Source organism: Arthrobacter sp. FW306-1B-F12A (assembly GCF_058781865.1).
In genome coordinates, this window is the sequence record NZ_JBYSXD010000009.1 from 47,611 (window position 1) to 105,163 (window position 57,553).

The following is a 57,553-nucleotide window of genomic DNA, read 5'->3' on the forward strand; positions in this document are numbered from 1 at the left end:
CGCCCCCCCCCCCCCCCCCCCCCCCCCCCTCCGGACAACAGAGGCCGAGCCTTAGATTTCGGCCCCTTCAAGCAGTTCCGTCACGAGGGCCGCGATCGGCGAGCGCTCGGAGCGGGTCAGGGTGATGTGGCCGAAGAGCGGGTGCCCCTTGAGGGTCTCGACGACGGCGGCAACGCCGTCGTGCCGGCCGACGCGGAGGTTGTCCCGCTGGGCGACGTCGTGGGTCAGGACGATCTTGGAGTTCTGGCCGATACGGCTCATGACCGTGAGGAGCACGTTCTTTTCGAGCGACTGTGCCTCGTCCACGATCACGAAGGCGTCATGGAGCGAACGTCCGCGGATGTGGGTCAGCGGCATGACTTCCAGCATGCCCCGGTCCATGACTTCTTCCACGACTTCCTGGCTGACGAGCGCACCGAGAGTGTCGAAGACCGCCTGCGCCCAGGGGTTCATCTTCTCCGCCTCGGAACCGGGAAGGTAGCCAAGTTCCTGTCCACCCACCGCATACAGGGGGCGGAAGACGATCACTTTGCGGTGCTCCCGGCGCTCCAGGACGGCCTCGAGTCCGGCGCACAGGGCCAGGGCCGACTTTCCCGTACCCGCGCGGCCTCCGATCGAGACGATTCCGACGCTGGGATCCATGAGCAGATCGATCGCAAGCCGTTGCTCCGCCGAGCGGCCGTGCAGTCCGAAGACATCGCGGTCCCCCTTGACCAGCCGCACTTGCTTGTCCGCGCCGACGCGTCCCAAGGCGGAGCCCCGGTTGGAAAGCAGCACCAGTCCCGTGTTGACGGGCAGCTCCGCCGCCGCCGGGATGAACACCGGTTCATGCCCGTACAGGGTGGTGATTTCGTCCTCGCTGGCTTCGATCTCCGCCATGCCGGTCCAGCCGGAGTCCTTGACGAGCTCATTGCGGTATTCGTCCGCGAACAGCCCCATCGCGGAGGCTTTGACGCGCATCGGAAGGTCCTTGGAGACGACCGTGACGTTGCGGCCTTCGTTGGCGAGGTTCTTGGCGACTGCCAGGATGCGGCTGTCGTTGTCCGGGCCACGGAATCCTGCCGGAAGCACTTCGGTGGACACATGGTTCATCTCAACGCGCAGCGTGCCGCCGTCGGTTCCGATCGGGATGGCTTGATTCAATCCGCCATGCTCGATGCGCAGGTCATCCAGGAGCCTGAGGGCCTTGCGGGCGAAGTAGCCCAACTCGGGATCGTGGCGTTTGCCCTCCAATTCGGTGATGACCACGATCGGGACAATGACTTCGTGCTCCGCGAAGCGCAACAGGGCGTGCGGATCGGAAAGCAAGACGGAAGTGTCAATCACATAGCTCCGGCCAGTCAGGGTCCCGGACTGTGCAGTCCGCCCGCTGTTGGCCCGCTTGGTGCGAGAGGTAGCTGAACTTTCCCCGTCTGAAACGACTACGGGCAGTTGCTCAGAAATAGCCACATCGACTCCAGCCCCGGGCGAACCCGGCTTATTCGTGAGGCGGCTCGGCCGGAAGGCCGGGCGCGGCCCCCCACGTAACTGGTGCGATGATTCGCTCCATCTACTGGCCTCCCCGATCAGCAGGCGGTTTGCCTACTGATGGGATTAACGTATTCCCGTGCGATTACATTTCCGGTTAGCCCAAACGGCGATTCGTGTAGACAACATGTGAACTTCCCGTAAACGGGAGCGCACCGGAAGTCACCGAGTCAGGAACCGAAGCGGCGTTGGCGGCCGGCGTAGTCCCGCAGGGCCCGCAGGAAATCAACCTTGCGGAACGCGGGCCAGAGTGCCTCGCAAAAGTAGAACTCGCTGTAGGCGCTTTGCCACATGAGGAAACCTGACAAACGCTGTTCACCTGACGTGCGGATCACCAGATCCGGGTCCGGCTGGCCGCGCGTGTAAAGGAAACGCGAGATGTCGTCCACTGAGAGCTCATCGGCCAGCTCGGTGATGTCGCGGCCGTGCGCGACGGCGTCGTGCAGCAGTTCCCGCACGGCGTCAACGATCTCGCGCCGTCCGCCGTACCCGACGGCCACGTTCACATGCAGCCGCTCGCGGATCGGCGTGCGGGCCGTGAGCTTGTTGAGCCTCTCGGCGAGGTAGTCCGGAAGGAGCTCCGGCGCGCCCATGGCGTGGACCGAGATATCGGCGTCGTCATCCAAGCGGTCGAGGGTATTGGCGATGATTCCCATCAGCAGTTCGAGCTCTTCGCCGGAACGGTTCATGTTGTCCGTCGAGAGCATGTAGAGAGTGACGACTTTGACACCGAGTTCCTGGCACCAGCCGAGGAATTCGTGGATCTTGTCCGCGCCCGCTTGATGGCCTTCGCTGGTGGGGGCGTTGAATTGCCGCGCCCAGCGGCGGTTGCCATCCACCATGACGCCGATGTGCCGGGGAATCTTCTCCCGCTCGAGCGAACGGAGCAGTTTGCGCTCGTAGAAGCCGTAGAGGAAGCCGGGCCACTCCATCCGGACACTCACCTGACTTCCTATGAACAGCACGTTAAAAGCGAAACAAACGACGACGGCGGCCGGCCCGCTTGGCAGCCGGCCCCCAGCCAAACAACTATCGACACCTCCGGACCGCTGCCGTAGGCGCACCACCAAGGCTACCTTCCCAAGGCGGGCAGCCGGCACACCTGAACAGCGGAAAACGATCGCAAAGGGCGCTACTCGGCAGTAACTTATCCACGCGCGGGTTACGCTTTAACGATGTCGGAGCTGCTCACAACCAAGCCAAGGTGGCGCGGCTGGATCCATGCTGTGGCCACGCCTTTCGCCGTCGCGGCAGGGATCGTCCTGGTGACATTGGCGCCAACGACGGATCGCAAAATCGCCTCCGCCATCTACGCCTTGACGGGTGTGCTGCTCTTCGGCGTGTCCGCGGTCTACCACCGCGGCAATTGGGAGCCGAAGACCAGGATGGTCCTCAAGCGCCTGGACCACACCAACATCATGCTGGTGATCGCGGGCAGCTACACGCCCCTCGCATGGTCGCTGCTGGAGCGTCCCAAGGCCGTCCTCCTGCTGTGGGTGATCTGGTCCGGTGCACTGCTGGGAGTGCTTTTCCGGGTTCTCTGGACCGGCGCTCCACGTTGGCTCTACGTGCCCATCTACGTCGCGCTGGGCTGCGGGGCATTGTTCTACCTGCCGGAGTTCTTCACGGCGAACGTTCCAGCGGCGATCCTGATCTGCGTGGGCGGGGTCCTCTACATCGCGGGCGCGGTTTTCTACGGAATCAAGAGGCCCAACTTCAGTCCGTTGAACTTCGGCTTCCACGAGCTCTTCCACGCCCTCACCGTGCTGGCGTTCGCCGCACATTTCGCCGCGATCATGATTGCCGTGCTGAGTTAATGGGCGATCCTGGGCTAGCCGGCGGCTTCCGCCATCGCGTCGAGGCGCTGCGCGAGTTCCTCGACCGATCCAAGCGGCAGGTCACACACCATCCCCCGGCATAGATACACCAGCGGTGAGCCGTCCGCGGCAGCCGTACGGGCCTCGAGCAGCGGCACCTCAGGTTCCGCTGCCCGGGTCCCGGGCAGGGCGCCGTCGTCGGGCGCTTGTTGGCCGGCCACACGGAGCTGGACCGCAACCACCATCCCCGGGCTCGGCGAGGCCAACAGCGCGCGGTGGAGTTCCCGTTGTTTGGCGCCTGGTGGGCCGGATACTGCGGCCTCTACGGGACCAACCGCGGCTGCCTCGGCGGTCGCAAGCAACCATCCCGCTACCCGTGGAGCCCGCCCGGCTATGGGCGGCAGGAGCGAGAGGATGTTGCTCGCCATGGCCCTGTGCTCGTGCGAACCGGAGTAGGCCGCGTAGCTCAGCAACACTCCGGCAAACGCAGCTGCCCCGCTGGGCGCCGCGTTGTCGAAGGGGTCCAGGCCCGCGTGCTGGCCCTGCGCGTTGAATACCTGGGCCGACTCCCCTACGGAGTCCGACAACCTGCCGTCCACCACGAATCGCGCGCAGGCTCCGCTGATCAGCTCCTCCGCGAACCGGTACCAGCGCTGCTGGCCAGTCACCGCGTAGAGGGCCAGGAAGCCTTCGGCGCAAAATGCGTAGTCTTCCAACAAGCCGCTGATGCCGCGCGCAACGCCGTCGTGCGAGACCCTCATCAGCACCCTCGCCCCGGGCTTTGAGGTGCCGGCGGCCGGACGCCAGTGCGCGCGCACCAGGTACTCGGCCACGCTTTCCGCGGCGGTCACCAGTTCAGGCCTGTCCAGGACAGCGCCGGCTTCGGCAAGCGCCGCGATGGCCAGGCCGTTCCAGCCCGCCACGACCTTGTCGTCCCGGGCCGGTTGGGGCCGCGCCGAGCGCGCGGCGCGCAAGGCGGCCCTGACTCGGTTCCACAACCGCGATTCCGCACCGGAGAGCTGGCGCCCGGGATGGAGCGGAGATCCGAGTTCCGAGACCGTCCCGGACGGCCCCACGTTCATGAGCCGGGCCACTGCGGCGCCGTCCCCGGGGCCAAGCACGGCTTCGAGGCTCGCAGGAGTCCACAGGTAGGACGCCCCTTCGTGATGCACTCCGTCCACCACGGTATCGGCGTCGAGCGAGGAAGCGAGTCCGTCCGGCGCCGCGGGATCACCCACGCCGAGCGAGCCGAGCATCCAGTCCGCCACCCGCGACGCCACACTTGCGGCCTCGCCGGCCGGCAAGACCCAGTCGCCCCGAAGCCGGACCCAGTGGACGTAGGCACGGAGGAGCTGGGCATTGTCGTAGAGCATCTTCTCGAAATGCGGCACGGACCAGTCCGCGGTCACGGAATACCGGGCGAAGCCGCCGTCGAGCTGGTCGCACAGTGCGGAACGGGCCATGGCGGCGAGCGTGCGGCCCGCCATGTCGCGGGCGGCGTCCGAGGTATCCGACGGTACGGCAGCGTGCCGGATCAGGAACTCAAGAACGGCCGACGGCGGGAACTTGGGAGCGCCGCCGAAGCCACCGCCGTCGGGGTCCTCCGAACGGGCGAGAAGACGCACGGCTTCCGATAACAGGCTTCTGTCCAGGCTTTCGGACGGCCTGTCGAGGAACACGGCTGAGGCGAGCTGGGCATCGGCCATGCCGACGGCGAGCCCTCGCGCGTTTTGCTCGACGGCGTCGCGGCGTTCCAGCCACGCCTCATGGACCGCTTCAAGCACCTGGCGGAAGGACGGCCTTCCGGGTTGTGGCTTCGGCGGGAAATAGGTGCCTGCATGGAAGGCCAAGCCGTCAGGCGTCAGGAACACGGACATCGGCCAGCCGCCCTCGCCGCTGATGGCCTGCGTGGCTGCCATGTAGATCGAGTCCACGTCGGGGCGTTCTTCGCGGTCCACCTTGATGGCCACGAAGTGGGCGTTCAGATACTCGGCGGTGTCCTGGTCTTCGAATGACTCGTGGGCCATGACGTGGCACCAGTGGCACGCGGCATAGCCGATGGAGAGAAAGACGGGAACATCGCGGGCCGCCGCGAATGCAAAGGCCTCGTCGCCGAACGGCCGCCAGTACACCGGATTGTCCGCATGCTGGCGGAGATAGGCGGACGGTTCCGAGCCGAGGGCGTTGGACGCCCCCGGCCATTCCCGGGTGATGCCCGGGTCAGCGGGCTCCGGAGCCGGCATCGCCGTCGGAGTCTTCTGCGCGCGGCTTGCCCGCAACAGCGCCGCCGGTCTCAGCGGTGCCGGTCTCAGCAGTGCCGGTCCCAGCGCCGGTCTCAGCAGTGCCGGTCCCAGTGCGGGTCACGGCGCCGCCAGTCCCGGAACCGTCCGCCTCAGCCGCGTCGGGACCCCCGACCAGGGCTTCTTCAACCTGGGCGCGGTAGCGGACCCGCCGGATCCGGCGGACCATGTCGACGATCAGGAAGGTCGTGAGCACCACGATGAAGGCAGTCAGGACGAATCCCCAGGTTCCCGGGGTCACCTGGTCTTCCGACAAGCCGGGGCGCAGCGACGGGGTCGGGGTAGGCGACGGGGTCGTGGCCAGGGCGATGAGAAAGTGGTGCACGGTTCAAACCTTCTATGGGAGTTTCCAGCCGGGTGGCGACTTCTACGCTTGATAGAAATCGCCGGCGATCCTATCTTAGCCCTGCGAACAGGTCCTTTTCCGGCAGTTCGGCCGGGATCACGGAGTGGACCAGCGTGTAGTCCTCCCACGGCCAGGCCCTGCGCTGCATCTCCGGGGATACCGCGAAGAAGAAGCCGAGGGGGTCAATCTGCGTCCGATGCGCCCTGAGTGCGTCGTCACGGGCCTCAAAGTAGTCACCGCAATCCACTTGCGTGGTGGTCTGGTGCATAGGCCTCGGCGGAGTATGTCCTTCCGCGTCGGCTTCAAGCCAGGAGGCCAGGCGTTCGGCGTAGGGCGATTGCAGGCCCGCCTCTTCGAGCGCGAAATGCAAGGCCCGGAAGCGGTCGGGGCTGAAGGCGCGGTCGTAGTACAGCTTGCTGGGCGCCCAGCTTTCGCCTGTCCCAGGGTAACGTTCCGGGTCACCGGCTGCGTGGAAGGCTTCGACGGCAACCTTGTGGGCCATGATGTGGTCAGGATGCGGGTAGCCGCCGTTTTCGTCGTAGCTCACCATGACGTGCGGCTTGAAGTCGCGGACCAAGCGGACGAGCGGTGCCGAGGCCCGCTCAAGGGGCTGAAGCGCAAAGCAGCCGGCGGGCAGGGGTGGCAACGGATCGCCGTCGGGCAGTCCGGAATCCACGAAGCCCAACCAACGCTGCTTGATTCCGAGGACCGCGGCAGCTTGCTTCATTTCCAAACGGCGCGCGCCTGCCATGTCGCGCTTCGGGTGCGGAGCGGACTCCATGGCCGGGTTCTGGATGTCCCCGCGGGAACCGTCGGTGCAGGTAGCCACCATGACCTCCACGCCGGAAGCCGCATACATCGCCATGGTTGCCGCGCCCTTGCTTGACTCGTCGTCCGGGTGTGCGTGGACGGCGAGCAGCCGGAGCTGCGTGTCGGGGCTGGTGGATGTGCTCATCCGGTACGGTTCCTCTTTCCGGGTCATGCTGTTCTGGGTTTGCTGGTGGCTGTACTGATCAGGTTGTTCTAACGCGTGCGACTCCGCTGTGTGCGAGGAGGCGCCGGAAGCCCACTAAACTGGGTGGGTGACTTCGGAAGACCCATCGGGCACGGCGCTGCCAGCAACTACCAGCCTAGCCAATCGCTACGGCAGCCAAAAGCGCGCCTTCGGAGGGAAAACCAAACGGAACATCGTCATCGCCGTCCTCCTCGTGGTCATCGGGCTCTTGTTTTGGGTCACTATGTCTTCCTCGCAATCGTCTGTGTCTTTCAAGGACATCGGTTACAGCGCCACTGATGCCACCCAGCTGTCGGTCGATTTCCAGGTCACAAAGAACCCGGATGCCACCGCAAAATGCGCGGTCAAGGCCATGGATTCCAAGTTCGCGGTGGTCGGCTGGAAAGTCGTTGAGATCGGCCCGAATGCCCCGAAGGCAGGGGCCGACGGTGGCCAGACAACCGCCCAAAGGGCCATCCTTCGCACGGAGTCCGAGGCCGTGTCCGCCGTCGTGGACAACTGCTGGATTGTCGACAGCAGCAAATAGCAACGGTGTGACCCGCGACTCAGTGAGCTTGGGTTTGTCCACAGGATTGACTACACTGGATCAATACCTTAACCCCGCTGAGTTGGTTGCTGAGTTCCACGAGTGGCCTGCACCGGCGGGGTCTTTGCTTGTCAGATCCATAAGGAGAAGTCCGTGTCGACCACCAACAGCGCGCCTGCAGCTTGGCTTACCCAGGACGCATTTGACCGCCTGAAGGCAGAGCTGGACCACCTTTCCGGCCCTGGCCGTGCGGAGATCGTACAGAAGATCGAAGCCGCCCGTCAGGAAGGCGACCTCAAGGAAAACGGTGGATACCATGCCGCCAAGGAAGAGCAGGGCAAGATCGAGGCCCGCATCCGCCAGCTGACCGTGCTCCTGCGCGACGCCCAGGTGGGCGAAGCTCCGGCCGATGATGGAATCGTCGAGCCCGGCATGCTCGTCGTCGCACGCATCGCCGGTGACGAAGAGACCTTCCTGCTCGGATCCCGTGAAATCGCCGGCGATTCCGATCTCAACGTCTTCAGCGAGAAGTCCCCGCTCGGCGTGGCGATCATGGGCCACAAGGAAGGCGACAAGATCAGCTACGTCGCCCCCAACGGCAAGGAAATTCCGGTGGAGATTGTTTCCGCCAAGCCGTTCGCCGGCTGATTATTCCGCGAAACAACGACGCCGGCCCACCCCTTCCCGGGGCGGGCCGGCGTTTTGCTTTGCGTTCCCCCCCAACTAGCTCGCAGTTGTTGTCGTTTTGAGGGCTCATAACGACAACAACTGCGAGTCAGTTGGGCTGGGCTACGGCGTCAGTGCACCACGATCGGGTGGAAGCCCTCGGCTCGAAGGGCTGCCAGGACCTGCTCGCTGTGTTCGTGGCCCTTGGTTTCCAGGTTGACGGTGATGGAGACGTCGCCCATGCTGATCGCGCCGCCCACCCGGGTGTGGTCCAGGCCGGTCACGTTGGCATCGTTTTCGGCGATGATGCGGGCAATGGTCGCCAAGGAACCGGGACGGTCATCCAGCATCATGCGCACGGTCATGTAGCGCCCCGCAGCCGAGAGGCCGCGCTGGATCACCTTGAGCATCAGCATGGGGTCGATGTTGCCGCCGGACAGGATGACGGCGGTGGTCCCCGGGTTCTCGATCTTGCCGTCCATGAGGGCTGCGACGCCGACAGCACCGGCCGGCTCGACCACCATCTTGGCGCGCTCGAGCAGGAAGATGAGGGCCCGGGCCAAAGAGTCTTCGCTCACCGTCACGACGTCGTCCACGAGTTCGCGGATGATGCTGAACGGCAGCTGGCCGGGGCGTCCGACGGCGATGCCGTCCGCCATGGTGGAAACCTTCTTGAGCGGCACCAAGGCGTCAGCGGCGAGCGACGGCGGGTAGGCGGCCGCGTTCTCGGCCTGCACGCCGATGATCCGGATCTCGCGTCCCAGCTCCCTGGCCCTCGCTTTGATCGCGACGGCGACTCCGGCCAGCAGGCCACCGCCACCGACGCCCATCAGGACCGTGTCGACGTTAGGGACCTGATCCAGGATTTCGAGCCCGACCGTGCCCTGGCCCGCCACGACGTCGACGTTGTCGAAGGGGTGGACGAAGACCGCGCCAGTTTCGTTCGCGTAGCGCTGCGCCTCGGCCAGGGCCTCATCCACGTTGTGTCCGTGCAGGACGACTTCGGCTCCGTGGCTGCGGGTTGCGGCAAGCTTCGGAAGCGCCACACCGAGCGGCATGTAGATGCGTGCCTTGATTCCGAGGCTTTTCGCCGCCACCGCAACGCCTTGCGCGTGGTTGCCTGCCGAAGCCGCCACCACGCCGCGCTTCTTTTCCTCGGGAGACAGGCGTGCCATCCGCACGTAGGCACCGCGGACCTTGAAGGAACCTGCCCGCTGGAGGTTCTCGCATTTGAAGAAGACCTCTCCGCCTACCATCGCTCCCAGGGCCCGTGAGGACTCGATGGGGGTCTTGGTAATAATGCCCTCGAGCAGCTCCTGCGCCTTAAGGACATCGTCCAGGGTGACGGGCAGGGTATCGAGGGTATTCACGGGTTAATCTCCTTTGTTGGTGTGCTGTGCGGCATCCTTGGCGAATGTCCGGTCCGCAGCCGCGTGCTGACCTGCGGCGCCTTCGCCGCTGTTGGACCGTGCGCCCGCGTTGGCGCCGGGACCGTGGATTTCCTTGATGGTGGGTTCCTCATCGGAGTCCGGTGGTGCAATCCCTGCGCCGGCGTACGCCGTCATCAGTCCTTCATCATGTTCCCACGTCCGCGCTGCAATATAGCGAACCGCCGTATTTGCTACGGCGAGGAGCGGGACGGCAAAGAGCGCTCCCGGGATTCCGGCCAGGTAGGAACCGGCGGCGACCGACAAGATGACGGCGACCGGGTGCAGCGATACGGCCTTGCCCATGATGAGCGGCTGGAGGATATGGCTTTCAAGCTGCTGCACGAACAGGACGATGGCCAACATGACGAGCGCGTTGACGGGACCATTCGCCACCAAGGCCAGGAGCACCGCGATGGCTCCCGTCACGAGGGCACCGACCACCGGGATGAACGAACCGATGAACACCAAGACACCCAGGGGCAGGGCGAGGGGAACCTGGATAATCGCTGCGCCGACGCCGATCCCCACCGCGTCCACGAACGCAACGAACATTTGGATGCGCACGTAGCTGACCATGGACGACCAACCGCGCCGGCCCGCGCCATAGGCCGCTGCGCGTGCGGTCCGGGGCAGGAGCCCGACGATGAACCGCCAGATCCTGGACCCCTCGAGGAGGAAAAAGATCAGGATGAAGAGGGCCAGGACCATGCCCGCGGCAAAATGCCCGGCGGTACTACCGAAGGACAGGGCACCGCTGAGGATGCTGCTGCTGTTGTTCTGCAGGGCCGAGGTGGCGCTCTGGATGTAGGTGTCGATCTGGTCCGCGGTCAGGTGCAGCGGGCCGTCAGCGAGCCAGGCCTGGACTTGCTGGATGCCCGTGAGCGCTTCCTGCCACAGCTCGCCGAATCCCACAGCGAGTTGCCGTCCCACCAACGCCAGGGCTCCCGCGATGACCACGAGGAACCCCACCACTGTGATGGCAACGGCCGCTCCTTGGGGCATCTTGAGCTTCCTGAGCCACCCCGTGACCGGGTAGAGCAAGCCTGCCAGGAGGGAGGCGACCATGAGCGGGATGATCAGGAAGCTGACCTTCCCCAACAGCCAAATAAGGGCTCCAACGACCACCAATATGAGGCCCACCCGCCATGCCCACGCGGCAGCAATCCGGACTCCGTACGGGATGTCCTGCGCAATGTGATGCTCCGACACCTGCCTGGGCGCGGCCGAAACGGGCTCACTCGATGGCGTGGCGTCCTGTGCTGGCGTCATTCACCCATAATTCCGCAGGGAGCTCCCGATAGGAAACCCATCTACAGCGCGCCCACGATTCCCCACCTCATAGTGAAGGTCTCCCCCGGTTCGAGCCACCGGAGGCCAGCGCCCGAGTTGAACGCGTTCGCCGGACCGGTCATGGGCTCAATCGCCACCGCTTTCGAGCGGCCCGGAAAAGTATCCGTGACGAAGATGTGGACGTAGGCGCAGTTTTCGTCCTGCTCCAAGGAGACGCTTCGGCCATCCGGCGCCGACAGCGTTTGGCGGGCGATGCCGCCGTCGAACCCCAAATCCGTGAACGCCACGTCGACATCCAGGCCACCCACACTCCGGCCGGCGCCAAAATCAAAATCACCGTCGACAGGCACCGAACTACGCGGGATCAGCCGCTCGTCGGCCACGAGTCGCGTACCGGCGTGGACAGTCAGGACCATCTCTTCCGGCGGAACGTCCCCTACACGCAAATACGGGTGCGCCCCGAGGACGAAGGGCGCGGGGGCCGCCGAATCATTGATGAAACTCTGGGAGACCCGAAGCGCCAGCCCGGCGTCGATCTCGTAGTGGACCTGATGCCGGGCCAGGAAGGGGTAGCCGTGCTGCGGGAAGATCACGGCTTCGAGGGTCACGGAGAATTCGTCTTCCGCCACGAGGGCGTAGGACGAGTTGCGCAGGAGCCCGTGGCTGGCGTTGTTGCGCGACACCTCCGTGATGTCCAGTTGCTGCTTTTTGCCGTCGAGGTACCAGATCCCGTCCTCGATCCGGTTGGCCCACGGGGCGAGGGTAATTCCGGTGGCACCGGGCGGAAGTTGCGCGTCGCCGTAGCTCTCGGTGAGCTGGACGCCGTCGCGGCTGAACAACCGCAAGCCCGCGGCGAGCTCGGTGACGACGGCGAGTGCGTCACCGCGGCGGATCTCGAATTGGCGTCCGCTGGCAAAGCGTCGGGATACGGTCTCTTCGCCCGGTGTCGAAGACGGTGTTGTGGGAGGCATGGCACCACCGTACTGCATCCCATGTGTTGCTTGGCTTCACCCTCAATGTTCTTTTTTGTTAGATATTTTGCCTTTTTGAGCACTCTGTGGCACCATAAATCCATGACTTGCCTTACCAGCACACGCCTCGCCGATGGCCGGGAGCTGATCTATTTCGACGACGCCGGCTCGCCGGAGCGCGATCCCGGCTCGCTGACGGATCACCGTGAGCTGCCGCAGCGCGCCGATCCGGGCGAGTTGCGCTACGACGCGCTGAGCGGCGAATGGGTCGCCGTGGCGGCACACCGCCAAAGCCGCACCCACCTGCCACCGGCAGACCAATGTCCCATCTGCCCCACCACGCCCGCGAACCCTTCCGAAATCCCGGCGCCGGACTACGACGTCGTGGTGTTCGAGAACCGCTTCCCCTCACTGGGGCCGGCGGTCGGCATGATCCCGGGCATGCCCGCTTGGGGAACCTCCGGCCCTGCATACGGCCGCTGCGAAGTTGTCTCATTCACGCCCAGCCACACCGGATCCTTTGCCGAGCTTGGCGAAACCAGGGCACGCACGGTCGTCGAAGCCTGGGCGCACAGGACTGAGGCGCTCAGCGCCCTTCCCGGAATCCAGCAGGTGTTCCCGTTCGAAAACCGGGGCGCTGACATCGGGGTAACCCTTCACCACCCGCACGGACAGATTTATGCCTACCCCTACGTCACGCCGCGGGCGGCCAGCCTTGGCGCCGCCGCCGGCCTGTACTTCGCCGACTCCAAGGGCCGAGAATCGCTCACGTCCTCGATCCTCAAGGCCGAACGGCAGGACGGGAGCCGCATGGTGCTCGAAGCCGAGCACTTCAGCGCCTACGTGCCGTTCGCCGCCCGCTGGCCGCTGGAGGTGCACCTCGTCCCCCATCGGCAAGTTCCCGACCTCGCCGCTTTGAGCGGCGAAGAACGCGACGAACTAGCCCACGTCTACCTTGAGTTGCTCAAGCGCATGGACGCCCTGTATCCGACTCCCACACCGTACATTTCCGCTTGGCACCAGGCACCCCTGGATCGCGTCCTGAGACCGTCCGGCCACCTGCACCTGCAACTCACCTCCCCACGCCGTGCTGCCGACAAGCTCAAGTACCTTGCCGGTTCCGAGGCCGCCATGGGAGCCTTCATCAACGACACCACGCCCGAATCGGTGGCCGAACGGCTGCGCGCCGTCGCCAGCGATTCCCAGCGCGCTATTCCGGAAGGGGCCCCAGCATGACCTCCACTCCCGACGCCCCCGCCGTGGGTGCCCTCTCCGGGCTTTTCGAGTCGACTTTCGGTTCAGCCCCCGACGGCGTGTGGCAGGCACCGGGACGCGTGAACCTGATCGGCGAGCACACCGATTACAACGAAGGTTTCGTGTTGCCTTTCGCCATCGACAAGACCGCGAAGGTTGCAGTCCGGATCCGCCATGACTCACGCGTCCGGCTGTTGTCTACCTTCGGCGGGCAAGGCCTCGTCGAAGCCGACGTCGACGCGTTGGTTCCCGAAGCGGCCAAAGGCTGGACGAAGTATCCGCTCGGCGTGGCCTGGGCCTTGCAACAGCGCGGCGTCCTTGTCCCGGGCTTCGACCTCCTCATGGATTCGGATGTCCCGCTGGGCGCGGGACTGTCCTCCTCGCACGCCATCGAATGCGCCGTCATCTCCGCCCTCAACGAGCTAACGGGCGCGGGACTGGGCGCCGAAGACATGGTCCTCGCAACGCAGAGGGCCGAGAACGACTTCGTGGGCGCCCCTACCGGAATCATGGACCAGTCGGCGTCGCTTCGCGGGTCAAAGGGCCATGCGGTCTTCCTGGACTGCCGCGACCAGAGCGTGCAACTAGTCCCCTTCGACGCCCAGGAGGCCGGACTCGTTCTGCTGGTCATCGACACCAAAGTCTCCCATTCACATGCCGACGGCGGTTATGCCTCGCGTCGTGCTTCCTGCGAACTCGGGGCCCAGGTACTGGGGGTCCCGGCCCTGCGCGACGTCGGCATCGGCGACCTGGAGGAAGCCAGCGGCCTCCTGGACAGAATCACGTTCCGGCGGGTGCGGCACATCGTCACGGAAAACGACCGCGTGCTGCAGACCGTGGAGCGCCTCACCACGGAGGGCCCCGCCCACATCGGCAGGCTCCTGGATGCGAGCCATGCGTCCATGCGCGATGACTTCGAGATCTCCTGTCCGGAACTGGATCTCGCGGTGGAAACCTCCCGAGCCCACGGTGCCATCGGCGCCCGGATGACGGGCGGCGGCTTCGGCGGCTCGGCCATCGCCCTCACCCCGGTGGGCCACGAGCAGGAGGTGCGCGACGCCGTCGTACGCGCCTTCGCGGCGGCCGGTTTCACGACGCCGGACATCTTCACCGTGACCCCGGCCGCCGGGGCCACACGACTCGCCTGAGGTCCGTGCATCCGCCGCCTTGGGCGGGCCGGCCCCGGCGTAAGCTGGGGGCATGACTGAGGCCGTCATCGTTTCCACCGCCAGAAGCCCCATTGGACGGGCCTTCAAAGGGTCACTCAAGGACGAACGTCCCGACGACCTCGCGGCGGCCATGGTGACTGCCGCGCTGGCGAAGATTCCGGCTTTCGATCCAGGGGCACTAGACGGCCGCGGGCTCGATGACCTCTACCTTGGCTGCGCCGAGCCCAGCGGCGAGGCCGGCTCGAACATGGCCAGGGTGGTGACCGTCCTGGCCGGCCTGGACACCGTCCCCGCGGCCACGATCAACCGCTTCTGCGCCTCGAGCCTGCAAACCCTGCGGATGGCCTTCCACGCCATCAGCTCCGGAGAAGGCCACGCCTTCGTCTCGGCGGGGGTCGAATCGGTGTCCCGCTACCAGAACTGGGTCGGGGCAGGGGAAACCGACACCAGCGTGCACAACCCCCTGTTTGAAGCCGCGCGCGCCCGCACGGCCGCCCGGGCCGCGTCCAACACGCCGTGGACGGATCCCCGCATGGGAGGACGGATGCCGGACGTCTACATCGCGATGGGACAGACCGCGGAAAACGTCGCCACGAGCCACGGAATCAGCCGGGCCGAGCAGGATCTGTGGGCGGTCCAGAGCCAGAACCGTGCCGAGGCGGCCATCTCCTCCGGTTTCTACGCCCGCGAGATCACGCCGTACACCCGCAAAGACGGGACCGTCGTCGAGCGCGACGATTCACCTCGCGCCGGCGTCACCCTTGAAGCGGTCAGCGCCTTGGAGCCGGTCTTCCGCAAGGAAGGGACCGTGACCGCCGGGAATGCCTGCCCGCTCAACGATGGCGCCGCCGCCGTGGTGGTCATGAGCGATTTCCGGGCCCGGGAGCTTGGCCTCGAGCCGCTGGCACGCATCGTCTCGACGGGAGTCAGCGCCCTTTCCCCGGAACTCATGGGCATGGGTCCCGTGGAGTCGTCGCGCCGGGCCTTGGCACTGGCGGGGCTGAGCATGGCGGACATTGACCTCGTGGAACTCAACGAAGCCTTCGCCGTCCAGGTGGTAGCGAGCGCCCGCGAACTCGGCATCGATCCGGAGAAACTCAACGTCCACGGCGGAGCCATCGCCCTTGGCCATCCCTTTGGCATGACAGGCGCCCGGATGACCACCACTTTGCTCAATGGCCTCCGGGAACGGGACGGCACCTTGGGACTGGCGACCCTGTGTGTCGGTGGCGGGCAGGGCATGGCGGTGGTCTTCGAGCGTCTGTCCTAACCGCACCGGAAAGACACGTAGTGCCCCTGAAGACGGATCTTCAGGGGCACTACGCTCAACAAATCCTGGGAGCTTAGTCGTCGCCGCGCAGGATCGCCAGCAGGCGGATGATCTCCACGTACAGCCACACGAGCGTCACGGTCAGGCCGAAAGCGGCCGTCCAGGAGTATTTCTCCGGAGCGCCCTGCCGGACACCCTGTTCGATGCTCGTGAAGTCCATGACCAGTGAGAATGCGGCCAGGCCGATAGCCAGGATGCCGATGAAAACGCCCAACGGGATGCCGAAGATGTGCACGCTGCTGCTCAGGCCGAACGGCGACTGGACTGCGCCCGTCCACACCAGGACCATATTGATCACTGCGAAGACGAGGTAGCCGAGCATGGCGATCATGAAGAAGCGAACAGCCTTGGGGGTGGCACGCACCTTGCCGCTCTTGAAGAGAGCCAAGGTCACGCCGAACACCGCAAGGGTGCCAATGACAGCTTGCAGGCCGACGCCCGGGAACATTCCGTCCAGGAGGCGGGTCAGGCCTCCGAGGAACAGACCCTCAAGTCCGGCATACGTCAGGATCAGTGCCGGGGACGGCTGCTTCTTGAAGGAGTTGACCATGCCCAACGCGAAGCCGCCCAAGGCGCCGACAATCATCAGGAGATTTGCGGTTCCCGGAGCAACGAACAACGTGACCGCCGCGCCAAGCAGCAGCACCGCAAGGCACGCTGCAGTCTTGACGATGACGTCGTCGAAAGTCATACGGCCGGTCTCGGCCGGACCGGCTGCGGGCTGGTTGTACATCTCCTGCAACTGATCGCTCGTCATGGGCGGCTGTGCCGCCCAGGCAGGCTGGCCGTACTGGGGCTGGCCATACTGGGGCTGGCCGTATTGGGGCTGGCCGTGGGTGTAGCTGGGAACGGGCGGAGCCTGTGTGGCTCCACGGAAATTCTTTCCGTTGAAGATCGGGTTGCCGCCGAGTGCCATGGTGGATGTCCTTCTTGCTGTGGGTGCGAAGTGATAGTTCACGCTACCAATTCCCACGCTTGGTCCGCACCGAAAGTTCCACCGCCGCCGATGCCGGCACCCTCCGCGTTGCGAGGGTGCCGGCACACGGGGCTATCCGACGCCGAGGTACGCTTCCTTGACCGCCGGGTTGGCGAGCAGTTCCTTGCCGGTGCCCCTGTGCGTAATTGACCCGGTTTCCAGGACAAAAGCACGGTGTGCACGGGCCAGGGCCTGGTTGGCGTTTTGCTCCACCAGAAGCACCGTGGTGCCCTGGTTGTTGATCTCGGTGACAATCTTGAAGATCTGGCGGATGAACTGCGGAGCCAGCCCCATGGAAGGTTCATCCAGGAGCAACAGCTTGGGGTTGGACATCAGGGCCCGGCCAATCGCGAGCATCTGTTGTTCGCCACCGCTCATGGTGCCGCCAAACTGCTTGATACGTTCCTTCAACCGCGGAAACAGGTCGAAGACTCGCTCCAAATCGTCTGCAACCTTGGTCCGGTCCTTGCGGCCGTAGGAACCCATGTCAAGGTTCTCCTCCACCGTCATGCCGGGGAAAATTCCCCGGCCCTCAGGCGCCTGCGAAATGCCCTGGACGACGCGGATGTGCGCTTTCATCCTGGTGATGTCCTTGCCGGCGAACGTGATGGAGCCGGCCGACGGAGCCAGCAATCCGGAGATGGTCCTCATGGTGGTGGTCTTGCCGGCACCATTTGCCCCGATGAGCGAGACGATTTCGCCTTCCTCCACGCTGAATGACATGTCGGAAATGGCTTGGATCCGGCCATAGTGGACGGATATGTTCTTCAGCTCAAGCAAGGTCATCTTCAGGCTCCCCGAGATAGGCGGAAATAACTTTCGGGTCATCGCGGATAATCTTCGGCACCGCATCCGCGATCTTTTTCCCGAACTCCAGGACCACGATCCGGTCGGTCACCCCCATGACCAACTTCATGTCGTGCTCAATGAGCAGGACCGTGTAGCCGTCGTCACGAATGGTCCGGATCAGGGCCATGAGCTCTTCTTTTTCCGCCGGATTGAACCCTGCTGCGGGCTCGTCCAAGCACAGGACTTTGGGATCAGTCGCAAGTGCGCGCGCGATTTCCAGGCGGCGCTGGTAACCGTAAGGCAAGTGCCGTGACAAGAAGTGGGCATGATCGGCGATGCCCACGAACTCAAGCAATGCCATGCCGCGTTCAATGGCGGTTTTCTCTTCCCGGACATGGGTGGGCAGACGGAAGAGCGCTCCGCCGACACTCGTGCGGTGGCGTGCATCGAGGCCGACAACCACGTTTTCCAAAGCGGTCATCTCACCAAAAAGGCGGATGTTCTGGAAGGTCCTCGCCAGGCCACGCCTGGTGATCCGGTGCTGCGGCAGTCCGTTGAGCAATTGTCCTTCGAGCAGGACCTTTCCGGACGTCGGCTTATAGACACCCGTCATGGCATTGAAACAAGTGGTCTTACCGGCACCGTTGGGGCCGATGAGACCGAGGATTTCGCCTCTGTTGATATCAAACGTGACATTGTCCAGAGCCGTCAGGCCGCCGAATTTGATGGTGAGGTCTTGGACCTGCACCAAGGCTTCGCCCACTTTGGTGACGATGTCCCTCTCAGGGGCCACCTTCTCGGCGACTTCGAGGTCCACACCCTGTTCCTTGAGTGCCTCTACATCAATATCCGGTTCGATCGCTTCACTCATTTGTCAGCCCCCTTTCCCGGTTCCAGAACGACTTTGCCCGAAGCAGGAATGTCGCCCATGGCACCCTTGAGTTTGTTGTACGCCAGGCGGCCGTAGGCGAGGAGGCTTTGGCGTGCGGGCAGAAGGCCACCGGGGCGGAAGATCATGATGACCACCAGCGCCGCGCCAAAGATCAGATACTTGAACTCGGCAATCGCGGTGAAACGGAGTGGAATATATGCCACCAACGCACCGCCGAGAATCGCACCGACCTTGTTTCCCGTGCCGCCCATGACAACGGCAGCGACGAACAGGATGGACGTGGCGATATCGAACTTCTGGTTGTTCACAAAGCCCACTTGCCCGGCAAACAAGGCACCCGAGAGCCCGCCAACGGAAGCGCCGATGGCAAAAGCCCACACCTTGTACTTGAAGGTCGGGACGCCCATGATTTCCGCGGCATCTTCATCCTCGCGGATGGCAATCCAGGCGCGTCCCACGCGGCTGCGCTCCAGGTTTCCCGCGGCCAAAAGCACCACGATGATGATGGACAGCGTCAGCCAGTACCACGGGGTTCCGTTCGAGTTCTGGAAAATTGTTTGCCCGCTTGAATCCGTTCCCGGAGGGTGGCCAACGTTCTGGAAGCCAACCTGGCCTTTCATCGCCGGAATAATCGTGGCCAAAATGCGCACGATTTCACCGAAGCCGAGCGTGACGATAGCCAGGTAGTCGCCGCGAAGGCGAAGCGTAGGCACACCGAGGACCACTCCGAAGAACATGGCGACTGCCATCGCCAGCGGGAGCGTCCACAAGTAGGGAATGTGCACATACGGGGAATCCGGGCTGGTAAACATTGCCGCCGTGTAGGAACCCAGGGCGAAAAATGCCACATAGCCCAAGTCGAGGAGGCCCGCATAGCCGACCACCACGTTCAAGCCCACAGCCACCAGGGCATAAACAGACATTTGCGCGAGCGCGATTTGCCAATTGTTGCCGGGTTCCGTCGTGATCAACGGCGGGTTGAGGATGGGGAGCAAGTACGCAATGACTACGACGACGATGAGGATCAGCCATTGGGTTTGGCGCGGGAGCGCGTTCCATTTGTCGCTGAGTCCCGGGAACCAGCCTTTGCGGCGCCGCATTTTGGCTTCGCGGTCCGCAATTTCCTGTGCCGAAGCATCATCGGGAATAAGTGTGGGGCCGTCTGTTGTGCTCATGCCTTACTCTTTCCTAGCGAGCTACCCAAGACACCTTCGGGTCGCACAATCAATACCAACACCAGGACCACGAACGCGACCACGTCGGTCCATTGGGAACTGCCCAGGAGCACCTGGCCGTAGTTGCCGATCAAACCGATCAGCAGGCCGCCCAGCAAAGCGCCGCGCACATTGCCGATGCCTCCGAGGACAGCGGCCGCGAAGGCCTTGACGCCGAGGATGAATCCGCCGTTGTATTGCACGCCGGACGGGATTTTCATCACGTAGAACAAGGCGGCTGCGCCGGCCAGGATCCCTCCGATGATGAAGGTGGTCACGATGATCTTTTCCTTGTTGACACCCATCAAAGTTGCGGTATCCGGGTCCTGCGCAACGGCACGGATGCCCCGGCCGGTCCGGGACCGCCTGATGAACTGGTCGGTGGCGATCATGAGGATAATCGCTGCGACCACGATCACCACCTGCTGCGAATCGACGATCGTCCCGAAGACGTCGAAAATCGGGAGCGGCCTGAACATCGTCAGCGCAGCCTCCGGGCTCGGTCCGCGCCACCAGTAGATGGTGTACTGAATGGCGAAGGAAACACCGATGGCGGTAATCAAGAATGCCAGGCGGGGCGCCTTGCGCTGCCGCAAAGGTTTATAGGCCACCCGTTCCACGATCACTGCCATCAAGGCTGAGGCGATGATGGCGACAACGAGGGCGAGGACAAGATTTCCCACGATGGCCCAAAAGGCCAGCCTCGGAGCAGAGGGCCCGAAATTCAGCGCGCTGAGGGTAAAGAACACCCCGTAACAGCCCGTGATGAACACTTCGGAGTGGGCAAAGTTGATGAGGTTGAGAACGCCGTAGACGAGGGTATAGCCGAGGGCTACCAACGCGTAAATTGCCCCGAAGGTCAACCCGTCAAAGGTTGAACTCCAGAAATTTTCGGTAAAGGAGTTTACGTCGAAGGTGATCCACGTATCGTCCATTGGAACCGAGTGGAGCAGGTTGGGAATTACTTCACTGATCATGGCACTTCCTGATGTAATCAAAAGAAATGCTGGGGGTCGGCATGGATGCTAACCCCCAGCATTCATCTGGGCTCGGTGTTATTTTCCGATGACGCCGATGGGAACGATCTTGCCGTTCTCAACTTTGTAGCCGTAAACATCAGGCGTTGCCAGTTCGCCGGTTGAATCCCACTTGTAGTGCTTCGACAGGCCGTCTGCATCGTAGGACTTGACCCAGGAAAGAAGGTCCGCGCGGGACTGCTTGCCCTTGTCGATACCGGAGAGCAGGACCGTGGCTGCGTCGTAACCTTCAATGGAGTAGGTTCCGGGCTCAGCGTTGGCAAGCTTCTTGTACTCGGACTCGAAGCTCGGGATCAGCTCGCCGGGGATGCACGGGCAGGTGAAGTACGAGTTCGACGATGCGTCGCCGGCCTGCTTGATGAACTGGTCATCCTTCACGCCATCCGGGCCCACGAAGGAGCCGGTGAATCCCTTTCCAACCAGCTGCTGGTCGAAGGGAGCGCCTTCTGCGTAGTAGCCGGCGTAGTAGACGGTGTCTGCCTTGGCGTTCATGATCTTGGAGATCACGGCCGAGAAGTCCTTCTGGCCTGTGACAACCTTGTCGGACCCCACCATCGCGGAGCCCAGGGCCGCGGAGGTTGTGGTTCCCAAACCGATGCCGTAGTCAGAGTCGTCCTGGACGAGGTAGACCTTCTTGGCCTGCAGCTTGTCCGTGAGGAACTTCGCTGCGGCCGGACCCTGGACGGCGTCATTGCCGAGGGCCCGGAAGAAAGTGGTCCAGCCGTTCTTCGTCAGGCTCGGGTTGGTTGCGGAGGGCGTGATGTGCACCAAGCCCTTCTGCTCGAAGATGTTGCCGGTGGCCTTGGATTCTCCCGAGAAGGGCAAGCCCACCACTCCGATGATGTCCGGCTCGGACACGATCTGCGTTACCGGGCCAGTGGCCTTGTTCGGATCGCCTTCAGTATCGAATTTCTTGAACTGGACCTGGCAGCCGGGGTTCGCGGTGTTGTGCTGGTTGATGGCCAGTTGGATGCCGTTGAAGATGTTGATGCCCAGCTGGGCGTTGGGTCCTGTCTCGGCACCGGCATAGGCAAGGGTGGTGGTTGACGGGCAATTTGCCTTGCCATCGCCTGCAGGCAAAACAGCTCCGGCAGGAACGTCGACTTTGGAAATCGCAGGGATATTGATCCTGCCGCCGCCACCCGAGGTTTCGGTGCCGCTAGGGGCAGTCTGATTCGCACAGCCCGCCACCAGCATGCCGAGGGTGGCTGCTGCTGCAATCGCCGAAATGACTTTCTTCCTGTACATAAATAGCCTCCGCGGTGCGTCTGATTCGTGGTCATTCGCCCGAAGTCACTTTCACTTCGAACATGTTCCATGAGAGTACTACCAAATATGTGTCCTAGAACACATATACGCAGGTCAGGATCTAATAACGGTGTGTCGCTGTCCAGTCCGGACGGCCCTTCACATGAACGCGGGGTTAAATTCCTGTCACGGCACAGCTTGGCGCAACAAGTGGGGCCGCAGGGTTCGCATTTCGCATGCGTGCCCCAGGTGGGACTCGAACCCACAACACGCGGATTTTAAGTCCGCTGCCTCTGCCAATTGGGCTACTGGGGCGCCCGGATAATGGTAACCCAGTGCACTCCCCTCTTTCGTCTCCTAGAGCCGTTCAAACGGCGCGGCATAACGGAAGGTTCCACTGACGCCGTCGGGCCATGCTTTGAGGGGCAACAGTTGGAAATGGTCTCCCCACCCGGCGTCGGGGGCCACCACGCCCAGCGTGCGCGCGGGCAGGAATCCAAAGCGCGGATAGTACTCGGGGCTGCCCAGCAGGGCGATGCCCGGTTCGCCCGCTTCGTCGGCCCGTCGAGCGGTTTCCCGCAAGAGGGCAGATCCGATGCCGCGCCGCTGCAGGTGCGGTTCGACGCTGATGGGGCCCAGCCCCAAAAGCCGGAGCTCCCCTATCCAGCCGCGGGTACTGATGACGTGGCCCACGATCTCACCGGCAATCTCGGCCACGATGCTGAACTCCGGCAGGTACTCATCGCACTCGAAGAGTTCACGCAGGAGCTTCACTTCGGCCGGGACCCCGTCGACGGGCAGCCCGGTGACCGGGCTGGTGGAAAAGGCGGCAGCCGTGAGCGCCAGCACGGACTCGCGGTCATCCTGCCGCTCCGTTCGCAGCACCACGCCCTGGCCCAGCAGCTTAAGGACTTCCATGGCGCGCCCGCGCTCGACGGATGGAACCAACAGGTGGTCGTGATGGAACCCTGCCAGGACATTGCAGCTGATACCGGCTGCCGTGAGAGCGGAACTGACGGCCGCTGTGAGCCCCACGGCGTCCAAGACAGAGTGGATTTGAAGAGTGATCCACGCCGCCACGAAATCGTAGGACAGTCCCAGGCGTCCGGCTTCTTCACGGCGCAGGACCACCGTGAGGCCTTCCGCTTCGCGGACAGCGGCTTCGATATCGCCCTCAAGCGCTTTGCCGTGCGGCCACAACGCGTACACGTAGTCGCCGTCCCGAAGGACGGGGTGCATGGATCCCAGGAGGGTCGTCAGATCGCTTTCGCCTGCCATGCTGCAAGTCTAGGACCCGCCGTCGCCGGCCATGCCTGCACCGCCGTCGCGGACGGGCCGCGAGTTAAACGACGACGGCGGCCGCTCCCGCGTGGGAACGACCGCCGTCGGCGGGACTGCTTGGGGTTCGCTACTTGGCGTCAGCCGTGACCGGAGCCTTGGCTTCGGCGGGCTCAGCGGCCGGCGCAGGTGCGGCGGCCGGCTTGGGAGCCGGGGTGGCCGCGGCCACGAAGGCTCCACGCGGGTTGTCGAGGTCCAGCAGCTGGGTGGTGTCGCGGCCCATCGTCATGCCCAGGATCCAGTTGAAGATCACGCGGACCTTGCGCTCACCGGTGGGGATGGCCAGGCCGTGGTAGGCGCGGTGGGCCAGCCAGGCGAGTCCACCCTTGAGGCCGATACGGCCCAGGATGTTGATGTTGGCAACGCCCTTCCATTCGCCGAAGCCGGCAACCGCACCGAGGTTCTTGTGCTTGTAGTCGCCCATGGGCTTGTCCCAGCGGGAGGCCCACAGGTTCTTGGCGAGGCGCTTGGCCTGGCGCAGCGCGTGCTGGGCGTTCGGAACGCAGGTGCCGTCCGGCAGGCCGCTGCCCGTGAGGTCCGGGACGGCAGCGATGTCGCCGGCCGCCCAGGCGTTGTCGATGATGCCTTCGTCGCCCGCGATGCGCAGGTCCGGGAGGACACGGACACGTCCGCGCGGCTCGAGCGGGAAGTCGGTGGAACGGATCATCGGGTTGGCCTGCACGCCTGCAGTCCACACGAGGGTGTCGGCTTCGAACTCCTGGGCAGGCGTCTTGTCCGGCAGGTTGATGAGCTTGAGGCTTCCCTCTGCGTTGTCGAGGGAGGTGTTGAGCAGGACCTCGATGCCGCGGCTGCGCAGGTGTTCGACAACCCACTCTGCCTGGGCTGCGGTGACCTCGGGCATGATGCGGCCCATGGCTTCGACGAGAACGAAGCGGACCTCTTCCTGGCGGATGCGCGCGTTGTTCTTGACGGCAGCGCGGGCGAGGTCTTCCATCTCGGTGATGCACTCGATACCTGCGAAACCGCCACCCACGACCACGAAGGTCAGGGCCTTGGCGCGTTCGGCGGCGTCCGTCATGGTGGAGGCAACCTCGATGCGCTCAAGGACCTTGTTGCGCAGGGCGACCGCTTCTTCGATGGTCTTCAGGCCAATGCCTTCGTCAGCGAGGCCCTTGATGGGGAACGTCCGGGTGATGGCGCCGGCGGCAACCACGACGTCGAAGTACGGGATCTCGAAAGGCACTCCACCGTCGGCCGGAGCAACAACGGCGGTGCGGTTCTTGTGGTCGATGCTGGTGACGCGGCCCTGGATGAGTTCCGTCTGCTTGAGGTGCTGGCGGTGCGAGACGACGGCGTGGCGTGCCTCGATGTTGCCGCCGGCCACTTCGGGGAGGAAGGGCTGGTAGGTCATGTAGGGAAGGGGATCAACGACGGTGACGATGCCGCCGGCGTTCGCGATCTTCTTCTGCAGCTTGAGTGCTACGTACAGGCCGACGTATCCGCCGCCGACAACGAGAACACGGGGACGGTCAATGAGCTCAGGGGTGGTTGCCATAAGAATAGAGTACAGCACCTTGTGAAAATCTTCACTAACTATTTCCCGACGCTACGGATCGGCGCCGGAGGCTATTTCGGGGGGCTCGGATCCACGACGTCCACCACGCCGGTCGAGGTCTCGTCGGGCAGTTCCGGGGAGGTCCGGTAGGCGCGCCTCAATTGGACGGTGGCGCCCGCGACGATCGCCACGAAAAGCGAACCAAAGCCGATGACCACCGCGGCCGGAACCGCAGTGTCGGACTGCGATGGCGCCTTGGCCGCGGGAACTGTGGGATCCGCCAAGGTGGCCGCGGGAATGCTTGGTTTCGACGTTGACGGAGGCGTCGGGCTGCTGAGGTCGCCACGTCGATGGACCCGGATCCAGTCCGCAATGGATCCCACGGGATTGCTCGCTACCTCGGGTACATCGGCTTTCAGGGCCGCCTCGGCATTGAGGATGCCGTAGCCATAGATGGGGTCCTTGCCGGGCGCGCCTGCATCCTCGGCCGTCGACACAATCCTGTTGATGACCTGCTTGGCGCTCATATCAGGCCATTTCGAGCGGATAAGTGCCGCGACGCCGGAGACAATCGGCGCGGAGCCGGACGTGCCGGCCCAATCTTCATAGCTCCCACCGGGCAGTCCGCCCACCAGCTTCTCCGCGGGCGCCGAGACGCCGATGCTGATTCCCTGCGAAGAAGCGTCGACGCTGGCCGTACGGTTCCGGTCGAGTCCCGCCACGGTCAGTACACCCGGAATCGTGGCCGGCGCGCCCACCTGGACGTTTCCGCCGATCCGGTTGCCCGCCGCAGCCACGATCACCACGTCCTTTTGTTCGGCATAGAGGAACGCCGCATCCCAGCTTTGGGGCCAATCAGGCGAGGTGCTGCCGAGGGAAATGTTGATGACCTTGGCGCCGTTGTCCACCGCCCATCGGACAGCTTCGGGAATCTGTTCCTGGTCCGTCTTGCCCGCCGGATTCGGCGAACCGAGCCAGGCGGAAACGGAGAGGATCTGGGCCTCGGGCGCGACGCCGACGATTCCGTCCGGACCGACGCCGGAACCGGGCGAAGGGGACGGCCCCGGCGACGGAGACGCCGATGGGCTGGCCGGAGCGTGTCCACGCCCTGCCAGCAGCGTGGCGACGAGGGTCCCGTGCTCAGGCTTGGCCCCGATGCTTTTCTGTCCGTTGGGGTCGCCCGCACCGGAAGCGTCGGTTCCTCCGACCACCGCGCCGTTGAGGTCGGGGTGTTGCCCGTCCACTCCGCTGTCGATGATGGCCACTTTCACCCCGGCGCCCTTTGATACCTGCCAGGCGGCGGAAATGCCGTACTCGTTGAGCCAGTATTCCTTGTCCCGCCAAGAGTCGGCGAACGCCGAAGGGGCAGTGAGCAGGGCCCCTGCAAGGCTTCCCCCGGCCAGCATGGCCGCCAGCGCGGCCGATGCTGTCCGGCGGCGCCAGCCGTGTGGCAACGTCATCAGCGAATACCCACTCTTACCGAGTACTCGGCATGCTCAGAATACTCAGCGCGATGCCGTCGAGGATGTCATGTTCGCTGGAGGTAGCCGCAGTGATGGAGCCCTCTCCGAGCTCAGCCAAGCGTTGGAGGATGCGGCGCCAAACAAGGGCTCCGGCACCGATGACGTCGACGCGTCCGGGGTGCATGTAGGGTAGCCGGGCACGTTCCTCGCGGCTCATTTCCAACAAACTTGTGGCCGCGTCGCTGATGGTCTCCAGGTCCAGGCTGGCACCGTGGATGAGTGCGGGATCGTACTCGTCCAGGCCCAACGCGTGCGCGGTGATGGTGGTGACGGTACCGGCTACGCCCACGACGGCGGTGGCCCGGTCCAGCGGGACCGTGCGGGCCACCAGGTCCATGGCCGCGTCGACGTCGGCTTCCGCGGCGGCGATCTGCTCCGGCGTCGGAGGGTCGCTGCGAAGGTGCCGCTCGGTCAGCCGCACGCAGCCGATGTCGACGGATTTGGCGGCAATGACGCCGTCGGAGTCTCCGAGGACGAATTCGGTGCTTCCACCGCCAAGGTCCACCACAAGCACAGGGTCCTTGCCGCGCGAAGGCAGCACGCTGCTTGCGCCGGCGAAGGACAGCGAGGCTTCTTCGTCACCGGAGATGACCTCGGGTTCGACGCCCAGCAGCCCCCGTATCCCGTCAACAAAGACGTCCCGGTTACGGGCGTCCCGGCTGGCAGAGGTCGCCACGAAACGGATGCCCCGGGCTCCGTGATGGCGGATCAGCTCGGCGTAGTCGGCGGTCGCCGCAAAGGTGCGCTCAAGCGCCTCAGGGGCGAGTTCGCCGGTGGCGTCAACCCCTTGGCCGAGGCGCACCACGCGCATCTCGCGGACAACGTCCCGCAAGGGAGACCCGGAGTCCGTGCCGTTGGAATCCGCGATCAGGAGGCGAATCGAATTGGTCCCGCAGTCAATCGCAGCTACGCGGTTCATACGTTGAGCCCCCCTGCGGATGGTTCCCCTGATGGCTCTGTCGCGTGGGAGGACTTGGATTTGCGGACGGGGGCGGGACGGCCCACGATGTCCGGCAGGCCCTGCGGTCCGTGGCGGCTGAGGTCCTTGGACGGGGCCTCCCCCGCACTGTCCCATGCGCCGTCGCAATAGCAGCGGTCCGCGGTCCACCATTCGCTAATCGCCGTGATGGCCTCGTCGCCGAGCGGATTGACGCCGGGACCGGCGGCCAGGGAGTGGCCGACCAGCACGTGCAGGCACTTGACGCGGGTAGGCATGCCGCCGGCCGAGACCCCTGCGATTTCCGGAATGTCTCCCGTGCCGGCACGTCCGGCAATCTCGTCACGCGCCTGGAGATAGGCTTCGTGGGCGCTCCTGTAAGCCGCAGCCAAAGGCTCGTCCGCGGTGAGCCGTTCGTTCATCTCATTCATGAGCCCGCCGGCTTCCAGCCGCGACACGGCGGCGGTGATGACGGGGTGCGTCAAGTAGAACGTCGTGGGAAACGGGGTGCCATTGCTCAAGCGCGGAGCGGTTGCAGCGACCAGCGGGTTGCCGCAGACGCAGCGCGCCGGGATTTCGACGACGTCGCGCACCGGCCGTCCGAGCTGGCGGCTGAGGATTTCGAGATCGTGTGCTGATGGCTTGCGGGACTCCTGCGATGCAGGTGCCGAGTTGTCTTCCACTGGCGCTGCCATCCTTCCTGCCCTTTTTGGCCGCGCCCATCAGGGCGCGACGGCGGCGGGCACCGCGTCTAGTCTGTTGCCGAGCGCCTGATGGATTCCCACAGGCCGTCCACCCATGGCAGGTTGGACGGGCTTCCGGAAGCTCCTGAACTGGTGCTCCCACCCGGTGTGCCAGCGGGAACGTCTCCACCAAACACCCAGTAGCCAGCTTCACCCGGCATAACCATGTTAATGCGGTCCCGGGCTTGTTGTTTCACGTAGTTGGGGTCCTGCCACCGCGTGATCTGCTTCTGGAGGCTGGCCTGCTCGGCCTGTTTACTGGCAATGTCGGCTTCCAGGCCGGAGATTTCGGCCTTTTTCTCCAACCAGATCTTCACTGTGGGAGCGAGCATGATAGTGATCGCTATCATCACCACAGCGAGGGCAAGCATACGGCCGGAGAACGCCTTCGCGGGCACAGGGCGCGCGCCGTGGTCCTTGTCGGAGTGCGAGGATCCGGCACCGGACGCCTTGCTGGATGCCTTGCCGACAACCGGGGTGTTTCCCGAACGTCCCGGTTTCGCAACACCACCAACCTTGGACCCGGAAGGGGCTTTGCTTTGGGTGCCGCCTTCGGCTTTGGCATTGGACGGCGTCCTGGACCCTGCATGAACCGGTGCCTCTTGCTGGGCGGCGGATGCCTTGCGGGACTCGCCGAAGTCGGCACGGATGACATGGCCGCCGTCGGGGTTCTTTTGGGGCGAGCGGCCGAGGGCATCTGCCCGGGGGACCTTGGGGCGGCGGGTGGCCATGACACTCCTGTAATGCCTGGTGCTTGCCTGGCGGGTTGCTGCGCGTTGCGTTCCTCACGGAGCCTGCGGTTTGCCGAAGTGCTCGCACATTTCGTTAAACAGAACCGGTGGCTATGGTCTTTCCACCATAGCCACCGGTCAGCTGTTTCAGCGGATACTAGCCCTTGAAACGCGGGAAAGCGCTGCGGCCGGCGTAGCGGGCGGCGTCGTCGAGTTCTTCTTCGATGCGCAGCAGCTGGTTGTACTTGGCGACGCGCTCGGAGCGGGCCGGGGCACCGGTCTTGATCTGGCCCGCGTTGGTGGCAACGGCGATGTCAGCAATGGTGGTGTCCTCGGTTTCGCCGGAGCGGTGCGAGGTGATGGTGGTGTAACCGGAGCGCTGGGCCAGGGAAACGGCGTCCAGGGTTTCCGTCAGGGAACCGATCTGGTTGACCTTGACGAGCAGGGAGTTGGCCGTGGCGGAGTCGATGCCCTGCTGCAGGCGGATCGGGTTCGTGACGAAGAGGTCGTCGCCAACCAGCTGGACCTTGTCACCGATGGTGTCGGTAAGGGTCTTCCAGCCTTCCCAGTCATTTTCGTCCAGCGGGTCCTCGATCGAGACCAGCGGGTAATCGGCAACGAGTTCGGCATAGTAGGCGCTCATCTCGGTGGCTGAGAGTGCCTTGCCTTCGAACTGGTAGGCGCCGTCCTTGTAGAACTCGGAGGAGGCGACGTCCAGCGCGAGGGCGATGTCCTTGCCCGGGGTGTAGCCGGCGTTCTTGATGGCTTCCTGGATCAGGTCCAGTGCGGCACGGTTGGACGGCAGGTTCGGAGCGAAGCCGCCTTCGTCGCCGAGGCCGGTGGAGAGGCCTTTGGCCTGCAGGACCGCCTTGAGGTTGTGGTAGACCTCAACGCCCCAGCGCAGGCCTTCGGAGAAGGTCTCGGCGCCGATCGGGGCGATCATGAATTCCTGGATGTCGACGTCCGAGTCGGCGTGGGAGCCACCGTTGAGGATGTTCATCAGCGGGACGGGCAGGACGTGGGCGTTCGGGCCGCCCAGGTACTTGTACAGGGGCAGGTCCGCGGAGGCGGCGGCCGCGTTTGCCACGGCGAGGGAAACGCCGAGGATGGCGTTCGCGCCGAGCTTGCCCTTGTTCGGGGTGCCGTCGAGGTCGATCATGGCCTGGTCGATGCTGCGCTGGTCCGTGGCGTCGAAGCCGATCAGGGCCGGGGCGATTTCGTCGATGACCGCGTCAACGGCCTTCTGGACGCCCTTGCCGAGGTAACGGCCCTTGTCGCCGTCGCGCAGTTCGACGGCTTCGTGCTCGCCGGTGGAAGCACCGGAGGGAACTGCCGCGCGGCCGATCTGGCCATCGGAAAGCAGAACTTCAACTTCTACTGTCGGGTTTCCGCGGGAATCAAGGATCTCGCGGGCGTGGATGGCATCGATAAGCGCCATGGACTGCTCCTTATGGTGAAGCGATTTACTGGGAATCTTGAGGGAAATTCTCGACGTCCTCGTCGCCACTAGCCTAGTCGAGACCGGCCAAGGTTACGGAACAGCGTCGGAACCCTCACGTTTTGTGGCTTCGCCGTCGCGGCCCTGGTATCGGCGGACGGCACCGCGCAGGGCCCGTTCAGCGTCGAAGCCCTTCTCCCGCGAGCCCGCGACGACGGCGAGCAGCAAGTCTCCAAGCGCAGCTTCGGAGTCGGGAACCTCCACCGCCGCGACTGGACGGCCGCCGCGTTCAGGACTGCCCGAGCGCTCTGAGCGGGCTGCGCGGTCAAGCGACTTTTGCGCCAAGGCGAGGGCGGGAAGGTGCGGTGGAATGCCTTCGAAGGGATCCGAACGCCCGGGCTTCTCGGCCTTCTTCACGGCGTCCCACTTTTCGACGATCTCCTCCACGGTGGCCGGGAAGGAATCCTGCAAGGACCCGTCCGGTTTGAACACGTGGGGATTGCGCCGCACCATCTTGTCCGTGATGGCGCGCGCGACGTCGTCGAAGGTGAATTGTCCTTGCTCCTCGGCGAGCCGGGCGTGCAGCACCACTTGGAGCAGCACGTCGCCCAGCTCGCCGCGGAGTTCGTCGGATGTATCGGAACCGGACGCGCCGGCCTCGATCGAATCGACAACCTCATACGCTTCCTCGATCAGGTACTCGACCAAGGACTCGTGGGTCAGCGCCCCCATCCAAGGACAGTGCTCGCGCAAAGAGGCAATCGTCCCCAGCAGCTCCACGACAGGACTTTCAGGAGAACTGGCGCCCGAAGGAGTTTGTTCAGCCAAGGTTGGCGTAGGCGTCGTTGATGTACTCCACCAACGCTTCTTTTTCGTCCAACGGCAGGAACGACGACTCGGCGGCGTTGAGGGTCAGTTCGAGGAGGTCATCGAGATCGTAGTCGAAGGTCTCCACGAGAAGCTCGAACTCGTCCGTGAGCGTCACACCGCTCATAAGGCGGTTGTCCGTGTTGATCGTGACGTTGAAGCCCAACTGGTAGAGCATGTCCAGCGGGTGGTTCTCGATGCCTTCGCCGAAGTTCGCGATCGCGCCGGTCTGCAGGTTGGAGGAAGGGCAGATTTCCAGCGCGATTCCACGGTCACGGACCCAGCCTGCCACTTCACCCAAGGTGACCATGCCGACGGTGTCCTCGGCGTCGTCGTCGGCTTCTTCGCCCTCGGCGTCTTCGAACTCAACGGTGATGTCCTCCGCGATGCGCACGCCGTGACCCAATCTCAGGGCGCGGCCGTCCACAAGGGCGGACTGGATGCTTTCCAGGCCCGCGGCTTCGCCGGCGTGGACCGTGGCCGGGAAGTTGTGCTCGGCCAGGTAGGTGAACGCGTCCTTGAAGCGGGAAGGCAGGAAACCGTCTTCGGCTCCGGCGATGTCAAAGCCGACAGCTCCGTTGTAGCGGTGGCGCACTGCGAGCTCGGCAATCTCCTGGCCGTGGTCCGCGTGGCGCATCGCCGTGATGAGCTGGCCCACCTGGATCTGGCGGCCTGACTCCTCAACGGCGTCGACGCCGGCGTCGAGCCCTTCCTGGACAGCGTCCACAACCTCGTCCAGGGTGAGGCCCTTCTGCAGGTGCTGCTCAGGTGCCCAACGGATCTCGCCGTACACGACGCCGTCGTCAGCCAGGTCTTCGACGAATTCCTTGGCGACGCGCGCCAGGCCTTCCTTGGTCTGCATGACGGCAATCGTGTGGTCAAAGGTTTCGAGGTAGCGGACCAAAGAACCGGAGTCTGCGGACTCACGGAACCACTGGCCCAGCGCTACGGGATCCGTGGAAGGCAGGGTGTGGCCGACGGCCTCCGCCAGCTCGATGATGGTGGCCGGGCGCAGTCCCCCGTCCAGATGGTCGTGAAGGGAAACTTTCGGCAGGCTCTTCAGGTCGAAGTCAAGGGCAGGGGCGGCATCAACAATAGGCTCAGTCACGTCTCAACTCTAGGGGGACGGAAGAAGCTTAGCCAGCAGGGTTTGAGCGGTCGACGCCGGCCGTCGCGTTAACCGCGGTTCCCGCGTCTGCTGCGGCTGCTTCCGCGGAGGCCGCTTCCTTCTTCTCGCCGTCTTTCTTTTCGAGATGCTTGTGCCACCAACGCAGGCTGTGGTCCACGATGACGCCGAGTACCACGGCGAATGCCACTGCAATCCCCACGCCGAGGAGCGGGTTGTTGTGCACCCAGTGGCCGGCCAGCGATCCAATGCCGATCGAATAGCCTACCCAGGTGAGGCAGGCGAAGGCGTCCAGGAAGAAGAAGGTCTTGTGGCGGAAGCCGGTCTGTCCGGCGACGTAGTTCACCGCCACCCGGCCCCAGGGGATATACCGGGCGGTGAAGATCAGCACGGCGCCGCGCTTGTCCAACTCGTAGTGCGCCCACGCGAACATCTTCTGGACCTTCGGCTTGCGCATCCATTTCCAGCGGTCCAGGCCGATCTTGCGGCCCAGCATATAGGCCATGTTGTCGCCGGCCATGGCCCCGACAAGCGCGGTGGCGCCAAGGAGCCACAGGTTGGGCTCACCCCGGTGCATCGCAAGGGCCGAGAGCCCGACGATCGCGGTCTCACTGGGAAGGATCGTGGCAAAGCCGTCGATGAAAAAGAAAACCAGGAGCACCGGGTAGATCCACGGTTGCCCGGCGGCATGCTCGAGCATGTGGTTCATGAAGTCCACGCAGGCATTGCTCCTCAAAGAAAGTCACACGGTCGCGTGACATAGATCGCTATCCAGTGTCCCACGGCCCGGGCGTCGTTCGCTACGCCCCGGCCGGGTGGAACACAATTTAAGGCTAGCTCGAAAGTCGAAATGGAAGCATCCCCCCATGGAGGGATCTTCCGGTGCCAGGCACGTCATACCAAGGGAGGAGATGGCTCCCCCTGCCGTGCCTGCTACACGACCGATTCCTCTTCGGGCTCCCCGGTTTCTTCGTCCTCTACGGTGGCGGGCGTGGCCCCGCGGACTTTGCTGATGATCCGGTCCACGATGATTCCCAGGATGACGGCAGCGACGATCGCGATGACCGCCCCGAGCAGGTGGTTGTGCTCGAACCATTGGCCGAAGAACACACCGATGGCCACCGAATAACTGGCCCACAGGACGGCGGACATAGCCGTGAGCGCCACAAACATGCCGTGCGGGAAGTGGGTTGCTCCGGCTGTGAGGTTGACGGCCACCCGGCCGATGGGGATGAACCGGGCCACCATGATCAGTGATGCGGCCCGCCGTCGTAGTTCCCTCCCGGCCCAGCGGAAGGCACCCTGCATCCTTTGGGAACGCATCCACCGCCATCGGCGTACACCTACTTTGCGGCCAATCAAGTAGGCGATGTTGTCACCTGTGAAGGCCCCAAGGGCTCCCACCAGGATCAGCAGCCACGTGTTGGGCATCCCTGCGGTCACGGAGACTGCCGCGAGTCCCACCACCATCGACTCGCTGGGAATGGGCGGGAAGAAACCGTCGATCACGCAGCAGGCAAAAACCAGGAGCAAGACCCAAGGCTGCCCGGCCGCGGCGAGGATGAAGTCGTTGATGGCTTGCACGGTCTTCCTAACGAATGGCCGCAGGGAATGTCTCCCGGGCATTCCGGAATGCCCGGGAGATCAGCCTAGGAGATCCGGTCGATGATGAGCCGTTGCGCCGGCCGTGAGCCTTCCGGCGCGATGAGCACAGCCCCGTCCAAGGCTTCCTTGGCCCTGTCGAACTTTTCCGGGGTGTCGGTGAGGAGGGTCATGAGTGGCTCCCCCGCCCGGACCAAGGCGCCCGGTTTGGCGTGCATCCGCACCCCTGCGCCGGCCTGGACGATGTCTTCCTTCCGGGCGCGTCCAGCGCCGAGGCGCCACGCAGCCACGCCCACCGCCAAGGCGTCGAGCTCCACCAGGACGCCGTCGGCCGGAGCCGGGATGACCTCGGATTCCCTGGCCACGGGCAGGGCCGCGCGCGGATCGCCGCCCTGGGCTTCGATCATGCGGTTCCAGACATCCATCGCGCGGCCATCCTTGAGGGCGGCCGCGGGATCGGCGTCGTGCACTCCGGCGCAGGCGAGCATCTCTTCGGCGAGCCTGACGGTCAGCTCGACGACGTCTTCCGGACCGCCGCCCGCGAGCACCTCCACCGATTCCTCCACCTCGATGGCATTGCCCGCGGTCAGGCCCAGCGGGGTCCCCATGTTGGTCAGGAGCGCCACTGTGTTGACGCCCGCATCCTTGCCCAGGGCCACCATGGTTTCGGCCAGCTCCCGGGCACGGGCTTCGTCCTTCATGAATGCCCCGGAACCCACCTTCACGTCGAGCACCAGGGAGCCGGTGCCTTCGGCGATCTTCTTGCTCATGATGGACGAGGCAATCAGGGGAATGGCTTCCACGGTGCCCGTGACGTCGCGCAGGGCATAGAGCTTCTTGTCCGCCGGAGCCAAACCCGTGCCCGCGGCGCAAATGACCGCACCCACGTCCTGCAGCTGGGCCAGGATTTCCTCGTTGCTCAGGTTCGCCCGCCATCCGGGGATCGCCTCGAGCTTGTCGAGCGTGCCACCCGTGTGGCCCAGTCCCCTCCCGGAAAGCTGGGGAACCGCCACCCCGAAGACCGCCACCAACGGCGCCAGCGGAAGGGTGATTTTGTCCCCGACACCCCCGGTGGAGTGTTTGTCCGTGGTGGCTTTCACGCCGCCGTCGGGACGCCGGAGGCTGGAGAAGTCCATCCGCTCGCCCGAGGCGATCATCGCCTCGGTCCAGCGCGAGATCTCGGCACGGTCCATCCCGTTGAGCAGGATCGCCATGTTCAGGGCTGCCATTTGCTCGTCGGCAATGACGCCGCGGGTGTAGGCATCGATGGTCCAGTCGATCTGCTCCGGGCTTAGGGTTCCTTTGTCCCGCTTGATGCTGATGATCTGTACGGCATCAAAAGCTTCAGTCTGTGTCACCGGTTCTCCTCCAGGTTGTCGGGACCGAAGGCATCTGGCAGCACTTGGTCCATGGTCTTGATGCCCTGCGTTGTCATGAGTTGCATGCCGGGTGCCCGGAATTCATACAGCAATTGCCTGCAACGGCCGCACGGCATGAGGACATTGCCTTTGCCGTCGACGCAATAGAACGCCCGCAATCTGCCGCCGCCACCCATGTGGAGGTCCCCCACCAGGGCGCACTCGGCGCACAGCGTGAGTCCATAGCTGGCGTTCTCGACATTGCATCCGCTGACGATCCGCCCGTCCTCGGTGAGGGCAGCCGCCCCCACCGGGAACTTCGAATACGGAGCGTAGGCCTTCCCCATGGCGGCGACCGCGGCGGCTTCGAGGGCCGCCCAGTCCACCTCGGTACCCTTGAGCGCCACGGTCAGCCCTTGACGTACGGTATGCCGCTCGCCGCCGGCGGCCGGGACCTGCCCACCAATCCAGCGACGGCGAAGACCGTCAAGGCGTAAGGCAACATGGCCATGAACTGGCTCGGCACAGGCGATCCGATGATGGTGATGACGCTCTGCAGATTGTCCGCGAAGCCGAACAGCAACGCCGCCAGGAAGGCGCCGATCGGGTTCCAGCGCCCGAAGATCAATGCCGCCAAGGCGATATACCCACGGCCACCGGACATGTCCTTGCTGAACGCATCCACGGATACGAGCGTGAAGAACGAGCCGCCAATGCCCGCGATCGCACCGCCCATGAGCACGTTCCAGAATCGGGTCCGGTTGACGTTGATGCCCACGGTGTCGGCCGCCTGCGGATGCTCGCCGACGGCCCGCACGCGCAGCCCCCACTTCGTGTGGAAGAGGCCGAGGTAAACGACGATCACTGCGATGTACATCAAATAGCCCACGAGGGACTGGTGGAACAGGATGGGGCCGATGATGGGGATATCGGACAGGAAGGGAATGTCCACCGGAGGCAAGCGCCCCGGCTTGTTGAGTCCATCCGGGTCCGCCGTCAGCAGCGTCGAAAAGAGGAAGCTCGTCAGTCCGCTGATGAGGACGTTGAGCACGACGCCGACGATGATCTGGTTGACGAGGTACTTGATGCTGACCACGGCCAGGACCAAGGAGACAAGCGTTCCGGCGACGGCCGCCGCGACCAGCCCGGCGTAGACGTTGTGCGTCACCGTGGCAACGACGGCTGCGGAGAATGCTCCCAGCAGGAGCTGGCCCTCAATGGCAATGTTGACCACGCCGACGCGTTCGCACAGGACGCCGGAAAGGGATCCGAAGACCAGCGGCACGGCCAAGGTGACGGATCCTGCGATCAGTCCGGCGAGGGAGATCGACGGCTCATCGCCATTTCCGCCAGCCACGATCCAGACCATGAACCCGATGAGGAACACGGCGGCAAAGGTGCCGCCCACCCAGCGGGGTACGGCCCTCTTCGCCTGGGTGAGGTACACCGTGTAGCCCGCTAGGCCCAGGAGAATCACGGCGGCGATCCAGCCGATGGCCGCGGAAGGGAGCGTGACCTTTGAAACCTTTGCCACGCCGAGCGCGGCGAGGCCGAGGACCACGACGGCGGCGACGGTGGAGGCGGGCAGCCAACCGGGTACCGTGCCGGAAACTGACGCGCGGCCTGAACCCGACGCGCGGCCTGAACGACGGCGGACGAACCACAGATATCCGAGTCCAGCCGAAAGCAGAAGGGCCAGGACGAACGTGACCAAAGCGGCGACACTTGAGGCCGCTTCATTGGCCGCCTCGGCAATGCCGAAGCCTGCCGATTTCGAATTGGACATGAAACCGAACAGCACGGTTCCCAGGATTGCGAGGAGGGACAATCCGATGCCGGCCTTCCAGCTCACCAGCTCCGTGGCGCCCGTCTTTCCCGGGCTCGCCGGCGCGTTGCCGGCGGGTGTGCCACCGCCGGGCTGAGTTGTTGTGGTGCTCATGCTGTTGCAGCTCCGCTCTCGATTTTTCCGGAGGGGATGGTTCCGGAGCCGGGGCCGCCGGTGGCCTTCTTCTTTTTGCGCGGGTTCAGTCCGAAGATCGCGCGCACGAGCGGCGGTGCCGCAATGAACAGGACGATCAAGGACTGGATGACCAGGACGATGTCGATGGGGGTCTGGGTTTCGGCCTGCATCGCGACGCCTCCTGCGCGGAACGCGCCGAACAGGAGCCCGGCGAAGAAGGTTCCCCACGGCGTCGAACGTCCGAGCAATGCGACCGTAATGGCATCGAAGCCAATGGAAGCCGCGACGCCCCCCGAGAGGTATTTCTCCGTCCCGGATACCTGCGCAATGCCGGCCAGGCCTGCAAGCGCACCCGCAATCGCCATCACCAGGATCACGGCGCGGGGAACGTTGATTCCAGCGGTGCGTGCCGCGCTCTGGTTGGCGCCCACGGCCCGGAATTCAAAGCCGAGCGTGGAGCGCTTCAGGAGCCACCAGACGAATACCGTTGCCAGCACTGCCAAGAGGAATCCGGCATGGAGCCTGAACTGGGGTCCGAGCAACTCCGGAAACAGTGCCGATTGGTCCAGGAAGGGCGAGATCGGGTTGGTGGAGCCCTTGCGCTGGAAAGCGGGAGTGGTCAACAGGAACAGGAGCAGGAAGTTGGCGATGTAGTTCAGCATGATGGTCACGATGACCTCATGGGCACCGGTCCGGGCCTTGAGGAGGCCGACGACGCCGCCCCACACCGCGCCGCCGATGAAACCGGCAACGATGACAAGAAGCAGGTGAACCAGGAAAGGCAAGTGCCAGGTGAATCCCACGTAGGCGCCGAACAGGGCACCGAAGATGATCTGGCCTTGCGCACCGATATTGAACAGCCCGGCACGGAAGGCCAGGGCCACGCCGAGTCCAGCCAGGATCAGGGGGGTGGACACCGTCAGGGTCTCAGTGATCGGGTACAGCTGGGCTGCGGCGTCGGCCCCGGCCCAGTTGAATATGGCGCCCTGGACCAACGCCACGTAGGGCCTGAAGACCTCGGTAAGCATGTCCCCCGGCTGCGCGAAGAAGTAACCTGCTGTCTCGGCGACTTTGGGGTTGGTCACGGCCATCAGGATTCCGCCGAGCACAATCGCGAGGAGCACGGACAACACCGAGACCATGGCGTTTCCGGTCACGATCTGCCGGAAGACCGAACCACCGGCGGCGTGCGGGATCTGTCCGCCCTGGCTGGTAGCCGGGATGACTGACGGGGCCATTGCGCCGTCGGCCGTGTCCAGCGCGACATCCAGGACGACCTCGTCGTCCAGAGTCTCCGGGCGCTCAGGCTCGGCCTCGTTTTCCTGTCGAGGGGTATTGGACTCAGACATGGGTTCCTCCCTCGAGGGTCTTGTGCGCAGTCAGTTCTGCCTCATGTTCCGGAACGCCGGCCATCATCAAGCCCAGCACATCGCGGGACGTACCGGCCGGAACAATCCCGACCAGCTTTCCCCGGTAGAGGACGGCGATCCTGTCAGCGAGTTCGAGCACTTCATCGAGCTCGGTGGACACGATCATCACGGGAGTTCCGTTGTCCCGTTCGGCAATGACCCGCTTGTGCACGAATTCGATGGAGCCGACGTCGAGCCCTCGGGTGGGCTGCGATGCGATGAAGAGCCTCAACGGCCTGGAGAGCTCCCGGGCCAGGACCACCTTTTGCTGGTTGCCTCCGGAGAGCGTACCCACGGCGACATCGATCGACGGCGTCCGCACATCGAACTCCTCGACCTTCTTCTCCGCGTGCGAAGCAATCAAGGCCGGTTTCATGCCGATGCCTTGGGCGAAAGGCGCCTTGTCGTAAAGGTCCAGGATCATGTTCTCGGAAATGGAGAACGTTCCCACCAGGCCGTCGATCTTGCGGTCCTCAGGGACGAACCCGACGCCGGCGGACAAGACCTGCTTGACGCTCTTGCCGAGAAGTTCCACGCCGTCGAGGACGATGGACCCGGTGACGTGCTGCTGGACGCCGAGGATGGCTTCCGTGAGCTCCGTCTGGCCGTTGCCCTGGACACCGGCGATAGCGAGCACTTCACCCTTGGCGATGTCGAAGCTCAGCCCGTCCACGACGTGCTGGCCATTGTGGTCCACAACCGTAAGGTCCCGGACCTTGAAAGTCGCTTCACCCGGTTGGGCGGGTTTCTTTTCCAGGGTCAGGCTGACCGCACGGCCAACCATCGCCGAGGCGAGTTCCGTCGGGGACGCCGAAGGATCGGCCGAGCCCACCACTTTCCCCCGCCGGATCACCGTGATGATGTCCGAAATTTCCTTGACCTCACGCAATTTGTGCGAAATGAAGACAATTGACTTTCCGGCTGCTTTGAGCTGGCGGATGATGTCCAGGAGCTCATCGGTTTCCTGCGGAGTGAGAACCGCGGTCGGTTCATCGAGAATCAGGACTTCGGCGTCGCGCACGAGTGCCTTGATGATCTCGACCCGCTGCTGGACGCCCACGGGCAGGTCTTCCACGAGGGCATCGGGGTCGACATGGAACCCGTATTGCTTGGAAATCTCGGAGATTCTCCGGCGGGTTTCATCCAAGTTCAGGAAACCGGCTGCCCTGGTGGCTTCGTTTCCCAACGCGACGTTTTCGGCGACGGTGAATACCGGAATCAGCATGAAGTGCTGGTGGACCATTCCGATCCCGGCCGCCATGGCATCGCCGGGACCCTTGAAAACGACCGGCTTGCCGTCGACCAGGATTTCGCCGTCGCTGGGGTCGTAGAGTCCGTAAAGGACATTCATCAGGGTGGATTTACCGGCACCGTTTTCGCCCAGGAGGCAATGGACTTGGCCGGGTTCAACCACCAGATCGATGTGGTCATTGGCTACAAGGGACCCGAAGCGTTTCGTGATCCCTTTCAGTTCGAGTTTCAAAACTCCAACCCATCTATAAAGGATGGCTCCTCGTCATCACCGTGCTCCCAGCATAGTGCTCGGCAAAGGAGTGTCGAAGAGCAAATTGAAGGCAACGCAGAACGCGCTGCCCTTCTGCCAAAACTCGGCTGAAGGGCAGCGCGATGCGGTTTAGCCCGGATTTTTACTTGGGGCTGGACTTCGATTCGACCTTGACTGCGCCGGAGATGATGTCCTTCTTCAACTGGTCAAGATCGCTCTTCATGTCTGCCGGAACAGCGGAGTCGAGATCGTGGAACGGGGCAAGCGCCACGCCCCCGTTGTCGAGGGTGCCGACATACGGGCTGGGGTCGAACTTGCCTTCCTTGTCGGCCTTGATGACCGTCTCCACGGCCGTCGCCATGGTTTTCTGGACCGACGTCAGGATGACCGACTTGTAGGCGGGTGCGGTCAGGTAGCCGTCCGAGTCGACCCAGATCAGCTTTGCGTCCGTGCCCTTTGCCTTGGCGTCAAGGATCGCGCTTCCGGCGCCCGCTCCAACAGGTCCAGCGACGGGAAGGACCACGTCCGCCCCCTGGTCAAGGAATCCCTGGGTGAGGACCTTGCCCTTGTCGACCTGCTTGAAGTCGCCGACGAACGTTCCGTCCTGCTTGTCCTTGTCCCAGCCAAGCAGCTGGACGGACTTGCCCTTCTTCTGGTTGTAGTACTTCACGCCGTCAGAGAAGCCATCCATGAAGATGCTCACGGTGGGGATGTTGAGGCCACCGAAGGTCGCAACCTTGCCCGTTTTGGACGTGCCGGCGGCGAGGTACCCGGCCAGGAACGCGGCCTGGGCAGTGTTATAGACAATCGGCTTGACGTTCTTCGGGAAGGTGGGGTCCGAGTAGTCGATGATGGCGAAGTGGCTGTTGGGGTTCGCCGTCGCGATGTTCTTCGTGGCGTCGCCAAGCAGGAAGCCGACCGTAACCGTCAGCTTGCAGCCTTGTTGGACCATGGAACGAAGGTTGGGGTCGTAGTCCGTGTCGGCCTTGGACTGGACGTGCTTCTCCTGGATGCTCAGGTCCTTGGCTGCTGCCTGAAGGCCCTCGAAGCCTGACTGGTTGAACGACTTGTCATCGAAGCCGCCGGAGTCGGACACCATGCATGCGGTGTAGTCCGACTTGGTGGCGCTGCCCGAGCTCGAAGCAGACGGTGCGCTACCGCAGCCTGCCAGCAAAAGTGCAGCGGCGCCCGCAGTTGCGACGCCCGCAAATGAACCGCGCTTTAGTGTGGCACGCAGTGATTGCTTCAATTTTCCTCCAGGAAGAAAGTGATTGATGCTACGACAGTTGGTCAATGAGTGTCCGTTTCGAAAACTCGAGTCTGAAATTCTGTTTTCACTGATGCTTCGCAGCACTGCGCCTGGGGCGCACTGATGGCACAACTTTAGTGGGATTGAACACACCCGGGTAACACAAAAGCCCAACAACCCGAAGATTGTTGAGCTTTTGTTACCAAGCAGTAGCGGAACTCCCAGCGAACGGTCCTAGGATGCCCGTTCCCAAGCGCGCGAACTGGCAGCAGATGACCCAAAAATCGCGTTTTGCGGGCATCTGCCGCCAGTTCGCGCCGGGAATCCCTCAGTGCAGCCGGACCAGCATCTTGCCGGTATTGGCCCCATCCAGGAGGTCGATGAAGGCCTTCGGCGCGTTTTCCAGTCCGTCAACGATCGTCTCGTCGTAGCGGACCGTTCCATCGGCCAGCCATCCGGCCATCTTCCCGGCGAACTCCGCGGCGTGCTGGCGCTGGCCGCCCACGAGGAAGCCACGCAGGGTCAATTGCTTTCCGATGGCCAAGGCCAGGTTCCGCGGGCCCGGCGTGGGCTCTGTGGAGTTGTACTGCGAAATGGCACCGCACATTGCCACCCGGCCACCCACCGTGAGGACCGCGAGGGCAGCCTCGAGGTGTTCGCCGCCCACGTTGTCGAAGTAGACATCAATGCCGCGCTCCCCCGCTGCTTCACGGAGTTGCTTCGCCACCGGACCGTCGTGGTAGTCGAACGCCGCGTCGAAGCCGAGTTCCAGCAAACGCGCCACCTTCTCCGGGGAACCGGCGCTGCCGATCACCTTGGAGGCCCCCATGGCCTTGGCGACCTGCCCGACAATCGAACCAACCGCGCCGGCGGCACCGGAAACGAAGACCACGTCCCCGGCTTTGAACTCGGCCACTTTGAGCAGTCCGGCATACGCCGTCAGGCCCGTCATGCCCAGCGCCCCGAGGAACGCCGAGGTCGGCGCCAGTCCGGCCGGGACCGGCGTCGCGCTTGCCGCATCCACCACCGAATATTCGCGCCAGCCGAGCTGGTGCACGACGACGTCACCCACCTTGAGCGCCTCGGAACGGGACGCGATCACCTCGCCCACCGCACCGCCGTCGAGCGCTGCGTCGAGCCGGAAGGGCGCCGAATAGGACTTTGTGTCATTCATGCGGCCGCGCATGTAGGGATCGACCGACATGAACTCGTTGCGGACCAGGATCTGACCGTCCTGCAGCTCCGGCAGATCGGTCTCTGCCAGCCGGAAGTTCTCCTGGACGGGGCGTCCCTGCGGGCGGGACGCCAGCTGGATTTCGCGGGTGCTCGTGGGAACGGCGGCGCTCATGCGGCCACCTCCACAAGCTTGATGTCGACGGCGATGTTCCCGCGGGTCGCGTTGGAGTAGGGGCAGATCTGGTGGGCCTTGGCCACGAGCTGCTCGGCGGTTTCGCGGTCCAGGGCAGGCAGGGCGATCTCAAGCTCCGCGGCGAGGCCGTATCCCTCGCTGCCCTCCAAGGCACCGAAATGGATCTTGGCGGCCACGGCGGAATCAGTCAGATCCACCCGGGCCTTGCGTCCCACCAGCCTGAGTGCCGAGTGGAAGCATGCCGCGTATCCGGCGGCGAAGAGCTGCTCGGGGTTGGTGCCCTGGCCGTTTCCGCCCAGTTCCACCGGGCTGGCGAGGGTGACGTCCAGCTTGCCGTCATTGGTGCGTGCGTTGCCTTCGCGGCCTTCACCGGAGGCAAGCGCCTCTGCTACGTACAAAGTCTTCACTGTGGTTCCTTTTCCTTCGATGGGATGGAGGTGCTGGGGTGGACGATCAGATGGCTGAATGGAGGGCGGCGGTAAGCCGGCCCAGGGTGTCGTGAAGCTGCGCGAGCTCGGCTGCGCTCAAGCCGGCGGCGTCGGCGAGCCGTTGCGGAACAGCCCCCGCCCGGGCACTCAGGGCCCGCCCGGCGTCGCTCAGGTGGATCTCGACGCGACGCTCGTCCTCTACTGAACGCCGGCGCTCCACGAGGCCCATGGCTTCAAGCCTCTTGAGCAGCGGAGACAGGGTGCCCGAGTCGAGCCCCAGCTCGGTACCCAGTTCCCGGACGCTTCGAGGCTCGTTCTCCCAGAGCACCAGCATCACGAGGTACTGCGGATACGTCAGTCCAAGCTCGTCCAGCACCGGCCGGTAGACCGCAGTGGCCGCCTTCGAAGCGGAATACAGCGCGAAACAGACCTGGCGGTCGAGGCGGGGGGCTTCACTCATGGGAATAACGATAGCTCACAATTAAATTGTGCACAACCCAATTGCTTCGGGCGACGCCCGCTCACAAACAAGCCGTCCCCCGGCAACGCCCGCTCACAAACAAGCCCAAACGAAAGGATCCTCCTGCAGATAATCCGCAGGAGGATCCCCGGCCTTTAAACCAAGAGTGAGCGAGCGTCCGGCCAAAACCCGGCATAAGTGAGCGAGCGTCGAGGTTCAGAGATCCCGGATGGTTCGCAGCGCGGCGGCGGCAAGGACTTGGATTGCGAAGCCGAGGGCACGCTCGTCCACAATGAAGTCACCGCGGTGGAGATCGTATTCCTCGCCGCCGGGTGTGTGGGTTCCGAGCCGCATCATGGCACCCGGCAGGTCGGCCAGGAACCAGGCGAAGTCCTCGCCACCCATGGACTGCGGCGTCAGGACGACGGCGTGCTCGCCGAGTTCCGCACGGGCAGCGGCCTCGATGATGGCAGTTTCGTGTTCCGAGTTGACCACGGGAGGGACGCCGCGGGTGTGCTCAAGGTGCACGTCCACCCCGTACGGCGCGGCAACTTGCTGGACGACGTCGTCGAGCAACTCCCCTGCGCTGTGCCAGGCGTCCCTGTCGAGGCAACGCATGGTGCCGGCCATGTAGCCGTTGGCGGGGATGGCGTTGGGTGCCGAACCTGCCGCGATCTGGCCCCACACCACCGAAACGCCGCTGCGCACATCGACCCGACGGGACAGGACGGCCGGCACGTTGACGGCGATTTGGGCCAGCGCGAAGACCAGGTCTTCGGTCAAATGCGGACGGGAAGTATGGCCGCCACGTCCCGTCAATTCGATTTTGATGGTGTCCGACGCCGAGGTGATGGCGCCGATGCGCGTGCCGATCTTGCCGACGTTGATACGCGGATCGCAGTGCAGCGCAAGAATACGCGGAACGCCTTGGAGCACGCCCTGCTCGATGCAGGACAACGCACCGCCGGGCATGGTTTCTTCTGCCGGCTGGAAGATGATGCGCACCGTTCCGCCCAAGGGGGATTCCTGGTGCATGGCGTGCAGCACCAGGGCAATGCCAAGCATGCTCGTGGTGTGGACGTCATGCCCGCACGCGTGGGTGACGCCATGGTTCTTCGACGCGAACGGAAGCCCGGTCTCCTCGATGATGGGGAGGGCGTCGATGTCTCCGCGCAGGGCCGTGGCGATGGGCCCGTCGCCGACGTCGACCGTCAGCCCCGAGCCTTCCAGCCGGCGGGGTTCAAGTCCCGCCGCCTCGAGCCGTTCAACCAGCTTGTCCGTAGTGCGAAATTCCTTGAAGGAAAGTTCGGGGTGCGCATGCAGGTCCCTCCGGAATTCAAGGAGTTCCGGCAAGAGATCGTCAAGCCATGGCTTCACCACAGGGGTCGGCTCGGTTTCGGTAGTGAAATTGCGCACCTCACAACTCTAGCCATCCACACCCCCCGAATAGCGAAAGGGGTCTCTTGGTTACGGGCAGCGCCGCAAGAGGGCACTATAGAACGTCGGTGTCTCCACTTGCCTTGAGCGCGTCCACCGCACCCTTGACCCGCTGGGCGTGCTCCTTCGTGGTGACAAGCAGCGCGTCCGGCGTATCGACGATCACGACGTCCTTGATCCCGATAAGGGCGATCACACGCTTCGTATCGGAGACAACCACGCCGCTGGCGTTCTCCGTGAAGACGCGGGCGCCTTCACCGAGGACCGTCACCTCATCGACGTCGCCGGCATTGTTGAGGCGGCCGATCGCGGCGAAGTCTCCGACGTCGTCCCAGCGGAAAGTACCGGGCACGACGGCGACATCCCCCGCCGCCGCGGCGGGTTCGGCCACGGCGTAGTCAATGGCGATCTTCGGCAGCGTGGGCCACACCCGAGCGGTCACTTCATCGCGTTCCGGCGTGTCCCAGGCGTCGGCAATCTCCTGCAGCCCGGCAAACAGGACCGGTTGGTTTGCCTCCAGGTGCTTGAGCATGAGAGCGACGGGCGCGACGAACATGCCGGCATTCCAGACGTAGTCGCCAGTCTCGAGGTACTTCTTGGCAATGTCCTCACTCGGCTTCTCGACGAACTCGACCACGGCGTGCGCATTCGGCGCGTCGTCGATATTGAGCAAGTCCCCGGTGCGGATGTAACCGAACCCGGTCGAGGGGTGCGTGGGCTTGATGCCGATGGTGACGATTTTTCCGGCAGCCGCAGTGTGGATAGCCTCGCGCACAGTTTCCTGGAAAAGGTGGTCCGGGCTGATGACGTGGTCGGCGGCGAAGGAACCCATGATGGTGTCGGGGTCGCGACGGTGCAGGATGGCGGCGGCGAGGCCAATCGCCGCTCCCGAGTCCTTCGGTTCGCTTTCGAGGACCAACTCGTTTTCGCCCACTTCTGGAAGCTGGCGGCAGACGGCAACCCGGTGCGCCACACCCGTAACCACCAGAACCCGGTTGCCGGCCAACGGTTCGAGACGGTCGTACGTAGCCCGCAGGAGGGTGCTGCCCGAACCCGTGAGGTCGTGGAGGAACTTGGGCGCGGCAGCACGCGAAAGCGGCCACAGGCGCGTGCCCACTCCGCCGGCCGGAATAACCGCATGGAAGTGGCGCAATGGCGATTCGAGGCTTGCAGCGTTTTCTATACTCACCGCAACACCTTATCCGACACCCGCTCAAGTCCCGCTTTGTGGTCTTCGTCTCACCATCGTGGCGAAAACGCCGGAATTCAGGCGAAACCCCGCGCTCTCGTTACAAGAAGGGGTGCCTAAATTGAATAAGCTGTGAGCGAAGCCTAGATTTAGGCTGAGCTACGAGTGCTCTCGCAGCTGGCGTTTCCCCCGCATGGATCCCGTGCCAGCGCCGCTGTGTTGCAGGAAGGTTTATTCAGTGCCGACAAAACCAGCTGGCACCTTGTACCGCGGCCGTGAAGGCATGTGGTCCTGGGTTGGACACCGCATTACCGGTGTTGTGATCTTTTTCTTCTTGTTGGTCCATGTGCTGGACACCTCACTGGTGCGTGTGTCCCCGGAGGCCTACACGGCCGTTATCGGCGCCTACAAGAACCCCCTCATGGCCCTGGGCGAAACGGGCCTCGTCGCAGCGATCGTTTTCCACGCCTTCAATGGCCTGCGCGTTATCGCCATTGACTTCTGGAAGAAGGGCGCGAAATACCAGCGCCAGATGCTGTGGACCGTCCTGGTATTGTGGCTGGTCACCTTCGGGGCCTTCGCCATCCGCCACCTGTCCCTCGCACTGGGAGGCCACTAAGCCATGAGTACTGACATTCAAAGCCCGCGCAGTGGAAAAATCGGCAGTGGGAAGATTGCTCCGCAGTACCGTCGCGGCACCGGTTCCAAGGGGAACTTCGAGATGCTCGCGTGGCTGTTCATGCGGCTCTCCGGCGTCGTGCTCGTGGTTCTGATCTTCGGCCACCTTTTCGTGAACCTCATGGTGGGCGAAGGCGTCCACGGCATCGACTTCGGCTTCGTGGCCGGCAAGTGGGCCGACCCGTTCTGGCAGTTCTGGGACCTGGCCATGCTGTGGCTCGCCATGCTGCACGGCACCAACGGCGTCCGCACCATCATCAACGACTACGCCGAGAAGGACGCCACGCGCCTTTGGCTCAAGGTAGTCCTTTACGCGGCCACGGTCGTCATCGTCGTTCTTGGCACACTGGTGATCTTCACGTTCAACCCGTGCCCCGTCGTCAACGGCGTTCAGCTGCCCGGCGGGTTCTGCCCGGCGCCGTAGCGCTCCGCTGCACCACCGGCTTGTCCGGCTGTGCACAACACGCGGAGCAGGCTCCGCCGACCATCTGACTTAGAGAGAAAGAGCATCTGGTATGCAGGTCCATAAGTACGACGTCGTTATTGTCGGTGCCGGCGGCGCCGGCATGCGCGCCGCGATCGAATCCGGTCAGCGCGCACGCACCGCAGTACTGACCAAGCTCTACCCCACCCGTTCCCACACCGGCGCAGCCCAGGGCGGCATGTGTGCAGCCCTGGCCAACGTCGAAGAGGACAACTGGGAGTGGCACACGTTCGACACCATCAAGGGTGGCGACTACCTGGTTGACCAGGACGCAGCCGAGGTCATGGCGAAGGAAGCCATCGACGCCGTGCTGGACCTGGAGAAGATGGGCTTGCCGTTCAATCGCACGCCCGAAGGCCGCATTGACCAGCGCCGTTTCGGTGGCCACACCCGTGACCACGGCAAGGCTCCGGTCCGCCGCGCCTGCTATGCAGCAGACCGCACGGGCCACATGATCCTGCAGACGCTGTACCAAAACTGCGTCAAGCACAACGTCGAGTTCTACAACGAGTACTACGTCCTGGACCTGCTGACCGTCGAGGAAGACGCCGTCCGCGAAGACGGGACGCCGTACAAGCAGAAGCGCGTTGCCGGCGTCGTGTCCTACGACCTCGCCTCCGGCGAATTGCACGTTTTCCAGGCCAAGTCCGTGGTGTTCGCCTCGGGCGGCGCGGGCAAGGTTTTCAAGACCACCTCCAACGCCCACACCCTGACCGGTGACGGCATGGGCATCGCGTTCCGCCGCGGAATCCCGCTGGAGGACATGGAGTTCTTCCAGTTCCACCCGACCGGTCTTGCCGGCTTGGGCATCCTCCTCTCGGAAGCTGCCCGCGGCGAAGGCGCGATCCTGCGTAACTCCGAGGGTGAGCGTTTCATGGAACGCTACGCTCCCACTATCAAGGACCTCGCTCCCCGCGACATCGTGGCCCGCTCCATGGCAAACGAAGTGCGTGAAGGACGCGGGTGCGGCCCGAACAAGGACTACGTCCTCCTGGACCTGACCCACCTCGAGCCGGCCCACATCGACGCGAAGCTCCCGGACATCACCGAATTCGCCCGCACCTACCTCGGTGTCGAGCCGTACACTGAACCGGTTCCCGTGTTCCCGACGGCGCACTACGCCATGGGCGGCATCCCCACGAACATCACCACCGAGGTCCTGCAGGACAACGACACGATCGTTCCGGGCCTGTACGCAGCCGGCGAAGTGGCTTGTGTTTCCGTGCACGGCTCCAACCGCCTGGGTACCAACTCCCTGCTGGACATCAACGTCTTTGGCAAGCGTGCGGGCATTGCTGCGGCCGAATACGCCAAGACCGCTGACTTCGTGGAGCTCCCGGAAGACCCGGAGGCATACACGCTGGATCTGCTGAACCACGTCCGCACTTCCGACGGCGGCGAGAGGGTTGCCGCGATCCGCAAGGAACTGCAGGACACCATGGACGCCAACATGCAGGTGTTCCGTACGGCGGACACCCTGAACCAGGTGCTCAAGGACATCGCGGCCCTCGAAGAGCGGTACCAGCGCATCAGCGTCCAGGACAAGGGAAAGCGCTTCAACCTTGACCTGCTCGAAGCGGTGGAACTGGGCTTCCTGCTGGAACTGGCCAAGGTCATGACAGTTGCGGCCCTGCACCGCGAGGAGTCCCGTGGAGGCCACTTCCGGGAGGACTTCCCGGAGCGCGACGACGAGAAATTCATGAAGCACTCCATGGCGTATAAGGATGAGCACGCTCCGGCGGACGGATCTGCGGAAGCAATCGCGGGCATCCGCCTCGGCACCAAGCCTGTTGTCTTTACGCGCTACGAGCCGATGGTGAGGAAATACTAAGATGTCTGCTGAACTTGCTGAGCCAGCATCCAAGATCGAGCTGCCCGCGCACATTGGTGGAGGCGGGGAAATCCCGACCTTCAACATCACGCTGCGAGTGCGACGCTACAACCCCGAGGTCTCGGAAGAGGCCGCATGGGAAGACCACCAGCTGACGATGTACGGCACCGACCGCGTGCTGGACGCCCTGCACAAGATCAAGTGGGAAATCGACGGCTCGCTGTCGTTCCGCCGTTCCTGTGCCCACGGCGTTTGCGGTTCCGACGCCATGCGCATCAACGGCCGCAACCGCCTCGCGTGCAAGACCCTGCTGAAGGACCTGGACACCTCCAAGCCCATCACCGTTGAACCGATCAAGGGCCTCCCGGTGGAGAAGGACCTGATCGTGGACATGGAGCCGTTCTTCCAGTCCTTCCGCGAAGTCATGCCGTTCCTGATCAACAAGGGCCACGAGCCCACCAAGGAACGCTTGCAGTCGGTCGAGGACCGTGAACGGTTCGACGACACCACCAAGTGCATCCTGTGCGCCGCCTGCACGTCGTCCTGCCCCGTGTTCTGGACGGACGGCCAGTACTTCGGCCCGGCCGCCATCGTGAACGCACACCGCTTCATCTTCGATTCCCGCGACGATGCCGGTGACATGCGCTTGGAGATCCTCAACGACAAGGAAGGCGTGTGGCGCTGCCGCACCACCTTCAACTGCTCGGAAGCTTGCCCGCGTGGCATCCAGGTGACCCAGGCCATCGCCGAGGTCAAGCAGGCCATCCTGGCACGCAAGATCTAGTCCAAAATTCAGAATACGACGACGACGGCGTCCCCTTGGCGGGGTCCGCCGTCGTCGCTGTTTAAGACTTCCTCGCAAAACGAAAGGCGGACAGGTGTCCAAATCCATGAAGATCAGCTTCGAAGGCAGCACCGGAGATCTCCTGGCAGGGATCGTGGATGTTCCTGAGGGTCCGGTCCGGGGCTGGGGTGTGTTCTCCCATGGTTTGACCCTCGGCAAGGACAGCCCGTCAGCATCGCGTATCTGCAAGGGTTTGGCGGATCTCGGCGTCGGCATGCTTCGCTTCGACAACCTTGGACTGGGCGACTCCGCCGGCGATTGGTCCGCTGGATCGTTCAGTGTGAAGGTGGCTGACACCATCCGCGCCGCCGGGTTCATGCGCGCCGAAGGCAAGGAAATCTCCCTGCTTGTTGGCCACTCCTTCGGAGGGGCGGCCGTGTTGGCTGCCGCCCTCAGCCTCCCCGAGGTACGTGCCGTTGCCACGGTCGGCGCCCCGTTCCAGCCCAGGCACGTGGAGCACATGTTCGACGCCGAAGTCAGCACGATCCTCAGCGAAGGCAGCGCCGAGGTCAACCTGGGCGGCAGGCGCATGGAGGTCCGCCGGCACTTTGTGGAGGATGTCGAGAAGGCCGACCTCAGGGACTGCATCCGTACCCTGCACAGGCCCCTCATGGTGCTGCACTCCCCCACGGACAACACCGTGGGCATCGACAACGCCAGCGAGATCTTCCAGACTGCACGGCACCCTCGGAGCTTCATTTCGCTCGAAGGCAGTGACCACCTGTTGACGGGCAAAGGACAAGCTGCCCGGGTTGCAGGGATCATCTCCGCCTGGGCCGGGCAGTACCTCGGCGACTAGCGCGGGCCCCAGCCCAACTGACCAGCAATTGTTGTCGTTATGAGGGCTCAAAACGACAACAACTGCTAGCTAGTTGGGGCGCTGGCTCCCTCAGGAGTCCTTTGCGTGGAACGTGCGGGGCGAAGGGTGCCTCGATCCGAGGGCCGGCTTGGGGTGCCCGTGGGCGCTGGTGTCCGCTTCCCTGACGGCCGCCCACGCCCCGGAGACCAAGTAGACCTGGCTGACCAGATTGAACCAGATGAGAAGCCCGATGATGATGGCAAATGAGGCCAGAATGGGATTCCGTCCGGCATTCGCCAGCAACTCCGTGCTGAAGATCTGGAGGATGGTGGTTCCGATGCCGGCCAGCACCGTTCCTTCCACGAAGGCTTGCCGGCGAAGCTTCAAGCGGCCTGCGAAGCGGAACATGATCACCGCCGTCGCCCAGTTGAGGACCAGGGGTACGGCCGTGCGAACGAGCCAGGTGACTGGGCCAGCGACGGCGTCGGCCAAACCGAGCCGCTCGATGATCCATCCGGCTGCTGTCCCGAACACGAGCGAAACACCGGCGCTGACCACCAAGGCTGCGCCGAGCAGCAGGAGGGTACCGGCGTCGCGGGCCTTCATCAGCAGAGGGTTTTCCTGCACGGGCTCCAGACCGCACACCCCGCGGAGACCCTCCCGGATCCCCGCGATCCAGCCGAGAGCAGTAAAGACCGTGACGACGGCGGCTATGACGGCCGTCCAGCCAAGGCCTGTGGGATTCAGGAGATCATGCGGATCCACCAGGCCGTTGCCCCCGCTGGTTTTCAGGAGTCCCGGGGCCGCTGTGGCGACGCTCGAGACGATTGAATCAACTAGTTGGGGTTGCCCGTTGAGGACCAAGCCGGTCACGGCGAATCCCGTGGCCAGCAGGCCTGTGATGGAGAAGAACATGGTGAAGCCTATGCCGGCGCTCAACAACGGACCGTGGCGCAGGTTGTAGAGGTTGAAGGCGCGCATCGGCCGGAAGTTGCTCAGCCGGGCGAGGGCCAGGTTGATGAACGCCGGTATGGTGGCGCCTCTGTTGCCCGAGCGCCGGGCTTTACCCCATTCGACCTGACGATGGATGAGCTGCAGCTTCAGCTGCGCCCCTTCAGTCGGCAGCGGTGGCTTCTCCGCCTGCTGCCGGTCGTTGCGCTGTGCTTTTCCGTGATTGGTCTGCGTCGCCGCCAAAGTCGAGCTCTTCCCGTAGCTGCCAAATGCCGTTGTCGTCGTGCTCGTAAAGTCCCATGCTAACCACAGGGAAGGTGGCGCTGTAGTTCTTGAGCACCGTTTCGGCCTCGTCAAGACTCTCGGGAGCGACGTCGTGCGCTACCGTCACGTGCGGGTGGTAGGGGAAGGGAAGATCGCGTTCCAGGGGGCCGGTCTGTAGTTGTTCGTGCAGGCCTACGCACTCCTCGAAACCGTCTTCGACCTTCAGGAATACCACCGGAGATACCGGCCGGAAGGAGCCCGTGCCGGAAATCGTGATCCTGAATGGTGCCTGGCGCCGCGCGACGTCGCGGACATGCTCAAGGGTGGCTTCCCAGTCCTGTGCAGGGGTAGTGGTCACGAGGGTGATGTGGGCCGGGATCACTTCCGCCATCGGATCGCCAAAGGATGCACGCCATTGCTGCAGTTCCTGGGCGACTTCCCGGGGGAAACCCAGAATGACCCCTACGCACAGGTTGTCCCCGCACGCGCTTGCAGACTGGTGTGCGCCCGTGCCCGGGCGGGCATCAGTGTCCCGGCCGGCTCCCCTTGAACGGGAGCCGACCTGGACGCTGAGCTTGCCAGCCGCGCACATGGCTTTAGCGGATTCCTTGTGCTCCGCCGTACGGCAGGAAGCCCACCTTGGCGTAGACGTCGGCGAGCGTGGCCGAGGCGATCTCGCGGGCTTTGTCCGCTCCGTGAGCCAGGAGCCGGTCGAGTTCTGCCGGATCGGCGAGCAACTCGTTGGCGCGGTCCCGGATCGGCCCGAGGTGGGCCGCAACGAGTTCAGCGAGGTCGACCTTCAGGTGGCCGTACATCTTGCCTTCATAGTCCGCGACGATTTTCTCCACCGGCTGGCCGCTGATGGACGAGTAGATGCTCAGCAGGTTGGATACTCCGGGCTTCGCTTCGCGATCGAAGCGGATTTCCGTGCCGTTATCCGTGACTGCCGACTTGATGCGTTTGGCCGTGACCTTCGGGTCATCGAGCAGGTTGATCAGGCCGGCCGGCGACTCCGCGGACTTGGACATCTTGGCCGTGGGGTTCTGGAGATCGTAGATCTTGGCCGTTTCCTTCTGGATAAAGGCCTGCGGCACCTGGAATGTCTCGCCGTAGCGGCTGTTGAAGCGCTGGGCGAGGTCGCGGCTGAGCTCAATGTGCTGCCGCTGGTCTTCACCTACGGGCACCCCGTGTGGCTGGTATAGCAGGATGTCGGCCGCCTGCAGGATCGGGTAGGTGAAGAGCCCGACGCTCGCGTGGTCGGAGCCGTGCTGCAGCGACTTGTCCTTGAACTGGATCATGCGCGAGGCTTCGCCGAAGCCCGTGATGCAGCCCAGGACCCACGCCAGCTGGGCGTGTTCAGGCACCTGGGACTGGACGAACAGGGTGCACTTGTTGACGTCTACACCGCCGGCGATGTACTGCGCAGCGGTGACGCGCGTACGGCGGGCCAGCTCGGATGGATCCTGCGGCACCGTAATGGCATGCAGGTCCGGGATGAAGAAGATGGCGTCGTACTCGTCCTGCATGCGGACCCAGTTGACCAGGGCACCGAGGTAGTTGCCCAGGTGGAGGGAGTCAGCAGAGGGCTGCATGCCGGACAGCACGCGGTGCTTCGCCCCGGCGGCCAGTTTGGTTGATGTTGCCTTGGCTGCGGCTGCAGCGGGTTCAGTCGTGGTGGAACTGGTCATGAGGAAACTTTCGAAAGCCTAGAGCTGGTAGTCGACTACCAGCGGTGCGTGGTCGGAGAAACGGGTGTCCCATGACGGCGCCCGGTCGACGACGGCCGAAAGTGCGGCTGCCGCGAGTCCGGGAGTGGCCATGTGGTAGTCGATGCGCCAGCCTGTGTCAGTGTCAAAGGCCTTACCGCGCTGGGACCACCAGGTGTAGGGGCCATCGACATTTCCTGCCAGGCCCCTGTGGACATCCCTCCATCCGATCTCGTCGCCGAAGAAGCGGTCGAAGTACGCGCGCTCCTCAGGAAGGAAACCGGCACGCTTGGTGTTGCCCTTCCAATTCTTGATGTCCAGCTCCGTATGGCCCACGTTCAGGTCGCCGACCACCAAGGCATGCTCGCTGTGCTTGGCAAGTTCCGGAAGCCTCGTGGTCATGATGTCCAGGAAGCGGTACTTGTCCACCTGCTTGGGTGTGTCCACTTCGCCGGAGTGCACATAGGCGCTGACGACCGTCAGGGTAGTGTCCTTGCCGCCGCCGTCCCGAACGACGTAGTCCGCCTCGACCCAGCGCCCAGTCGTGGCGAAGTAGTCGTCACCGATACCCACGCGGGTGGCGACGGGTTCCTGCCGGGAGGCAATCGCAACGCCGGCGCGGCCCTTTGCCTCGGCTTCGGCGTGCAGGATGTACCAGCCTTCGCCGATGAGCTGGTGGACCACCTCATCGGGCGCGCGGACTTCCTGCAGACACAGGATGTCGACGTCGCGCGGTTCCAGCCACTCCGCCATGCCCTTCTTGTAGGCGGCGCGAATGCCGTTGACGTTGACCGTTGCGATGCGAAGGAAGTCCTTCTTCAATGCCGAGCTCACCCCGTCCACTCTAGTCGATGATGGTGCCCGAGACGGGCTCGTCGCCGCCGCCGGATGACTTGATCATGTCCCGGGCATTGCTTGACGTGATGGCGATGGTTTCCAAGGCGCGGTTGATCGTGTCCTGATCGGCGGCGTCGCCCTTGGCGCGTTCGTCCTCCACCACGCGGACCTGCACCTGGACAATCTTGAAAGAGTGGTCCAGTTTGAGGTCCCGCATTTCGTCAGCTTCGCTCCGTTCCGAGACCACCCGTGTGCCACCGTGGTCGGCGCTCGACGACGACGGCGCCCGGCCGGTTGCCGCGTTGAAGGCGTTCTGGGCCTCGGTGAGTTTTTCACCGGCCCTCCTGGCGGCCTTCTGGATGCTGAAGACCACGAAAGCGGCGAGCGCGAGCCAGCCAAAGGAGACAACCGCAACGATCCAACCGACGACGTCGTTGTGGTTGGCGGCGAAGATCACGGCCACCAGGAAAGCGATGATCACCACGGTCATGCCCAGTCCACCGATGCGGAAGCCTTTGAAAGGGCTCCTGGCGGAAGCGGTCGAGGGAACAGATGACGGGGAGTCGCCGAGGGATCGCATGCACCCATTGTCGCAAACTCCGCGCGGCGAACCGCCCGCTTCCACCCCCGGCGAACAGCCCGCGCCGCTATTTCAGGAAGAGCTTGCGCAACCTTCCGGTAGTGAGCGTGATGCCGAGTCCGATCATCACGAGGTAGTAGGCGATATGGACTGCCGTGGCCGGGCTGAAGGAGCCGATGCTGATCTGCCGCAGGAGTTCCACGCCATGCCAGAGGGGCATTGCTTGGATGAGCCACTGGATGTATTGCGGATAGACGCTCAGCGGGTAGAAGGTAGCGCTGAAAAGGAACATGGGCAGCATGAAGAAGTTGATCCAGTCCATCTGCTGGAACGTCTTCATAAAGCTGGTGATGCCCATGCCGAAACTCGCAAAGCCGAAAGCGATCAGCACTGAGGCGGGGATGACGAGGATGGCCCATGGCGTGGTGATGAGGCCCATGACGGCCATGACGGCCGTGAACCCCGTGGCATACAGGAGTCCGCGCAGCAGGGCCAGGAAGATCTCCCCGATGGCTACATCCAACGGCCCGAGGGAGGTGTAGAGCATTCCCTGGTACAGCTTGGCGAAGTTCATCTTGAAGAAGACGTTCCAGGTGGAGTCGTAGACGGCGCCGTTCATGGCGGACACGGCAAGGAGCGCGGGCGCGATGTAGGCCGCATAACTGATTTCCTGGCCGCCCGGTCCCGCCACGGTACCCACAATCGGGCCGAGTCCCACGCCCATGGAAATCAGGTAAAGCACCGGCTCGAAGAATCCGGATACCAGGATCAACCACGTGCTGCTTTTCGCTGCCATGAGGCCCCGGGACACAACAGCAAGCGCGTTGCGGGAGTACAGCGGGCCGAAGGTACGTTCACGGGCGGCGTCGGTGGCGCTGTGGCCTCCGGTAAGAACGCTCATGCCCCCATCCTCCTGACGAACTGGCGCCGCGTCAGCGTCCAGCCTGCGGCGGCGGCGCCCACAAGGAACAGGACGTGGGCCAGGGTCAACAAGGGATTCTCCTCGAGTCCGTAGGTGAAGACGCGGCCGAGCTGAGTGCCGTGCCAGACCGGGGAGATCCAACCGATCCAGCGCACTCCAAGCGGCAGCGAATCCAGCGGGAAGAAGGTGCCCGAAAACAGGAACAGCGGCACCACGATGAAGCGCTGCACCAGCGCGAACTGGCCGGAGTCTTTGGTGATGGTCGAGGCATAGGCCATGAGCGGCAGCCCGAAGGACAGTCCGGCCACCGTGGCAACTATCGCCGACACCCAACCCCACGGACTCGGCGAGGCACCGAACATGGCCACGATGGCGAAGTACACCACCGATTGCACCAGGAACTTCAAGGCACTCGCCATGATGTGGCCCGCGGCGATCTGCTGCGGTACCAGCGGGGAGGCGTGCGGGCCATAGAACACGCGGCGCCACTTGAAGCCGTCCATGATCGGGTAGGAAAAGTCTCCCGACGCCGTCATGACCGCGGATGAGACCAACAATGCCGGCGCGATGAAGGTCAAATAGTTCACTCCACCGAACACCGCTGCGCTGTTCGCATCCACGAGGCTCGCCAGCCCGACTCCCATGGCGAACAGGTAGGCCACCGGCTGCCCCACGCTGTACAGGAACACGGACCAGCCGTAGCCACGCATCACTCGGAGGACCTGCTCGGCGTAGAAGAAAGATCCCCAGCGCTTCGCCCGGCTGGCTGAGACGGCAGGCGAGTGGGCGCTAGTCAACGAGGCTCCGTCCGGTCAGCCGGAGGAAGACGTCCTCCAGCGAAGAACGCCGCACCAGCGACGTCAGGGGACGGAGCCGGCGTACGGAGACTTGCTCCAGGGCCGATTCGCCGTCGTTCGCGTAGATGAGCACCCGGTCCGGGAGCGTCTCGACGCGTTCGCCGATGCCCGCGAGTTCGGCGCCGATAGTGGCGTTGCGTTCCGAACCGAAGCGCAGTTCCAGCACCTCGCGCGTGGAATATTCGCGGATCAGGCTGGCAGGCGAACCTTCGGCCATGATCCGGCCCTTGTCCACCACGATCAGCCGGTCGCAAAGCTGTTCGGCCTCGTCCATGTAGTGCGTAGTGAGGATCAGCGTGACACCTTGCTCCTTGAGCCTGAACAGCCGGTCCCAAAGGATGTGGCGCGCCTGCGGGTCCAGTCCCGTAGTGGGCTCGTCCAGGAGCAGGATCTTCGGCTCGTTGATCAGCGAGCGGGCAATCGTGAGGCGCCGTTTCATGCCGCCCGACAGGGCATCGACCCTCGACTTGGCCTTGTCCGTCAGCTGGGCGAACTCGAGCAGTTCATCAGCCTTGGGGCGCAAGTAGCTCAAGGGCAAGCCGAAGTAGCGGCCATAGACAATCAGGTTTTCGCGGACCTTCAGTTCCTCGTCCAGGTTGTCCTGTTGCGGTACCACTCCGAGGTGCGCGCGGACTTCCGGCCCGTGGGTTTCCGGGTCCAGGCCCATGATGCTGAGCTTCCCGGACGTGCGCTGGGAGACTCCGCCGATCATTTTCATGGTGGTCGATTTGCCGGCACCGTTGGGGCCAAGCAGGCCAAAGGACTCCCCTGCCGGGACCTCGAACGAGATTCCGTCGACGGCGATGAGCTCGCCGTAGC

General features: G+C 64.0%; 55 protein-coding genes and 1 tRNA gene (1 of these 56 cut by a window edge). 11 read left to right on the forward strand and 45 right to left on the reverse strand.

The genetic code is table 11. The annotated features are described in order from the left end of the window. Positions 1-51: 51 nt before the first annotated feature. Together phoH2 and AC3WJU_RS06920 are read right to left on the reverse strand one after the other, a co-directional pair. Positions 52-1,344, reverse strand: a complete 1,293-nt coding sequence (phoH2, locus tag AC3WJU_RS06915; RefSeq protein WP_370872626.1) for an RNA 5'-3' helicase PhoH2 — start codon at positions 1,342-1,344, stop codon at positions 52-54. 353 nt (positions 1,345-1,697) lie between these two features. Continuing rightward, positions 1,698-2,459, reverse strand: a complete 762-nt coding sequence (locus AC3WJU_RS06920) for an isoprenyl transferase (RefSeq protein WP_059387964.1) — start codon at positions 2,457-2,459, stop codon at positions 1,698-1,700. Between the two features lie 243 nt (positions 2,460-2,702). On the opposite strand from AC3WJU_RS06920, the gene trhA reads away from it, so the two are divergent. After that, positions 2,703-3,344 carry a PAQR family membrane homeostasis protein TrhA gene (gene trhA, locus AC3WJU_RS06925; protein ID WP_307052656.1) on the forward strand — a complete coding sequence of 214 codons (642 nt, stop codon included), beginning with the start codon at positions 2,703-2,705 and terminating at the stop codon, positions 3,342-3,344. Positions 3,345-3,358: 14 nt separating this feature from the next. Here trhA and AC3WJU_RS06930 read toward each other — a convergent pair whose 3' ends face one another. From AC3WJU_RS06930 to mca, 3 genes are all read right to left on the reverse strand, one after another. Beyond that, positions 3,359-5,587, reverse strand: coding sequence for a thioredoxin domain-containing protein (locus AC3WJU_RS06930; RefSeq protein ID WP_492259516.1), 2,229 nt, complete (start codon positions 5,585-5,587; stop codon positions 3,359-3,361). After that, positions 5,565-5,969, reverse strand: a complete 405-nt coding sequence (locus AC3WJU_RS06935; RefSeq protein WP_492259517.1) for a hypothetical protein — start codon at positions 5,967-5,969, stop codon at positions 5,565-5,567. The genes AC3WJU_RS06930 and AC3WJU_RS06935 overlap by 23 nt, the downstream gene beginning before the upstream one ends. A 70-nt stretch (positions 5,970-6,039) precedes the next feature. Beyond that, positions 6,040-6,945 (reverse strand): mycothiol conjugate amidase Mca, encoded by a 906-nt coding sequence (mca, locus tag AC3WJU_RS06940; protein WP_441437669.1) that lies wholly within the window; start codon positions 6,943-6,945, stop codon positions 6,040-6,042. A 127-nt stretch (positions 6,946-7,072) separates the two neighbouring features. On the opposite strand from mca, the gene AC3WJU_RS06945 reads away from it, so the two are divergent. Next, entirely contained in the window at positions 7,073-7,531 is a 459-nt protein-coding gene (locus AC3WJU_RS06945) for a DUF4307 domain-containing protein (protein ID WP_306961158.1), read from the forward strand. 153 nt (positions 7,532-7,684) lie between these two features. Beyond that, complete coding sequence (gene greA, locus AC3WJU_RS06950; RefSeq protein WP_184736437.1) at positions 7,685-8,179, forward strand: transcription elongation factor GreA; 495 nt, start codon at positions 7,685-7,687, stop codon at positions 8,177-8,179. Between the two features lie 149 nt (positions 8,180-8,328). Here greA and ilvA read toward each other — a convergent pair whose 3' ends face one another. From ilvA to AC3WJU_RS06965, 3 genes are read right to left on the reverse strand one after another with little or no spacing between them, the layout of a single operon-like run. After that, a complete protein-coding gene (ilvA, locus tag AC3WJU_RS06955) occupies positions 8,329-9,567 on the reverse strand; it encodes a threonine ammonia-lyase (protein WP_284990405.1) in 1,239 nt (412 codons plus the stop codon). A 3-nt stretch (positions 9,568-9,570) separates the two neighbouring features. Beyond that, the gene (locus tag AC3WJU_RS06960) at positions 9,571-10,896 is read right to left on the reverse strand and encodes an AI-2E family transporter (protein WP_492259518.1); all 1,326 of its coding nucleotides are present in this window, start codon (positions 10,894-10,896) and stop codon (positions 9,571-9,573) included. Positions 10,897-10,937: 41 nt separating this feature from the next. After that, on the reverse strand, positions 10,938-11,888 hold the full coding sequence (locus AC3WJU_RS06965; RefSeq protein ID WP_492259519.1) for an aldose 1-epimerase family protein: 951 nt from the start codon (positions 11,886-11,888) through the stop codon (positions 10,938-10,940). A 102-nt stretch (positions 11,889-11,990) separates the two neighbouring features. Here AC3WJU_RS06965 and galT point away from each other — a divergent pair, with 102 nt between their 5' ends. Genes galT through AC3WJU_RS06980 form a run of 3 tightly spaced genes read left to right on the forward strand, consistent with a single transcriptional unit; the run spans position 11,991 to position 15,581 of the window. Beyond that, on the forward strand, positions 11,991-13,124 hold the full coding sequence (galT, locus tag AC3WJU_RS06970; RefSeq protein WP_492259520.1) for a galactose-1-phosphate uridylyltransferase: 1,134 nt from the start codon (positions 11,991-11,993) through the stop codon (positions 13,122-13,124). Continuing rightward, entirely contained in the window at positions 13,121-14,290 is a 1,170-nt protein-coding gene (gene galK, locus AC3WJU_RS06975; protein ID WP_441433666.1) for a galactokinase, read from the forward strand. Before galT ends, galK begins: the two co-directional genes overlap by 4 nt. Before the next feature lie 52 nt (positions 14,291-14,342). Next, positions 14,343-15,581 carry an acetyl-CoA C-acetyltransferase gene (locus AC3WJU_RS06980; protein WP_306961148.1) on the forward strand — a complete coding sequence of 413 codons (1,239 nt, stop codon included), beginning with the start codon at positions 14,343-14,345 and terminating at the stop codon, positions 15,579-15,581. A 73-nt stretch (positions 15,582-15,654) separates the two neighbouring features. On the opposite strand, the gene AC3WJU_RS06985 is transcribed toward AC3WJU_RS06980, so the two are convergent. From AC3WJU_RS06985 to AC3WJU_RS07125, 29 genes are all read right to left on the reverse strand, one after another. Beyond that, positions 15,655-16,557, reverse strand: coding sequence for a Bax inhibitor-1/YccA family protein (locus AC3WJU_RS06985; RefSeq protein WP_306961146.1), 903 nt, complete (start codon positions 16,555-16,557; stop codon positions 15,655-15,657). Between the two features lie 132 nt (positions 16,558-16,689). Next, entirely contained in the window at positions 16,690-17,403 is a 714-nt protein-coding gene (locus tag AC3WJU_RS06990) for an ABC transporter ATP-binding protein (protein ID WP_284990397.1), read from the reverse strand. Continuing rightward, positions 17,390-18,277 (reverse strand): ABC transporter ATP-binding protein, encoded by an 888-nt coding sequence (locus tag AC3WJU_RS06995; RefSeq protein ID WP_059387972.1) that lies wholly within the window; start codon positions 18,275-18,277, stop codon positions 17,390-17,392. The genes AC3WJU_RS06990 and AC3WJU_RS06995 overlap by 14 nt, the downstream gene beginning before the upstream one ends. Continuing rightward, complete coding sequence (locus AC3WJU_RS07000) at positions 18,274-19,473, reverse strand: branched-chain amino acid ABC transporter permease (RefSeq protein ID WP_084784379.1); 1,200 nt, start codon at positions 19,471-19,473, stop codon at positions 18,274-18,276. The genes AC3WJU_RS06995 and AC3WJU_RS07000 overlap by 4 nt, the downstream gene beginning before the upstream one ends. Beyond that, entirely contained in the window at positions 19,470-20,489 is a 1,020-nt protein-coding gene (locus AC3WJU_RS07005; protein ID WP_059387973.1) for a branched-chain amino acid ABC transporter permease, read from the reverse strand. Before AC3WJU_RS07005 ends, AC3WJU_RS07000 begins: the two co-directional genes overlap by 4 nt. 78 nt (positions 20,490-20,567) lie before the next feature. Then, the gene (locus tag AC3WJU_RS07010) at positions 20,568-21,797 is read right to left on the reverse strand and encodes a branched-chain amino acid ABC transporter substrate-binding protein (protein ID WP_059387974.1); all 1,230 of its coding nucleotides are present in this window, start codon (positions 21,795-21,797) and stop codon (positions 20,568-20,570) included. 241 nt (positions 21,798-22,038) lie between these two features. Then, positions 22,039-22,112, reverse strand: a tRNA-Leu gene (locus AC3WJU_RS07015). A gap of 42 nt (positions 22,113-22,154) precedes the next feature. Further along, positions 22,155-23,075, reverse strand: a complete 921-nt coding sequence (locus tag AC3WJU_RS07020; protein WP_492259521.1) for an N-acetyltransferase — start codon at positions 23,073-23,075, stop codon at positions 22,155-22,157. Positions 23,076-23,205: 130 nt separating this feature from the next. Beyond that, positions 23,206-24,651: an NAD(P)/FAD-dependent oxidoreductase gene (locus AC3WJU_RS07025; protein ID WP_492259522.1), complete on the reverse strand. Its 1,446-nt coding sequence runs from the start codon at positions 24,649-24,651 to the stop codon at positions 23,206-23,208. Positions 24,652-24,722: 71 nt separating this feature from the next. Then, positions 24,723-26,111, reverse strand: a complete 1,389-nt coding sequence (locus tag AC3WJU_RS07030) for a S8 family serine peptidase (RefSeq protein WP_307052667.1) — start codon at positions 26,109-26,111, stop codon at positions 24,723-24,725. Positions 26,112-26,127: 16 nt separating this feature from the next. Beyond that, positions 26,128-27,093, reverse strand: a complete 966-nt coding sequence (locus AC3WJU_RS07035) for a Ppx/GppA phosphatase family protein (protein ID WP_332601540.1) — start codon at positions 27,091-27,093, stop codon at positions 26,128-26,130. Continuing rightward, positions 27,090-27,794, reverse strand: coding sequence for a DUF501 domain-containing protein (locus tag AC3WJU_RS07040; RefSeq protein WP_492259523.1), 705 nt, complete (start codon positions 27,792-27,794; stop codon positions 27,090-27,092). The genes AC3WJU_RS07035 and AC3WJU_RS07040 overlap by 4 nt, the downstream gene beginning before the upstream one ends. Before the next feature lie 68 nt (positions 27,795-27,862). Continuing rightward, positions 27,863-28,585, reverse strand: a complete 723-nt coding sequence (locus tag AC3WJU_RS07045) for an FtsB family cell division protein (RefSeq protein ID WP_307052670.1) — start codon at positions 28,583-28,585, stop codon at positions 27,863-27,865. 157 nt (positions 28,586-28,742) lie between these two features. Continuing rightward, positions 28,743-30,023: a phosphopyruvate hydratase gene (gene eno / locus AC3WJU_RS07050; protein WP_284990390.1), complete on the reverse strand. Its 1,281-nt coding sequence runs from the start codon at positions 30,021-30,023 to the stop codon at positions 28,743-28,745. 93 nt (positions 30,024-30,116) lie between these two features. Further along, on the reverse strand, positions 30,117-30,755 hold the full coding sequence (locus AC3WJU_RS07055) for a MazG nucleotide pyrophosphohydrolase domain-containing protein (RefSeq protein WP_492259534.1): 639 nt from the start codon (positions 30,753-30,755) through the stop codon (positions 30,117-30,119). Between the two features lie 88 nt (positions 30,756-30,843). Next, positions 30,844-31,998: an adenosine deaminase gene (locus tag AC3WJU_RS07060; RefSeq protein ID WP_492259524.1), complete on the reverse strand. Its 1,155-nt coding sequence runs from the start codon at positions 31,996-31,998 to the stop codon at positions 30,844-30,846. 28 nt (positions 31,999-32,026) lie between these two features. Next, positions 32,027-32,716, reverse strand: a complete 690-nt coding sequence (locus tag AC3WJU_RS07065; RefSeq protein WP_332601836.1) for a DedA family protein — start codon at positions 32,714-32,716, stop codon at positions 32,027-32,029. Between the two features lie 233 nt (positions 32,717-32,949). Then, positions 32,950-33,600 (reverse strand): DedA family protein, encoded by a 651-nt coding sequence (locus tag AC3WJU_RS07070; protein ID WP_059387978.1) that lies wholly within the window; start codon positions 33,598-33,600, stop codon positions 32,950-32,952. 65 nt (positions 33,601-33,665) lie between these two features. Beyond that, positions 33,666-34,976 (reverse strand): thymidine phosphorylase, encoded by a 1,311-nt coding sequence (locus AC3WJU_RS07075; RefSeq protein ID WP_284990386.1) that lies wholly within the window; start codon positions 34,974-34,976, stop codon positions 33,666-33,668. Continuing rightward, positions 34,973-35,383, reverse strand: a complete 411-nt coding sequence (locus AC3WJU_RS07080; RefSeq protein WP_284990385.1) for a cytidine deaminase — start codon at positions 35,381-35,383, stop codon at positions 34,973-34,975. Before AC3WJU_RS07080 ends, AC3WJU_RS07075 begins: the two co-directional genes overlap by 4 nt. A 2-nt stretch (positions 35,384-35,385) precedes the next feature. Beyond that, positions 35,386-36,915 carry an ABC transporter permease gene (locus AC3WJU_RS07085; protein ID WP_441437666.1) on the reverse strand — a complete coding sequence of 510 codons (1,530 nt, stop codon included), beginning with the start codon at positions 36,913-36,915 and terminating at the stop codon, positions 35,386-35,388. Next, the gene (locus tag AC3WJU_RS07090; protein ID WP_059387983.1) at positions 36,912-38,285 is read right to left on the reverse strand and encodes an ABC transporter permease; all 1,374 of its coding nucleotides are present in this window, start codon (positions 38,283-38,285) and stop codon (positions 36,912-36,914) included. The genes AC3WJU_RS07085 and AC3WJU_RS07090 overlap by 4 nt, the downstream gene beginning before the upstream one ends. Then, positions 38,278-39,828: an ABC transporter ATP-binding protein gene (locus AC3WJU_RS07095; RefSeq protein ID WP_492259525.1), complete on the reverse strand. Its 1,551-nt coding sequence runs from the start codon at positions 39,826-39,828 to the stop codon at positions 38,278-38,280. Before AC3WJU_RS07095 ends, AC3WJU_RS07090 begins: the two co-directional genes overlap by 8 nt. 163 nt (positions 39,829-39,991) lie before the next feature. Continuing rightward, entirely contained in the window at positions 39,992-41,098 is a 1,107-nt protein-coding gene (locus AC3WJU_RS07100) for a BMP family lipoprotein (protein ID WP_172465512.1), read from the reverse strand. A gap of 328 nt (positions 41,099-41,426) precedes the next feature. Beyond that, a complete protein-coding gene (locus AC3WJU_RS07105) occupies positions 41,427-42,446 on the reverse strand; it encodes an NADP-dependent oxidoreductase (protein ID WP_284992003.1) in 1,020 nt (339 codons plus the stop codon). Beyond that, positions 42,443-42,874, reverse strand: a complete 432-nt coding sequence (locus AC3WJU_RS07110) for an organic hydroperoxide resistance protein (RefSeq protein ID WP_059387986.1) — start codon at positions 42,872-42,874, stop codon at positions 42,443-42,445. The genes AC3WJU_RS07105 and AC3WJU_RS07110 overlap by 4 nt, the downstream gene beginning before the upstream one ends. A 46-nt stretch (positions 42,875-42,920) precedes the next feature. Further along, entirely contained in the window at positions 42,921-43,355 is a 435-nt protein-coding gene (locus AC3WJU_RS07115; protein WP_284992005.1) for a MarR family winged helix-turn-helix transcriptional regulator, read from the reverse strand. 216 nt (positions 43,356-43,571) lie between these two features. Beyond that, positions 43,572-44,771 (reverse strand): amidohydrolase, encoded by a 1,200-nt coding sequence (locus AC3WJU_RS07120; protein ID WP_059387988.1) that lies wholly within the window; start codon positions 44,769-44,771, stop codon positions 43,572-43,574. Positions 44,772-44,847: 76 nt separating this feature from the next. Continuing rightward, a complete protein-coding gene (locus AC3WJU_RS07125; protein WP_059387989.1) occupies positions 44,848-45,981 on the reverse strand; it encodes a mannose-1-phosphate guanylyltransferase in 1,134 nt (377 codons plus the stop codon). Positions 45,982-46,219: 238 nt separating this feature from the next. Between AC3WJU_RS07125 and sdhC the strand changes: the two genes are divergently transcribed. The 5 genes from sdhC (at position 46,220) to AC3WJU_RS07150 (ending at position 50,617) form a co-directional block, all read left to right on the forward strand. Beyond that, positions 46,220-46,600, forward strand: a complete 381-nt coding sequence (gene sdhC / locus AC3WJU_RS07130; RefSeq protein WP_084784381.1) for a succinate dehydrogenase, cytochrome b556 subunit — start codon at positions 46,220-46,222, stop codon at positions 46,598-46,600. A gap of 3 nt (positions 46,601-46,603) precedes the next feature. Then, positions 46,604-47,083: a succinate dehydrogenase hydrophobic membrane anchor subunit gene (locus tag AC3WJU_RS07135; protein WP_492259526.1), complete on the forward strand. Its 480-nt coding sequence runs from the start codon at positions 46,604-46,606 to the stop codon at positions 47,081-47,083. Between the two features lie 91 nt (positions 47,084-47,174). Further along, positions 47,175-48,974 (forward strand): succinate dehydrogenase flavoprotein subunit, encoded by a 1,800-nt coding sequence (gene sdhA, locus AC3WJU_RS07140; protein ID WP_306964665.1) that lies wholly within the window; start codon positions 47,175-47,177, stop codon positions 48,972-48,974. A gap of 1 nt (position 48,975) precedes the next feature. Further along, the gene (locus AC3WJU_RS07145; protein WP_059387992.1) at positions 48,976-49,758 is read left to right on the forward strand and encodes a succinate dehydrogenase iron-sulfur subunit; all 783 of its coding nucleotides are present in this window, start codon (positions 48,976-48,978) and stop codon (positions 49,756-49,758) included. Between the two features lie 94 nt (positions 49,759-49,852). Beyond that, positions 49,853-50,617: an alpha/beta hydrolase family protein gene (locus AC3WJU_RS07150; RefSeq protein ID WP_284992006.1), complete on the forward strand. Its 765-nt coding sequence runs from the start codon at positions 49,853-49,855 to the stop codon at positions 50,615-50,617. 90 nt (positions 50,618-50,707) lie between these two features. Here AC3WJU_RS07150 and AC3WJU_RS07155 read toward each other — a convergent pair whose 3' ends face one another. The 8 genes from AC3WJU_RS07155 to AC3WJU_RS07190 form a co-directional block, all read right to left on the reverse strand. Further along, entirely contained in the window at positions 50,708-51,811 is a 1,104-nt protein-coding gene (locus AC3WJU_RS07155) for a YihY/virulence factor BrkB family protein (RefSeq protein WP_441433657.1), read from the reverse strand. Beyond that, the gene (locus AC3WJU_RS07160) at positions 51,732-52,424 is read right to left on the reverse strand and encodes a 2'-5' RNA ligase family protein (protein WP_492259527.1); all 693 of its coding nucleotides are present in this window, start codon (positions 52,422-52,424) and stop codon (positions 51,732-51,734) included. The genes AC3WJU_RS07155 and AC3WJU_RS07160 overlap by 80 nt, the downstream gene beginning before the upstream one ends. A 4-nt stretch (positions 52,425-52,428) precedes the next feature. Then, the gene (trpS, locus tag AC3WJU_RS07165) at positions 52,429-53,520 is read right to left on the reverse strand and encodes a tryptophan--tRNA ligase (protein ID WP_492259528.1); all 1,092 of its coding nucleotides are present in this window, start codon (positions 53,518-53,520) and stop codon (positions 52,429-52,431) included. Between the two features lie 18 nt (positions 53,521-53,538). Beyond that, positions 53,539-54,372, reverse strand: coding sequence for an exodeoxyribonuclease III (locus AC3WJU_RS07170; protein ID WP_059388003.1), 834 nt, complete (start codon positions 54,370-54,372; stop codon positions 53,539-53,541). A gap of 10 nt (positions 54,373-54,382) precedes the next feature. After that, on the reverse strand, positions 54,383-54,955 hold the full coding sequence (locus tag AC3WJU_RS07175; protein ID WP_059387997.1) for a hypothetical protein: 573 nt from the start codon (positions 54,953-54,955) through the stop codon (positions 54,383-54,385). Between the two features lie 67 nt (positions 54,956-55,022). After that, positions 55,023-55,856: an ABC transporter permease gene (locus AC3WJU_RS07180; RefSeq protein WP_059387998.1), complete on the reverse strand. Its 834-nt coding sequence runs from the start codon at positions 55,854-55,856 to the stop codon at positions 55,023-55,025. Beyond that, complete coding sequence (locus AC3WJU_RS07185; protein ID WP_284992009.1) at positions 55,853-56,674, reverse strand: ABC transporter permease; 822 nt, start codon at positions 56,672-56,674, stop codon at positions 55,853-55,855. The genes AC3WJU_RS07180 and AC3WJU_RS07185 overlap by 4 nt, the downstream gene beginning before the upstream one ends. Beyond that, positions 56,667-57,553, reverse strand: partial view of an ABC transporter ATP-binding protein gene (locus tag AC3WJU_RS07190; RefSeq protein WP_306964658.1) — the 3' portion only. The gene runs 43 nt beyond the window's last position; 887 of the gene's 930 nt are visible here — the last part of the coding sequence; the start codon falls outside the window, past its right edge; its stop codon occupies positions 56,667-56,669. Before AC3WJU_RS07190 ends, AC3WJU_RS07185 begins: the two co-directional genes overlap by 8 nt.

Coding starts and splice junctions, on each gene's coding strand:
- AC3WJU_RS07020 (WP_492259521.1), bottom strand. CDS start 23,075: ATGGCAGGCGAAAGCGATCTGACGACCCTCCTGGGATCCATGCACCCC.
- AC3WJU_RS07180 (WP_059387998.1), bottom strand. CDS start 55,856: ATGAGCGTTCTTACCGGAGGCCACAGCGCCACCGACGCCGCCCGTGAA.
- AC3WJU_RS07175 (WP_059387997.1), bottom strand. CDS start 54,955: ATGCGATCCCTCGGCGACTCCCCGTCATCTGTTCCCTCGACCGCTTCC.
- AC3WJU_RS06920 (WP_059387964.1), bottom strand. CDS start 2,459: ATGGAGTGGCCCGGCTTCCTCTACGGCTTCTACGAGCGCAAACTGCTC.
- AC3WJU_RS07085 (WP_441437666.1), bottom strand. CDS start 36,915: ATGAGCACCACAACAACTCAGCCCGGCGGTGGCACACCCGCCGGCAAC.
- AC3WJU_RS07115 (WP_284992005.1), bottom strand. CDS start 43,355: ATGAGTGAAGCCCCCCGCCTCGACCGCCAGGTCTGTTTCGCGCTGTAT.
- galT (WP_492259520.1), top strand. CDS start 11,991: ATGACTTGCCTTACCAGCACACGCCTCGCCGATGGCCGGGAGCTGATC.
- AC3WJU_RS06990 (WP_284990397.1), bottom strand. CDS start 17,403: ATGACCTTGCTTGAGCTGAAGAACATATCCGTCCACTATGGCCGGATC.
- AC3WJU_RS06980 (WP_306961148.1), top strand. CDS start 14,343: ATGACTGAGGCCGTCATCGTTTCCACCGCCAGAAGCCCCATTGGACGG.
- AC3WJU_RS07005 (WP_059387973.1), bottom strand. CDS start 20,489: ATGATCAGTGAAGTAATTCCCAACCTGCTCCACTCGGTTCCAATGGAC.
- AC3WJU_RS07025 (WP_492259522.1), bottom strand. CDS start 24,651: ATGGCAACCACCCCTGAGCTCATTGACCGTCCCCGTGTTCTCGTTGTC.
- trhA (WP_307052656.1), top strand. CDS start 2,703: ATGTCGGAGCTGCTCACAACCAAGCCAAGGTGGCGCGGCTGGATCCAT.
- AC3WJU_RS07035 (WP_332601540.1), bottom strand. CDS start 27,093: ATGAACCGCGTAGCTGCGATTGACTGCGGGACCAATTCGATTCGCCTC.
- AC3WJU_RS07090 (WP_059387983.1), bottom strand. CDS start 38,285: ATGTCTGAGTCCAATACCCCTCGACAGGAAAACGAGGCCGAGCCTGAG.
- AC3WJU_RS07105 (WP_284992003.1), bottom strand. CDS start 42,446: ATGAGCGCCGCCGTTCCCACGAGCACCCGCGAAATCCAGCTGGCGTCC.
- AC3WJU_RS06985 (WP_306961146.1), bottom strand. CDS start 16,557: ATGGCACTCGGCGGCAACCCGATCTTCAACGGAAAGAATTTCCGTGGA.
- AC3WJU_RS07145 (WP_059387992.1), top strand. CDS start 48,976: ATGTCTGCTGAACTTGCTGAGCCAGCATCCAAGATCGAGCTGCCCGCG.
- AC3WJU_RS06930 (WP_492259516.1), bottom strand. CDS start 5,587: ATGCCGGCTCCGGAGCCCGCTGACCCGGGCATCACCCGGGAATGGCCG.
- sdhA (WP_306964665.1), top strand. CDS start 47,175: ATGCAGGTCCATAAGTACGACGTCGTTATTGTCGGTGCCGGCGGCGCC.
- AC3WJU_RS07135 (WP_492259526.1), top strand. CDS start 46,604: ATGAGTACTGACATTCAAAGCCCGCGCAGTGGAAAAATCGGCAGTGGG.
- AC3WJU_RS06960 (WP_492259518.1), bottom strand. CDS start 10,896: ATGACGCCAGCACAGGACGCCACGCCATCGAGTGAGCCCGTTTCGGCC.
- AC3WJU_RS07055 (WP_492259534.1), bottom strand. CDS start 30,755: ATGGGGGCGCTGACCCACGAGTCCTTGGTCGAGTACCTGATCGAGGAA.
- AC3WJU_RS07030 (WP_307052667.1), bottom strand. CDS start 26,111: ATGACGTTGCCACACGGCTGGCGCCGCCGGACAGCATCGGCCGCGCTG.
- trpS (WP_492259528.1), bottom strand. CDS start 53,520: ATGACCAGTTCCACCACGACTGAACCCGCTGCAGCCGCAGCCAAGGCA.
- eno (WP_284990390.1), bottom strand. CDS start 30,023: ATGGCGCTTATCGATGCCATCCACGCCCGCGAGATCCTTGATTCCCGC.
- AC3WJU_RS07000 (WP_084784379.1), bottom strand. CDS start 19,473: ATGAGCACAACAGACGGCCCCACACTTATTCCCGATGATGCTTCGGCA.
- AC3WJU_RS07045 (WP_307052670.1), bottom strand. CDS start 28,585: ATGGCCACCCGCCGCCCCAAGGTCCCCCGGGCAGATGCCCTCGGCCGC.
- mca (WP_441437669.1), bottom strand. CDS start 6,945: ATGAGCACATCCACCAGCCCCGACACGCAGCTCCGGCTGCTCGCCGTC.
- AC3WJU_RS07010 (WP_059387974.1), bottom strand. CDS start 21,797: ATGTACAGGAAGAAAGTCATTTCGGCGATTGCAGCAGCAGCCACCCTC.
- AC3WJU_RS07160 (WP_492259527.1), bottom strand. CDS start 52,424: ATGTGCGCGGCTGGCAAGCTCAGCGTCCAGGTCGGCTCCCGTTCAAGG.
- AC3WJU_RS06965 (WP_492259519.1), bottom strand. CDS start 11,888: ATGCCTCCCACAACACCGTCTTCGACACCGGGCGAAGAGACCGTATCC.
- galK (WP_441433666.1), top strand. CDS start 13,121: ATGACCTCCACTCCCGACGCCCCCGCCGTGGGTGCCCTCTCCGGGCTT.
- AC3WJU_RS07065 (WP_332601836.1), bottom strand. CDS start 32,716: ATGCTCGAGCATGCCGCCGGGCAACCGTGGATCTACCCGGTGCTCCTG.
- AC3WJU_RS06995 (WP_059387972.1), bottom strand. CDS start 18,277: ATGAGTGAAGCGATCGAACCGGATATTGATGTAGAGGCACTCAAGGAA.